Here is a 57,671-nt window from a genome sequence, read left to right as displayed (position 1 = left end):
TACGATCAGCACCGGTGCGTCGGTTGCCAGGTTGTACGGAACCTGGCTGGCCGCGCTCGGTGGCCGGGTGAGGGTGTCGGCCGAGGCGGGAGCCGACTGGGCGGAGAACAGCCCCATCGCGACGAGCAGTGTGATGGACACGAGCGTGGGCCCGTACCGTCGTCTCGTCGCCGCAGTGCTCCTGGCGGTCCGCGCGGCGGACCCTGTCAGCAGCGCCGAGACGGCGCGACCGGCCGTTCGGACAGTGATCCTGGATGGCATGGCTACCTCTTCTGGACGAGTGGGAAATTCGTTCACCCACTTGGTGCTGCGACCGACGTTCGTGAGATGGAAGCGGGTCTCCTCGTGTGGCACCGGCTCTACCTCGGTTGGCCGTCGCTGGTCTGGTGTGCGGTGGAGTCGTCGGTCTGGCTGATGGGGTGCGGGGGCTCCGCCGTGACGCCAGGTGCCGGCGCCTATGTGTGTCGCGGCGGGGCACCGGAGACTCGGGGGGTGTTCCGGACCCGTGCCTTCAGCCTGGTCCCGGATTCTTTGGCCACCAGGGGTGGTGGGGATGAAGGCGCCGCAGCATTCCGCGGACGGTGCACGCTCGACGGACGTTCCGGTGCGGGGTGTTTCACTGGAGCGCCGGGACCGGGAGTTCCGTCAGGTTCGGACGGCCCGGTCAAGGGGTGTCGGGGTGGTGGGTGCTCGCTGTGTGGCTGGTGGGCGGCGCCTCGGGGCACGGCGGGGAGATGGCCGGGATCGTGGTGTCCGGGGTGTCTGGACTGGTTGCGGTGGTGGGGTCTACGGGGGTGTCCTCGTGCAGGGCCCTGGTCTCGGCCTTGAGGATGCGCAGGGACTTGCCGATCCCGCGCGCCGCTTCGGGGAGTTTCTTCGAACCGAAGAGCAGAACGATCACGGCGAGCATGATGATGAGGTGCCAAGGCTCCAGACCGTTGCGGAACATGGACATCGTCTCCTGGACTGTCGAAGCGGGGCTGGTCCCACACCGCCCGAGCGGTTGACAGGCGGTGCCCGACGCAGGGTCAAGCCCCGAGGCGGCGCGGTCACAGCCAGGTAGCTGTGACCTCGTCAGGTCGCCTGATCGGCCTCAGAACTGGTGGAGGGGTGCCGGTGTGCGAGGTACGGCGCCGGCTGCCGTGCCTGGCGGCGCAGGTGTGACATGAGCTGGCCACCGCCACGCGGTGACTGGAACGGGACGTCGATGCGGACTTGGCAGCACGACCTGCCGCGGTCGCGGGGTCTGACGGGTGCACCGGTTCGCTGTGCCGTCTTCCGGATGCCCTCTGTTCGGAGCAGCGGACGGGCGGCGCCACGCCTGGGAGCTATCGTCTGATGCGGCGCCATTGCTGGCCTGCGCCGCCGTTGGGGTTCTGCTGTTCGGCTGTGGCTCCCACGGCGGTGGAGTCGCCGGTTATTCCCAGCACCTTGCCGCTGCGGACGGAGGTTATGGTGATGTGGTTGTCGGCCGCTTCGGCGATCGTCCACTGCTGGTTGGTGTCGTGGGACGGGTCCGCCTGGATGAGCTTGGCGCCCGGGTCGGAGGTACCGCCGGAGATCTCCCAGGCCAGCGGTGTGGTGCTGTGGGTGGTGTAGATCTCGTACTTACCGCCACCGACGGGGACGAAGCTGAATCTTTCGTGGCTGGCACTGCCGGGGGTGTATTGGATGATGCCGGTTCCCGCCGTGGTGGAGGCGGCGGTCACGTGGAGCGCGAGGCCGCTCGCCCGGTTGATGAGTTGATACACGGGGTGCTGAACGGGTGGGGTGACAGTCACTGACCCGCTGGCGGGGATGGTCACGATCTGGCTCCAGGTGCCATAGGCGACCTTGGTGGACCGGCCGGGGGCACCGCGGAGTGTGGCAGCGGTGACCTGGCCGGAGGCCCAGGTCATGTCGAGGGTCAGGCCACCGCGCACGCCAACGCCGGCGCACGAGCCGGTGGGCCATGCGGCGGGCAGCGCGGGCAGCAGTTCGACGCGTCCGGGGCGGGACTGCACCAGCATTTCGATCATGGCGACCGGGGTACCGAAGTTCGCGTCGATCTGGAAGACATCCTTGGTGTACATGTCGAGCATGTTGATCGCGCTGGCGCCGCCGCTCGTCTGCGGTCGCATAACGGCGAGGATGCTCTGGTAGGCGTTCTCGCCACCCTTCAGTCTGGCCCAGCACATGGCCCGCCATGCGCTGCCCCAGCCGGTACTCTGCAGGCCGCGTGCCTCGAGTAGATTGGTCGTACCGATGAGCAGGGGGACGGACGCGTCCTGGAGGTTGATGCGGTCGCCGGGGGCGAGGCCTGCGAGCGGGGACAGGTGGCGGTGTTTGATCTCGCCGAGGTTGGCGTCGGTCATCCACTCCTCAAGCCAGCCGGTGGTGGCGCTGACCTCGGGCAGGTACAGCTTGTCCTGCAGTCCGGCGATGGTGGAGGCGTAGCCGGCATCACGGCTGAGCACGGCTGCTGCGGCCCGGTAGTTCTTGAAGAGCTGCCAGACCAGTTCCTGGGCGTAGGTGATGCCTCGTTGACTTAGCGGGCCGTTCTCGGGGGACCAGTCCTGGTCGTCGATGAGGACCTGGCGGGTGCCGCCGGTGGTGGGGTCCGGGACGGTCGTGGTGATGAGGCGGGCCTCCCAGAATTCGCACGCACCCTTGAGCAGGGGGTAGATCCTGGCGAGGTGGACGGTGTCCTTGGTGTACTCGTAGTGCTCGTACAGCGAGTTGCAGAGCCAGGCGTTGCCGGGCGGGTGCCACCGCCAGCCGTTGCCACCCCAGATGTTGAGCGTCGTGGCGACGGTCCAGCCTGCGACCCTGCCGGAGGTGTTGCGGAAGTAGTTGCGCGAGTCCTGGAAGAGGCTCTGGGTGGCGGCCTGCCAGCCGGGCAGCTGGGCGACACAGTAGTCGGTGAGGGCGTCGAAGCATTCCGGCAGACCGGCTCGGTCGGGCAGCCAGTAGTTCATCTGAAGGTTGATGTTGGTGTGGTAGTCGCTCATCCAGGGCGGTGTGTTGGTGGTGACCCACAAGCCCTGGAGGTTGGTGGGGAGGCTGGTGCGTGAGCCGGTGATCGTCAGGTAGCGGGCGAACCGGAGGTAGGAGGCTTCGAGTTCGGGGTCGGGTGCGGAGCCGGCGGCGGCGCGTGCGGTGAGTCGGGCGGGAGTGGCCATCGCCCGCTGTGCGGGGGTGGAGGCACCGAGGTTGAGCGTCATCGTCTGGTCGAGGCGCTGGTAGTCGGCCACGTGAGTGGAGAGCAACTGCGCGCCCGTGGCGGCTGCAGCCTGGACGGCCTTCCCCTGGGCGACCGTGAGCGGCACCATCGCGGTGTCCTTGTACTGGACCGAGCGGTCGGCCTTGTAGTTGGTGCCGCCGGAGAGGATGAGCACCACTTCGGTGCAGTGGTCGAACGTGACCTTGGCTGCGGTCGCGGAGACGGTACCGCCGGTGCCGACGGCCTTGATCAGGGTGGCGTACCTGAGGGTGTTGGGCAGGGCGGTGGCGAAGGAGGCCTCCGCGGCACCCGCGTTGGCGGTCACGGTCTCGCCGCGGGTTCCCGTGAGGGTCAGTGATCCGGTGTAGGTACCGCCGCCGCTCTGGGTGAGGCGGATGACGATGACGTCGTCGGGGTGGCTGGAGAACACCTCCCGCCGATACGTCACGCTGCCGAGCTTGTAGGTGGCGGCCACCAGTCCGTTGCTCAGGTCCAGGGTGCGGCGGTAGCCGGTGATCGCGCCGGTGGTGTGGGCGGGGATGTCGAGATATGCCTTGGCCAGCATTCCGAAGGTGCCGAAGTTGCCTGTGCTGTAGGGGAATTGGCCGTCGGACTGGAGGGTGGTGTTGGCATGGCCGGTCCACAGGGTCGCGTCGGCCAGGACGAGGACGTCCCGGGAGGGATCGCCGCTGACCATCGCGCCGAGCCGGCCGTTGCCGATCGGCAGGCCTTCCCGGATGAGGTTGGCCTCGGTGCCCGGCGCCGTGTACCAGAGTGTGACGGCTTCGCTGTCCGGGATCAGGGACGCGGTGGGGCGGGGGACGTCGGCGGCCTCGGCGGCCCTCGGGGTGAACTCCGGCAGCGAGGCCATCGCGAACAGCGCGCCGATGGCTGCGGAGGCCCGCAGGACGCTTCGGCGCGACATCGCACCCCGGTCGTCGGCCGGTGGCTGGGCGGGGGATCCGTTGGACATGGCTCGGAACTCCTCACGAGTGCGGCGGGGTGGGTGGCATCTCGGACGCGATGCCCGCCAGGTAGTGCCCGTGGGACGCAAGTGGAGTCCCGGGAGACGTGGATGTCAACGAGTTGGACAGAAGTTTTCTATATGATCAAGGGCTTCGCCTTGAGTCATTGAAGAGCCGGATCAAGCTGCCGGCTGCGGGCACGCAGTGGCGACGCGCTCTGCGGCGAATGGGTGGCCGACAGCGGAGCACAGGCGCCTACTCGGGCTCTATCACAGCGCTTTCCTGCGACTACGCCAGGTGGTTCGGCCCGCTCACCCGAGCTCCGGGGTGGCATCGCGGAGGACTTGCAGGACACGGTTGCGTCAAGACCCTTGACGCGACGGCATGGCTGACTGAACATCGCTCCACCAAATCCTATTTGATTCTGGAGGTCGCGATGCGACTCAGATCCACTTCGTCCGCCACGGCGGCTCTGACCGCCGTCGCCCTGCTGGCCGGTTCCGCGGCGTGCACGGTGAAGAGCGCGGACAAGCCCGCTGACAGCCCGGCCCCGGCCACCTCCGCGGCACCCGCAGCGGCCACGGGCACGGGCACGGGCAAGGGCACGCCGGAGGTCGCCGACGGCTCGGGCGTCAAGATCGCCCTCGTCCCCGGCGGAGCGCACCCGTACTTCCAGCCGTGGAAGAGCACCGGCGCCGCCGCGAAAACGGCCCTCCGTCTCGGTGACGTGACCTTCGACGAGACCTCCGAGTGGGACCAGCAGAAGCAGAACAACCTGCTCTCGACACTCGCCGCACGCGGCTACAACGCCTTCGGCATCTTCGGCGTCTCGCCCACCGACATCAACACGACGTTCGCGGACCTCAAGTCCCAGGGCTTCGCGGTGGCCTCCCTCGCCTCCTGCCCGGCCGGCGGCTCGAACAAGGCCGACTTCTGTCTGTCGACCGACGTCTCCCTCGCCGCGTACCGGGCGGCCACCGCCGCGATCGCCGCGATGGGCGGCCAGGGCACCCTGGTGCACCTCACCGGCAACAACGTGGACGCCAACACCCAGCTGCGGATCAAGGGGGTCGCCAAGGCGGTGGACGAGAGCGGCGGCAAGGTGAAGCTGCTGCAGACCGTCACCGACATCGACAAGGACCTCCAGACCGCGCAGAAGGCGGTCTCCGACCTGCTCGCCGCCAAGGGCAGCCAGATCAACGGCATCGTCACCACCGCCTACAACCCCGCCGTCGCCGCCGCGGACGCCGTCAAGACCACCGGCTCCAAGGCCAAGGTCGTCGCGATCGACGACGACCCCAAGATCCTCAGCGCGATCAAGGACGGCACGGTCACCGCGACCGTCGTACAGAACCCGGTGGGCCAGGCGGAGGTCGGCTCCTGGGCGCTGGCCCTGCTGCAGACCAAGCAGTGCACGGTGCGCGATCCCGGCGCGATCGTCGACTCCGGCTCCTTCATCGTGACCCAGCAGACCGTCGACACCTACGACGCCGACCGCAAGGCGAAGACGGAACAGCTCAAGGTGCAGTTCGCGGACACCATCCTCACCTGCCGCTGACCACCGCCCCCACCACAGAGATCGGGCTTCGTCTGATGACCACCATCACGACCGCCACCGCTCTTCTCGCCGACATCGCGGTGGAGGCGGACCGCACGGACGCCGTCCAGGCGTTCGTCAAGCAGGAGACGATCCTGGTCGAGATCGCGACCACGGACGGGCTCCGAGGAACCGGCTACTCCTACACCATCGGAACCGGGGGAAGCTCCGTCCTGAGCCTGCTGAACGACCACCTGCTCCCCCTTCTCGGGGGACAGGACGCGCGCAACGTCGAGGCCCTGTGGCAGCGGCTGTTCGCCGTGACACGGGCGACGACCACCGGTGCCATCACCTCCCTGGCACTCGCGGCCGTCGACACGGCCCTGTGGGACCTGCGCTGCAAGCGCGCCGGCGAACCGCTGTGGCGGCTGGCGGGCGGCCATCGCCGACAGGTCCCCGTCTACGACACCGAGGGCGGCTGGCTCCACCTGACCACCGACGAACTCGTCAAGTCGGCGCTCACGGCCCGGGAGTCGGGCTGGGCCGGAGTGAAGATCAAGGTCGGCAAGCCCGACGCCGCCGAGGACGCGGAGCGGCTGCGGGCCGTCCGCGAGGCCGTCGGTGCGTCGCTGCACATCATGACCGACGCCAACCAGTCCCAGCGCATCTCCTCGGCGCTGCGGCTCGCGCGGGCCCTGGAACCCTACGACCCGTACTGGCTCGAAGAACCCCTGCCGGCGGACGACATCAGCGGCCACGCACGACTCGCGAGCGCCACCCGCATCCCCGTCGCGGTCGGTGAGTCCATGTACTCGCTCGCGCAGTTCCGCACCTACCTGGAGGCCGGCGCCGCGTCCATCGTGCAGGTGGACGCCGCCCGGGTCGGTGGCATCACACCGTGGCTCAAGGTCGCCCACCTGGCCGAGAGCCACAACATCCAGGTCTGCCCGCACTTCCTGATGGAACTGCACGTCAGCCTCGCCGCCGCCGTCCCCAACGGGGCGTTCGTCGAGTACATCCCCCAACTGCGGGCCGTGACCCGCTCCGAACTTGCCGTCCACCACGGCATGGCCGTCGCCCCCGACACCCCGGGCATCGGGATCGACTGGGACATGGACGCCATCGACAACCGGAGGGTCGCATGAGCACCCCCACCGCGCCGCCCGGCACCGCGACGACGCACCCCGACGAGCAGGCCGAACCTCCCCGCAAGGCACACCGGCTCCCGTTCTGGGTCAACCAGCGGCTCGGCCTGCTCGTGCTGACCCTGCTCCTCGTCGCGCTGTTCGGCGCGCTGCGGCCCGCCTTCCTCGACGAACGGCTCGTGCTCTTCCCGCTGCTGCGCGACATCGCGACGCTGACCGTGGTGGCGCTCGCGCAGATGGTGGTCCTGTCCGTGGGTCACATGAACCTCGCCGTCGGCCGGATGGCCGCCTTCGGCGCGATGTTCGCGGGATTCGGCTACGACCGGCTCGCCCTGCCCCTGCCGCTCGGCCTGCTGCTGTGCCTGGCCGCCGGCGCCGCGATCGGCGCCCTGTCCGGCTGGATCATCGCCCGCACCGGCGTGAGCTCCTTCGTTGTCACCCTGGCGATGGACTTCGCCCTGCTGGGCCTGGTCTCCCTCCTCTACTCCGCCCTGACCGAGAACGCCGCCTTCACCACCAGGCCGGCCGGGCTCGCCGAGCTGCGCTCCGCCTCCCTCGCCGACCTCTGCGTCGGCCCGGTGTGCGGCACGCCCGCCGTGCCGCAGGTCATCCAGTTCACCCTGCTCGCCCTGGCCGGGCTCGGGTTCCTCTACGGCTGCACCCGCCTCGGCCGCGAACTCCTCCTCACCGGCGCGAACCCCGCGGCGGCCGAACTGTCCGGCATCCCCACCGGCCGGCGCATCGTCCTCGCGCACGCACTGTCCGGCCTGCTCGCCGCACTCGCCGGCTTCATGGCCGCGGTCGGCACCGGTACCTTCCGCGCCTCCATCGGCGACGACTTCATGCTCCCCTCCTTCCTCGGCGCCGTCCTCGGCGGCACCCTGCTGACCGGCGGCGTCGTCTCCGTGATCGGCGCACTGCTCGGCACCTCCCTCGTCGGCGTCATCCGCAAGGGCCTCGACCTGCTCGGCGTCGGCCTCGAAAGCCTCAACATCTACCTCGGCTGCGTCCTGCTGCTGGCCCTGTCGGCCGACCGCGTGCGCACCGTCGTGTCCTACCGCAAGGTGGTGCGCTCCACATGACCACGACCACCGAACGGGCCGCCCGCACCGGCGCACTGCTGCGCCGCTTCTCCCGCTCGACCACGATGACGCTGCTCGGCGTCGTCCTCGCCGGGTACCTCGTCCTGGGCATCACGTCGGCCGGCGCGTTCTTCGAGGGCCCTTCCGTCCGCACCTTCCTCCAGTACCTGGCCACCCCCGTCCTCATCGGCCTGGCCCAGATGGTCGCGCTCTGCGTCGGCCAGCTCAACCTCGCCGTGGGCGCGCTGGGAGGCTTCAGCGCCTGCCTGATGGGGGTGCTGATGGCCGACAACGGCGTACCCGCGCCGCTGGCCGTGGCGGCGGGCGTGCTGACGGCCACCCTGGTCGGCCTGGTGACGGGTGTGTTCATCGTGGCGACGCAGATCAACGGCTTCATCGTCACGCTCGGCTCCATGACCATCCTGCTGGGTGCCCAGTACCGGCTCGTCGGCACCCGTACCGTCGACGGGTACTCCCGGGGCCTCCAGGACCTCGGCCGGGCCGCCCCGCTCAACGTCCCGCTCGTCTTCGGCGCCGCGCTCATCGGCGCCGTGCTGCTCGCGGCGTTCGTCTACCGCACCACCGCAGGGCGACGGCTGCTCGCGGCCGGCGGCAACCCGCTCGCGGCCCGCCTGTCGGGCATCTCCACCAACCGTCAGATCGTCCTCGCCCACACCCTGTCCGGTCTGCTCGTCGGTGCCGCCGCCGTACTGGCCACCGCGTCCCTGCCGGGCGTCAACCGCAGCGTGGGGGGCGACTGGCTGCTGCCGAGTTTCGCAGCACCGATCATCGGCGGGGTCGGCCTGACGGGCGGATCCGTCGCGGTCCTCGGCACGGTGCTGGCGGCGTTCGTGATGCGGCTGATCGACGCCGCGCGGGCCCAGTTCTCGCTCGACCCGAGCTGGGTGAACTTCCTCATCGGCCTGGTCGTGCTCGGCACGGTCATGGGCGGGCGGGTCCAGCAGAGCCGGCAGGAGAAGAAGCGCGGGACGCGGGGCCGCGCTCCGGCGCCACCGGCGGACACGCGACCACGGGCCGGCGCCGCCGCCCGGCCGGGATCGGGAGGGACCCGATGAACGACGTCCTTCTGGAATGCCACGACATCGTCAAGCTGTTCCCCGGAGTCCGGGCCCTGGACGGAGTCGCACTGCGGCTGACCGCGGGCTCCGTGCACGCCCTGCTGGGCGAGAACGGCGCGGGGAAGTCGACCCTGATCAAGGCCCTCACCGGCGTCCACCTGCCCGACGGCGGCCGGCTCACCTGGCGCGGCCAGGAGATCCAGCTGCGCTCCCCGCTGGACGCCACCCGCACCGGCATCGGCGTCGTCCACCAGGAGCGCAACCTCATCCCCGACTTCTCCGTCGCGGAGAACATCACCCTGCAGAACCCGCCCTCGCGCCGCGGCCTCATCGACCGCGACGCCATGACCGCCCCCGCACTGCGCTGCCTCGGGGAGCTGGGGCTCGACCTCGACCCGCACCAGCCGGTCCGCGAGCTCTCCGTCGCCCAGCAGCAATTGGTCGAGATCGCGAAGGCGCTCCACACCGACAGCCAGGTACTCCTCCTGGACGAACCCACCGCGTCACTCTCCCCTCAGGAGGCGGAGCATCTCTTCGAGGTCGTCCGGCGGCTGACGGCCCGCGGCACCTGCGTGGTCTTCGTGAGCCACAAACTCGAAGAGGTCTTCGCGATCTGCGACACCGTCACCGTGCTGCGCGACGGCAGGTCGGTGCTCACGTCCTCGCCGCTCGCCCAGCACACGCACGACGACATCGTCACGCTGATGGTGGGCCGGGCCCACGCGGCGACCGCGATGCGCCCGCGGCCGGCGGTGGAGCGCACCGCCGCCCCCGTGCTCTCGCTCGACAGGCTCGCGACCGCCGACGGGCACCGGGACATCTCACTGGACGTCCGCCCCGGCGAGATCGTCGGCCTCTACGGACTCGTCGGCGCCGGACGCAGCGAACTCGTCCGGGCCGTCCTCGGACTCGGCCGGGTCACCGCCGGCCGAATCCTGGTCCAGGGCACACCGGTACGGATCAGCTCCCCGCGCCAGGCCCTGCACGAGCACGGCATCGGCTACCTGACCGAGAACCGCAAGGAGGAGGGCGTCTTCCTGGAACAGCCGGTCGGCCGGAACATCGGCGTCACGGTGTGGAAGTCGATCTCCAAAGCCCTCGGTTTCGTCTCCGCCCACCAGGAGCGCGCCATCGCCCAGGAACTCGTCGACCGCCTCGGCATCCGGATCTCCGGCCTCGCGCAGAACGCCGGTGAACTGTCCGGCGGCAACCAGCAGAAGGTCAGCCTGGCCAAATGGCTCGCCGCCGACACCCGCCTGCTCGTCGTCGACGAACCCACCGTCGGGATCGACGTCCGCACCAAGCACGGCTTCCACGAGCTCCTGTGGGAGCTGGCCCGCGAGGGCCTGCCCATCCTGCTGATCAGCAGCGACCTCGCCGAAATGATCACCTTGGCCGACCGGGTCGTCGTCATGGCCGACCACCGCGTCCGCGGCGAGGTCCCCAACGACCACGTCTACGAATGGATGAGCCAGAAGATCATCCGCCTCATCCACGACCGACCGGCCCAGACGGTCCCGGCGAGGGCCGAGCCGTGACGCGCCGCATCGTCCAGGTCATCCGGATCCGGCCCGAGAAGGCCGACGACTACCGCGCGCTGCACCGCGCCGTCCCCCAGCCGGTCCTCGACCGGCTGCGGGCCTGTCACATCAGGAACTACTCGATCCACCTGCGCGGGGACCTGCTGATCGGCTGCTTCGACTACCACGGCGACGACTTCGTCGCCGACACGGCCCGGATAGCCGCCGACGAGGCGACCCGGGCGTGGTGGCACCTCACGGCCCCCTGCCAGCAACCCGTGGCGGACGCCGCACCGGGGCAGTGGTGGGCGCCGACGGAGCAGGTGTTCCACATGGAATGACCTCCGCCCCGCCCTGCCCCCCTCCCCCCGACCGTCCCGCACGTGTGAGAGGAAAGCCCGTTGCCCCCACTGCCCCCAGACCCCGCCCGGATCATCGCGCTGGACACCTACGACATCCGCTTCCCGACCTCCCGCGAACTGGACGGCTCGGACGCGATGAACCCCGACCCCGACTACTCCGCCGCCTATCTCGTGCTGCGCACCGACGCGGGCGACGGCCTGGAGGGCCACGGCTTCGCCTTCACCATCGGACGGGGCAATGAGGTACTGGTCGCAGGACTGGACGCGCTGCGCCGCCACGTGGTCGGCCGACCCGTCGCCGCCCTGTGCGCCGACCCCGGATCACTCAACCGCGACCTCATCGGCGACAGCCAACTGCGCTGGCTCGGCCCCGAGAAGGGCGTCATCCACATGGCCGTCGGCGCCGTCGTCAACGCCGTGTGGGACCTCGCGGCCAAGCGTGAGGGAAAGCCGTTGTGGCAGCTCCTGTCGGACGCCGACCCCGTGTGGCTGGTGAGCCAGGTCGACTTCCGTTACATCACCGACGCCCTCACCGAACAGCAGGCCCTCGAACTGCTCGTACGCGGCCGCCACGGCTACCAGGAACGCCGGCGCCGGCTGCTGGAACACGGATACCCCGCCTACACGACATCGCCCGGATGGCTCGGCTACAGCGACGGGAAGCTCACCCGCCTCGCGCGGCAGGCCGTCGCCGACGGCTTCACCCAGATCAAACTGAAGGTGGGGGCCGACCTCCAGGACGACATCCGCCGCTGCCGCGCCGCACGTGCCGCCATCGGCCCGGACATCCGGATGGCCATCGACGCCAACCAGCGATGGAACGTCGGCGACGCGATCGAGTGGACCAAGGCCCTCGCCGAGTTCGACCCGTACTGGATCGAGGAGCCGACCAGCCCCGACGACGTGCTCGGACACGCGGCCATCCGCGCCGCCGTCGCCCCGGTGAAGGTCGCCACCGGCGAACACGTCCACAACCGCATCGTCTTCAAGCAACTGCTCCAGGCCGGTGCCGTCGACATCCTCCAGCTCGACGCCTCCAGGGTCGGCGGCGTGAACGAGAACCTCGCCATCCTGCTGCTCGCCGCGAAGTTCGGCGTCCCGGTCTGCCCCCACGCAGGCGGCGTCGGACTGTGCGAGCTCGTTCAGCACCTGTCGATGTTCGACTTCGTCGCCGTGTCCGGCACCACCACCGACCGGGCCGTCGAATACGTCGACCACCTCCACCAGCATTTCGTGGATCCGGTCGTCATCCGCGACGGCCACTACACCGCACCGCTCGCACCCGGCTTCTCCGCCACCATGCTCGCCGACTCCGTCGCCACCTACACCTACCCCGACGGCGTCTTCTGGGCCGGCGACGGCGCGGCGACCCCGCTCGGCGAACCGGCGCGGGCCACTTCGGAGGCGACCGCATGACGACCGAACTGACCGGCCTGCGAGCCGTCGTGACCGGCGGGGCATCGGGCATCGGCTTGGCCACGACCCGACTCCTCGCGCAGCGCGGCGCCCGGGTCGCCGTCCTGGACCTCCAGCCCTTCGGCATCGAACAACCTCTCACCGGCATCCGCGCGGACGTCGGGGACGACGCCTCAGTACGCGCCGGCATCGAACATGCCGCGGCCGCTCTCGGCGGGATGGACATCCTCGTCAACAACGCGGGGATCGGCGCAGCCGGCACGGTCGAGGACAACCCCGACGACCAGTGGCACACCGTGCTGGACGTCAACGTCCTCGGACTCGTCCGTGTCACCCGCGCCGCGCTGCCCCATCTACGCGATTCCGCGCACGCCTCGGTCGTCAATGTCTGCTCGATCGCGGCGACGGCCGGCCTGCCCCGGCGCGCCCTCTACTCCGCGAGCAAGGGAGCGGTCCTCTCGCTCACCCTCGCGATGGCCGCCGACCACGTCCGGGAGGGGATCCGCGTGAACTGCGTCAACCCCGGTACCGTTGACACGCCCTGGGTCGGCCGGCTCCTGGAGGCCGCCGGTGACCCGGCGGCTGAGCGCGCCGCACTGTGTGCCCGCCAGCCGCACGGACGTCTGGTCACCTCCGAGGAGGTCGCCGCCGCCGTTGTCTACCTGGCGGGGCCAGCGGCCGGCTCCGTCACCGGCACGGCCCTGGCCGTCGACGGAGGCATGGCCGGCCTGCGCCTGAGGCCGGTGGCATCGTGAACGCCGCCGCGGCCCGCGCGCCCCTCGGACGCAGCAGGGCCTGGACCTCGCCCCTGGCCTTCGGCGCTGCGGCCATCGGCAACCTCTTCGCACCGACGAGCGACGAGCAGGCCGCCGCCGCGATCGACGCCGCCTGGAACCACGGCATCCGGACCTTCGACACCGCGCCGCACTACGGCCTGGGACTGTCCGAGCGCCGGCTGGGCGCCTTCCTGGCGCCCCTGCCGCGCCACGAGTACACCGTGTCCACGAAGGTGGGAAGGCTGCTCGAACCCGTCCCCGACCCGGCGGGGGACGACCTCGCCAACGGATTCGCGGTGCCGGCCACCCACCGGAGGGTGTGGGACTTCTCCGCCGACGGCGTGCGCCGCGGCCTGGAGGACAGCCTCACCCGCCTCGGCCTGGACCACGTCGACACCGTCTACCTGCACGACCCGGACGACCACCTGGACCAGGCGCTGGACGAGGCCTACCCGGCACTGGAACGACTGCGCGCCGAAGGCCTGGTCGGATCGATCGGCGCCGGAATGAACCATTGCGAACCACTGGCCCGCTTCGTCCGCGACACCGACGTCGACATCGTCCTGGTCGCGGGCCGCTACACGCTGCTGGACCAGACGGCACTCCGGGACCTGCTCCCGGCGGCCGGCGAACGTGGCGTCTCGGTGATGGTGGGCGGGGTGTTCAACTCCGGCGTGCTCGCCGACCCGCGCCCGGACGCCACCTTCGACTACACCGCCGCCCCCGCCTCCCTGGTAGAACGCGCCCGACGGATGCAGGAGGTCTGCGAACGGCACGGTGTGCCCCTGCGGGCGGCCGCCGCCCGCTTCCCGTTCGGACACCCGGCCGTCGCCGGCGTCCTGATCGGACTACGCACGCCCGAAGAGGTCACCGACGCCGTCGAACAGAGCAGCCGGCCGATCCCCCACGAGCTGTGGCAGGACCTGCGCGCCGAAGGTCTGCTCCCTGTGGACGTACCGGTCCCACCCGGCCCGCCGCCCGCGGGCGGGCCCCACCCGAGGAGCAACCGATGAGCGAACCGATCATCGTCGACGCCCACCACCACGTGTGGAACCTGGCCGTACGCGACCAGGAGTGGATCACCGGTGACGACCTCGCACCGCTGAGGCGCAGTTTCGGTCTGGCAGACCTGCGTCCGCAGGCCGAGCGGGCCGCGGTCGCCGCGACCGTTGTCGTGCAGACGGTCTCGGTCGCGGAGGAGACGCCGGAGCTGCTGGCCCAGGCCGCCGCGGCGCCGCTGGTCGCCGGGGTCGTCGGGTGGACCGACCTGACCGCGGCCGACGTGGCGGACCGGCTGGCCCGCCTGCGTGAGCTGCCGGGCGGTGAGTATCTGGTGGGCGTGCGCCACCAGGTCCAGGGCGAGCCCGACCCCGACTGGCTGCTTCGCCCGGAGGTCCTGCGGGGACTGGCCGCGGTCGCCGACGCCGGCCTGGTCTACGACCTGCTCGTCCTGCCGCACCAGCTGCCCGCGGCCACCGCCGCGGCCCGTCGTCTGCCCGGCCTCGGGTTCGTGCTCGACCACGCCGGCAAACCCGCCGTCGCGGTGGCGGAACTCCAGCCGTGGGCGAGCCGCGTGCGCACCCTGGCCGGCGAACCGAACGTCTCCTGCAAACTGTCGGGCCTGCTCACCGAGGCCGACTGGGAACGCTGGGACATCGAGGACCTGCGCCCCTTCGCCGACACGGTCCTCGACGCCTTCGGCCCGGACCGGGTGATGTTCGGCTCGGACTGGCCCGTGTGCACATTGGCCGCCGACTACGCCACGGTCGTGGACACCACGCACCGCCTGATCTCCCGCCTCGACGCCCGCGAGCGGGCCCTGGTCCTCGGAGCCACGGCCGGCCGGGTCTACCGGCTGAGGCCGCCGACGCGGTCCACGGCCCGGATACCGTCGCAGGGACGCTACAGCCCGTGACGCCTTCCGCAGGCCCGACGACCGGCCCAGGACATCACCCGCAGACATCGCGTTCACACACCCGGTCCGTGCGGACCGCCGACCATCCCCAGGGGGACACCCATGAAGCTCATGCGCCTCGGCCCCGCCGGCAGCGAACGTCCGGCGGTCCTCGCGGGCGACGGCCGGCTGTACGACCTCACCCCGCTGACCGGTGACATCGACGGTGCGTTCCTGGCCTCGGCCGGGATCGCCCGCACCACGCGGGCGCTGGCCGCCGGTGCGCTACCGCTCCTGGACGGTGACGGCCTGCGTGTCGGCGCGCCGATCGCCCGCCCGGGCAAGGTCGTCTGCATCGGACTGAACTACCGCGACCACGCCGAGGAGACGGGAGCCGCGCCGCCCGAGCGCCCCGTCGTCTTCATGAAGGCCGCCGACACCGTCGTCGGCCCGTACGACACCGTCCTCGTCCCGCGCGGATCGCAGAAGACCGACTGGGAGGTGGAGCTGGCCGTCGTCATCGGCGCGCGGGCACGGTACCTGGACAGCCCCGCCGAAGCTCGCGGCCACATCGCGGGCTACGCGATCAGCAACGACGTCTCGGAACGCGCGTACCAGCTCGAACTCTCCCCGCAGTGGGACCTCGGCAAGTCCTGCGAGACGTTCAACCCGCTCGGGCCGTGGCTGGTGACCGGCGACGAGATCACCGACCCCCAGAATCTGGGCCTGCGGCTGAGCGTCAACGGCGTGCGACGGCAGAACGGCAACACCGACAACATGATCTTCGGCGTGGACCACATCGTCTGGTACCTCAGCCAGTACATGGTGCTGGAACCCGGCGACGTGGTGAACACCGGCACCCCCGCAGGGGTCGCGCTGGGCCTCCCCGGCACGCCCTACCTCCGCGCGGGAGACACCGTGGCACTCGAGATCGACGGACTCGGATCACAGCGGCAGACCTTCGGACAGGGCTGATCATCATGTTGGACGACCCCCGCCCGGACCGGCCCAGCAGCCCTCAGGTCCCCTCCGTAGCGATAGTGGCCCCGCCCACCGCCGTGATCTCGCTAAACTGCGGAGACACCGACAATCCCCGGATCGCAGGAGAACGCATGCCCCCGCACGCCAGTTCCGCGGCCGGGGCACCTGACCCGGAGCCGAAGCCCCCGGCGCGGCAGGTCCTCTCCGACAGCGTCTACGAAAAGATCAAGGCCATGGTCATGGACCATGAGATCGCCCCCGGCGCCCGTGTCGGCATCGAAGCCCTGTCCCGCAGCCTCGGCGTGTCACCGACCCCGGTGCGTGAAGCCCTGGCCCGGCTGGAAGCGGACGGCCTGGTGGTCAAGCGGTCCCTGTCCGGCTACCGCGCGACCGAACTGCTGACCCGCCAAGGGCTCGAGGAACTCTTCGAGATGCGTCTGCTGCTGGAGCCCAGGGCGGCGGCGCTGGCGGCGGACCACGCGACCGAGGAACAACTCGACTCCCTCGAAGGGATCGTGGAGGAGATGCGGGCGCACCCCGGACCGACCGGGCGGTACGCCGACTACCACGGATTCGCCGCCCTGGACCAGCGATTCCACGACGCGATCGCCCTGGCCTCACACCGGCCCCTGCTCGCCGACGCGGTGGAGCGCCTCCACACGCACCTGCACATCTTCCGCCTCACCAGCGTCAGGATCGCGGAGGACCCGACGCTGGAGGAACACGAACGCATCATACGGGCCATCCTGCGGGGAAAGCCCGATCGCGCGGCTGAAGCCATGACGGACCACCTGACCCTCAGCCTTCAACGTCAGCTCAGAGACGACGCGCGGCCCTGATCCCGGTCGAGGCACAACCCGCGGCGGTCAGGAGCCCCGCCGGCGACCAGCACGTGAGCCCGCCCCGCAGGACCGGGAACGGCCTCGCGCACGCGGGCAGCCGCCCGCTTCCCCGCCCCGGCCCGCTTCCGATACCTCCGTAAGGCACAACAGCCGCGCCCGGGTGGGGACTCACGCCCCACGCGCCGAAAGGAGAAAGCCATGCGTGCCGCGCTGTTCGTCACCTGCGTCAACGACGCCCTGTACCCGTCCACCGCCATCGCGACCGTCAAGCTGCTCGAGCGCCTCGGGGTCGGGGTGACGTTCCCGTCCGCGCAGACCTGCTGCGGCCAGCCACAGTTCAACACCGGCTACCGCACCGCCACCGAGCCCCTGCTCAAACGCATGATCGACGCCTTCGACGACGCCGAGCACGTCGTCACCCCCTCCGGCTCCTGCGCCGCGATGGTCCGCGACAACTACCCACGCATCGCCGCCAAGGCATCCGCCGAAGGACGCGGCAGCGGCCTGGAGGCGGGCGCGCGCTCCCTGGCAGCACGTACCTACGAGCTGACCGAGTTCCTCACCGACGTCCTCGGCGTGGTCGACGTCGGCGCCCACTTCCCCCGCACCGTCACCTACCACCCCTCCTGCCACGGACTGCGCACGCTGGGCCTCGGGGAACGACCGCGCCGGCTCCTCGAACAGGTGAAGGAGCTGAGGCTCGCCGAGCTGCCCGGGGCCGAGGAGTGCTGCGGCTTCGGCGGCACCTTCGCCGTGAAGAACGCCGACGTCTCGACCGCGATGGGACAGGACAAGATCACCAACGCGTTGTCCACCGGCGCCGACTTCCTGTGCGGCGCGGACAACTCCTGCCTCATGCACCTGGACGGAATGCTGCGCCGCCAGGAGGCACCCCTGCGCCCGATCCACCTCGCGGAGATCCTCGCCAGCACCGTCGACGACCCCTGGAGCCCCCGATGAGCGGCGAGACCTATCTGGGCATGCCGTCCTTTCCCGAAGCCGCGAAGCACTCCACCCGCGACGAGCGCCTGCGACGCAACCTGCGCCACGCCACGCACACCATCCGCGAGAAGCGGGCCGCCGCCGTGAACGAACTGGAGGACTGGCCACAGCTGCGGGAGGCCGGCAAACGCATCAAGGACCACACCCTGTACCACCTGGACACCTACCTGCTGCAACTGGAGGAGAAGGTCACCGCGACAGGTGGCACCGTGCACTGGGCCGCCGACGCCGAGGAGGCGAACCGCATCGTCGCGGACCTCGTCGAGGCGACCGGCGAGAGCGAGGTGGTCAAGGTCAAGTCGATGGCCACCCAGGAGATCGGCCTCAACGAAGCCCTGTCCGCCCGCGGGATCCGCGCCTACGAGACCGACCTCGCCGAACTCATCGTCCAGCTCGCCGACGACCGGCCCTCCCACATCCTGGTGCCGGCGATCCACCGCAACCGCGGCGAGATCCGCGACATCTTCACCGAGAAGATGACGCGCTGGGGCCGCCCCGCCCCCGAGGGTCTCTCCGACAACCCGGCCGAGCTCGCGGAGGCCGCCCGGCTGCACCTGCGGGAGAAGTTCCTGCGGGCGAAAGTCGCCGTCTCCGGCGCCAACTTCATGATCGCCGAGACCGGCACCCTGGTCGTCGTCGAATCCGAGGGCAACGGCCGCATGTGCCTGACCCTCCCCGAGACACTGATCTCCGTCGTCGGCATCGAGAAGGTCCTCCCACGCTGGCAGGACCTGGAGGTGTTCCTCCAACTTCTGCCGCGATCCTCCACCGCCGAACGCATGAACCCCTACACCTCCATGTGGACGGGCACCACCGACGGAGACGGCCCCCGCGCCTTCCACCTGGTACTGCTCGACAACGGCCGCACCGCCACCCTCGCCGACGACATCGGCCGCCAGGCCCTGCGCTGCATCCGCTGCTCCGCCTGTCTGAACGTGTGCCCCGTCTACGAACGGGCCGGGGGACACGCCTACGGCTCCGTCTACCCCGGACCCATCGGCGCCATCCTCAGCCCCCAACTTCGCGGCGTCACCAGCGACATCGACGCCTCCCTCCCCTTCGCCTCCACCCTGTGCGGCGCCTGCTACGAGGTGTGCCCGGTCGCCATCGACATCCCCGAGGTCCTGGTACACCTGCGCGAGCGGGTCGTCGAACAGGCCGGCGGACACACCGCCGAACGAGCGACGGTCAAGGCCGCCACCTGGCTGCTCGACCACCCGGCGGCCCTGACCGCCGCCCTGCGCCTCGCCTCCGGCACCCGCAAGGCACACCCCCGACGCCCGGGCGGCCCCGCCCGGGCGTGGACGGACACCCGCGACCTCCCCCCCGTCCCCGCCGAACCGTTCCGCACCTGGTGGAAGAGGAACCGCGCATGAACACCCGCGACACGATCCTGGCCCGCATCCGCGCCGCCGTCGCCGACGCACCCGAACCGGCCCCGCTCACCCGCGCCTACGCCGTCAGCCACACCGGCGACGACCCGGACACGATCGTCGACCTCCTCGCGGAGAACCTCACCGAGTACCGGGCGATCGTGCACCGGTGCCCCACCACCGACCTTCCCCAGATCCTCGCCGACCTCCTCGAACGACGCGGAACACGCACCGCCCTGACCGCCACCGGACTCCCCCAGGCATGGCTGTCCCGCGTTCCCCCGACCATCCTGGGCGACAGCGACACCCCCGGACGGACACCGGCACTCCTGGAGCGGATCGACACCGTGATCACCGGATGCGCACTCGCCATCGCCGAAACCGGCACCATCGTCCTGGACGGCGGCCCCGGACAGGGCCACCGGACCCTCACCCTCATCCCCGACCACCACATCTGCGTCATCAACACCCACCAGATCGTCGCCTCCCTCCCCCAGGCCCTGCCCCTACTGACCCCGACCCGGCCGCTCACCTGGATCTCCGGCCCCTCCGCCACCAGCGACATCGAACTCCACCGCGTCGAAGGAGTCCACGGCCCCCGCACGCTGGAGGTGGTCATCACCGGCCAAGCCGGATAGCCGCGTCGTGGTGCCCCAACCCCGGCCCCCAGAGCCGAACGCGTCGGCCCTCCCGGCGTTCGGCCTCCTCACCGGCCCGAGGCGACACACGTAGCGACGTCCGTCCGGAGCAACAACTCGCAGGGCCGAGGCGGGCCAGAACGCGCCGGTTCGTACCGCGCGACCATACCTTCCACCACCTCCAGCCGTTCGCCGCACACACCCACGATCAGCAGGTCCAGGAAATCGGACCCGCCAAGGACATCATCGTCCGGGCCCGCGGCCGGACACCCGGGTCCCCTGGTGCCGCGCCCCCGGCCGGCTTCACCCCCGACGACGAACAGGTCGCTGCCGCCGCCGGCATCGCGAACGTCCAACGCGAACCACGCCCCGGCGGCGTCGTACTGACGCACGGCGGCGGCGACCGGTCCGAGCCCTCCCGGCACCCGTCAACCCGGGCGTCCTGTCGCACCGTCAACCACCAGCCGGAATCGCGACGACGATCAGCGACGACAGGACCGGGTCAACCGCGGGAAGGACTGCGGCGACGGGGCGGGCGGTGGTCGGATTGCGGCCTTCGGCACTGCCCGGGTGCGGCGACGCTTCGGGTGGACCGGAGTCTTCCCGGCGCCGTCCTGCGGCACCGGCAGGACCACGGACACCCCTGGGACCGAGTGCCCGGGGCGGTCATGACATGCGGTCAGGGCTCGTCCGTTCCGACTGGCTCCCTGTTCAGCGGCGTACCGTTCAGGCCTGTCGGAACCCCTGCACCTCGGGCTGGCCCCCCACCGGGGACACCCGCTCGTCCGGTGTGGGGAGCCCCCGAGGCCACAAGGAAGAACCCGACCCTTCCACCCTCTTGACGCTGGTGTTGTAGCAGGAGTGATATATACCCATCGCGTTCGAGCATGTTCAGTTCTGGTTGATTTCGTCAAGTGCCCAGGCTGTCAACCGGTCCGAGGTGTGCTTTCGCGCTCCCGCTGGCACCCGGTCACCGTTCGCGGAAGCCCGCGCCGTAGAGACCGACCGCGCCAGGGCAGGACCACGGTCGGCAGGTCACTCCACCGGACCTGTTGGCATCCGTGCGGCCGTACCCATGACTGTCCATCGGGCCGTCCCGGGTCACCTGACGACGGGCTTGACCCAACGCCAGACGGAACCACCGGGTACCCCTCCTGAACAGCCTCGGCCGGTCATCCCCCGCCGGTCAGGGCCCACAGCCCTCCCGCCCACCGACCAGCCCCACCAGTCATCCCCATCGACCCGCCGCTCCGTGGCCCGTACGGCACGCGGGCGTCCCCGTCGTCGCGCTCACACCCCCACCCTCGGAGATCCGCATGCAGGACTTCTTCATGCCGTGGACCCGCCGGACGCCTGCGGCGCCCACCCCGGTCAGGTCCCTCCCGCCCGCCAACAGACGGCAGCGGAGAACGCGGCGCACTGTCGCGGCGACCGTGGTGCTGTCCGCCACCTCGTTCGCCCTGCCCGCCCTGCCGGCGGACGCCGCCGTGCCGGGCAGCTGGACCTCGGTCCAGCCAGGCGCCTCGGCGTCCGGCTGCGCCGGAGTGCGCGCCACCGTGGCCCTGGACACCAACGGAACCCCCACGCTCGGCGCGACCTGGAACTGCAAGCAGGCCCTGATTCCCGCACCGATCGGGCTGGTCACCAGCCAGGTCGACTTCAGCACCGGCCTGGTGTTCGTCAGCCGCACCGACACCCCCGTCACCGACACCTACACCACCACGGTCGGAAAGTCCCTGCACCGGACACGCTCGGCCACCGAGACCAGACTCGTGTTCGGCAAGGGCACCGCGCGGATCACCGTCCTCGTACGCACCTCCCCCGACGGCGTGGCGGTGCGCTACGAACTGCCGTCGGCCGCGACGGTCCTGCACGAGACCACGTCGTTCGAACTCCCGCCCGACGCCCAACTCACCCACGAGCTCGGCACGTACAACAGCGCCCACGAGAACGAGATCGGCACGTCCCCGGTATCGGCCGTACCGACCGGCGAGTACGGGATGGACATGTTCGCCCAGCTCACCAACGGCACCCGGGTGTTGCTCGCGGAGTCCGGTGTGAACGGCGGCTACTCGGGCGGCCGGTTCACCCACACCTCGGGCACCGGGCGGTTCACGGTCGCGCTGGCCGACCCCCAGGTCGTCACCGACTCCGCCATCACGACGCCGTGGCGTGTCGCCGAGATAGGCAGCACCGCGACGGTCGTCGAGTCGACCCTGGGTGACGACGTGGCGCCGCCGTCACAGGTCGCCGACACCTCGTGGATCAAGCCGGGCATCTCCGCGTGGGCGTGGTTCGGCGAAGGCAGGCCGGGCCAGGCAAACCTGGACAAGCTCAAGACATGGGTCGACTACGCCTCCTCGCAGGGCTGGCCCTACATGATGGTCGACGACGGATGGAAGGACAATCCCTCGATCATTCCCGAGCTCATCGCCTACGGCCGCGACCGCGGCGTGAAGATCATGCTGTGGTTCAACTCGAAGGACCTGGAGACGCAGGCCCAACGTGACGCCGAGTTCACCAAGATCACCGGCTGGGGCGTCGCGGGCGTGAAGTTGGACTTCATCGGCGCCGAGACACAGGTGAGGCAGCAGTGGTACGACGCCGCCCTGGCAGACACCGCCCGCTACCACCTCATGGTCGACTTCCACGGCTCCCGACTGCCGGTCGGTGTGCACCGGACCTGGCCGCAGGTCATGACCAGCGAGGCCGTCAAGGGCGAGGAATACGGCCGAGGATACGGCTCCCGGACCGTCGAGACCGTGGCGGCACTGCCGTTCACCCGTGGCGCGGTCGGCCCGACCGACTACTCACCCATGGGATTCCAGCAGAGGAACCCGGACAGCGACGCCGCGGAGCTCGCCCTCGGCGTCCTGCTGGACAGCGGCATCACGCTGCCAGGCGGCTGGATCGCCGAGAACCAGGCGCGTCCCGAGGCGCAGCGCTGGCTGCGAAATCTACCGACGGTGTGGGACGAGACGAGGTATGTCTCCGGTGATCCGGCCATCGGCGCGGTCATCGCCCGGCGCAGCGGTGCGCGGTGGTACGTCGGGGCGCTCAACCGCGGCGACGCGAGGACGATCGGCTACCCGACGTCGTTCCTCGGCGGTGGCACCTGGCTCGCCGAGATCACCAATGACGACGGCGCCGGTGGGCTCGTCCGCACCAGTCAGGTCATCCAGGCCGGGCAGGCGTTGAGCATCCCGGCCGTCGCGAACGGCGGTCACGCCGTCAAGCTGACCCGTGTCGCCACCACGCCTGCCGGCTCCCACCGGCTGTCGATCGCCGGCAGCGGCGACGTCCTCGGCGTGAGCGGTGCCAGCACCGTCAACGATGCCCCGATCGTGCGCCAGCCGGGCCAGGGCTCCCCGAGTCAGAGCTTCGAGTTCAGGTCACTGGGCGACGGCTACACGCGGATCGTCAACCAGAACAGCGGGAAGGACGTGGTCGTGCTCGGCGCATCCCGCAAGGCCGGCGGAAAGATCATCCAGTACACCTACGCCCCCGGCACCAACACCAACGACGAGTGGCTCCTGGAGGACGCCGGCAACGGCAAGGTCCGCATCGCCAACCGCTTCAGCAACCTCTACCTCACCGCCGCAACCGCGACCGGCGACCAGTTCGAGCAACGCCCCTACGACCCCAGCGGCATCCGCCAGACCTTCACCATCTCCTGACCCTCCAGACCGACCGGCGAGCAGGTAGGGGGTGGGCGGACAACGAACAAGCCGCCCCCACCTCGGCCACCATCACGCCGCACCTTCGTCGCGTCGGCAAACGGCATGTCCCAGGGTGGGAGAACCGTCGCCTCCGGGGCGGAACGTCCGGCTTCCGAGAATGGCCGCGCCTCCCGGCATAGCCGCTCCTCGCGGCGACAACCCGGCGCACAAGCCGACGACATTGGAGTCGATCATGGCCAAACCTTCCCTCTCCTTCAGAAGGGTGGCGGCTGCGGCAGTGGCCGCATTGCTGGTGCAGGCGTCCTTGTCCTTCACCGCACCTCCCGCCGTTGCCGCCGCCGCCGTGTACTTCGTGGCGCCGAGCGGCAGTGACTCGGCGGCGGGGACAGCTCAGGCGCCGCTGCGGACGATCCAGCACTGCGCCGACCTCGCGATGCCCGGCGATACGTGCCGTATCGCTTCCGGCGTGTACCGCGAGACCGTCACCCCTCCCCGCTCCGGCACGAGCACGGCGAAGATCAGGTTCGAGGCCGCACCCGGTGCCCAGGTGACCGTGGACGGCACGGACACGGTGTCCGGGTGGACACTCGATTCCGGCAGTATCTACAAGGCATCCGTCACTCTGGCCGGGACGGCGAGCCAGCTGTACAGCAGCACGATCGATCCGGCCAATACCGACCTGTGGGCGAACCAGGTGTTCACGGGAGGCGCGGCGATTCCGGAGGCGGCCTATCCCGCCGCGTCCGGCCCCGGGGTGTGGGATCAGGGGTACATCTCGTCGGGGTGGTCCCAGAGTCTGACCAGCGGCGGCACGTGCACGCTGGCCCCGTGCACGTCCTACGGCACCGGGACGCTGACCTACCCGGGGTTCCCCGCCCTCGGCGACCTGGCGGGCGCCACGGTCCAGCTCGCGGGTTTCTGGGTCACGTCGACCGGGACCGTCTCCTCCGGCGACCTCGACGGCACGAACAAGACGCTGCGGCTGTCGGTCCGCAACACCGACAAGCCGGTCATGATCGGCGGAGGATCGACCAAGTTCCGCCTCGTCGGCAAGAAGGAGTTTCTGAAGGCGCCCAACCAGTGGTTCTACGACCCGAGCAGCCGGCAGCTGTTCATGTGGGCCGCGAACGGACAGGCGCCGAGCGGCGTCACGGCCAAGAAGCGCAACTACGGCTTCGACCTCGCCGGGCGTTCCTCCATCGCGGTCAAGGGCATCAAGCTCTTCGGCACGACGATCCGCACCGACGACTCCAGCTCCGACATCACGCTGACCGGGCTGGACGCCAGGTACGTGTCCGAATGGCAATCGACCCAGTACCACGCAGACCTCCCCTACGCCGGTGTGTACGAAGGCAACCACCGCGCGGACAGCGGAATCCAGCTGCACGGCACGAACAACGCGCTGACCGACAGCCGCATCCAGTTCTCCGGCGGAGCCGGCGTGTCGCTCAAGGGCTCCGGCCACGTGGTGCGCGACAACCTCATCACGGATGTCGCCTACAACGGCTCGTACGCGGCCGCGGTCACCGTCGAGGTCGGCGCCCAGGCCGCGATCGTCCAGAACACGTTGCGCTCCACCGGCCGCGACGTCATCAACATGAGCACCAACGCCTTCCCCAACTCCGGGTACGACCTGCGTATCGCCTACAACGACATGTCCGACTACGCCAAGGTCAGCCACGACCTCGGAGCCGTGTACTCCTGCTGCGACACGTCGCTGCGCGGACGGATCGACCACAACACGATCCACGATCCGCAGCACATCGGGAACGGGCTGCACTTCGACAACGGCACCATCGACGTCAACGTCGACCACAACGTCATCTGGGGTCTCGGAACCACCACAACGGGCGCCTCCGGAGTGTCGCAGGGCGGCTGGCATTCCGGGGCTAATCTGCCCTATCTCACGGGGACGTACACAAACAATACGATCATCAGCTCTGGGAAGGGGACCATCGGGAACTACTTCGCCACGGCCGCGCAGGTGGCGAACACCACCGTCCACAACAACATCCTCGACGGCACCAAGCCCGCGAACCAGACGTACAACTACATCCCGGGCGGGACACCCGACGAGTCGCACAACCTCGCGACGACGTACAGCCTGAACCCGGCCGTGAACACACCGAACCCCGGATACACCGCCTTCGGATCGAAGGACTTCACCCTGGCCCCGGGATCGGTGGCGATCGACGCCGGCACCCCCGTCCCGGGCATCACCGACGGCTACGCGGGCAGCGCACCCGATGAAGGCGCGTACGAGTCGGGTCAGGCCCAGTGGCTGACCGGATGCACCTTCACCCCCGACTGCGGCAGCGCCTCGCAGTCCAAGGTCACGATCGTCGCGCGGCACAGCGGCAAGGACGTCGGGGTCGACGGAACCGCCGCCCAGGCCACACAGCGGACCGACGACGAGAGCACCTCCCAGCAGTGGTCGCTCATCCCGCAAACCGGGGGCACCGTCCAGATCAGGAACCTCGCCACCGGGCAGTGCCTCGCCGTCTCGGGTGCGCAAACAGCCGATCTGGCGCCCGTGGTTCAGTGGACATGCTTCACCCAGCCGCACTTCCTCTGGACCGTCCGTACTGACCAGAACGGGTACCAGGAGCTCGTTGCCGCGCATTCGGGCAAGTGCCTCAGCGTGAACGGCGGCAGCACCGCGAACGGAGCCGTCCTCAACCAGTACACCTGTGGCAGCAGCGCCAGTACGCGCTTCACCGTCCAGCCGATCCGGTAGGACGACCCGCAGGTAGCACGATCAGTGAGGCGTTCCGTCAGCGCTACGGAACGCCTCACCGCAGGAACCGAAAGCCGCCCTGGCAGACCTGCTCGGCCCCGGGGTGCTCGCGCAGCCGCCCGGGCGAGGCGGTCGGGCAGACGTCGATCCGTTCGCCGGTCTCGGCATCGACGACCACGGTGGCGTAGGCCGCAGTTGAGGGCGGAGTCGTCGATACCGCGCACGCGTGCGACATGCGGCAGCGGTGCCGCCCTGTATAGGAGCATGCGCAGGGCGGCCGAGCTGGAGATCGCGCGGGCCAGGGCGCGGGATGGGCGGGCGGCCGCCCGCCCCCGCCAACTCCTCGACCACCAAGCCCAGTTGGTCCGTCAACCGCGATGACGGACCAGAGCCGGACGCTGACAGTCCCAACGGCTGACGCGCCCCGTATGGACGACTGGGGCGTCGGCCAGGCGGAGGCGGGTCCCCGAGGGTGCCGACCGCGCCCTCGTGGCCGGGTGTGGGTCCTCGGCCGGTCGGCCGCCGGTCAGATGGCGCCGAGTGCCTGACTGATGGCGTCGGCGGCTTCCACCACCTGGCGGACGAGGGAGTGCCTGGTGGCGGCGGACGGTGTGTCCGGGTCCTCCCGCAGCAGGGAGGCGGGGCCCCAGAGCGAGATCGCGGCGGCCACGGCGCCGTGCGCGTCGAGGACGGGTGCAGCGATCGAGGCCCGTCCCAGGGCCCGCTCCTGGATCTCGGTGGCGTAGCCGTTTCTCCGGACGGTGTCGATCTCCGCGTCGAGGTCGGCGTGCGAGGTGAGGGTGTACTCGGTCTGCGCGTCGAGGGTCGAACCGAGCAGTTCCCGCCGTTCGGCCGCCGAGGTCTGGGACAGCAGGCACTTGCCGATCGCGGTGGCGTGCAGCGGTACCGTCTGGCCGGCCTGGGTGTAGGCCTTGGGGGCTCGGGGTCCCTCGAAGTTGCAGAGGAACATCAGCGCGCTGCCGCGGCGCACGCCCACGTTGGCGCCCAGGCCCGTGTTCGCCGCCAACTCCTGGAGCACCATGCGCGAGGCGCGGTGCACCGGGTGCCGGTTGACGGCGACCGCGGCCAGGGGCAGGGTCCCGAGCCCGAGCCGGTAGAGGCCGCTCGCCGGGTCGCGTTCGACCAGGTCGAGCTGTTCGAGCGTCGCCAGCAGGCGCGAGGTGGTGGAGGGTCCGAGCCCGGTGCTCGCGGAGACGTCCGACACGCGGCGGTCGGGGTTTCCCTCGCCGAGCGCCCGCAGTACCGCGACGGCGCGTTCCACACTCTGGTTGGTGCCCTGTTCCGGCGGCATGACTGAAGCCCCGTCTCTGCATCTTGGTTGCACTGGATGGAACAGACTAGCGAGATTGAGCTGTCGAGGACAGACTCAATCCGTCCGGTCGGCGGTGACGACAGACCCTGAGGTGAGGCAGCGCCCCTGGCTGTAGGCGCGCAGGGACACGATCCGGGCCTCGTCCGCCCCGTTGGTGGCCTGCACCGTGACCCGCAGGGCGTCGACCGTGTGCGGGGCGAAGTCGTGCACCCGGTGACGGCGGCGGTTGCCCTCGACGTCGACCAGGGTCTGCCAGCTTCCCTCCGAGAGCGACTCCACCCGGTAGTCCCGTACCAGCTCGGGCATGATCTCGAACGGAGTGCGGTGCCGGTGCAGGTTGTTGAGGGTTTCGTCCACGTCGTCGTCGAAGACCAGCTGTACGCGGCCGAGCGTGACCGGTGTGTTCCAGTCCAGGCGCAGCCATTCGCCCTGTGCGGTGTTCTGGGTCTGCCACATCTGCGGTCCGCCGTAGGGGCGCTGGTAGCCGCCGACGGCTTTGGCGGGGGCGTAGGCGAGGGTCTCGGCACCGAGGCGGAAGCAGAGGCATTTGCGGCGCAGGCCTCGGGCCGGCCAGTCGGCGACCGGCTGGCCGCCGTCCTCGGCGATGTCGTGGTCGACGCCGGGTTCGCCGGCCTGTTTGCGGGCGAGGACCAGGACGCCGGTGCGGCGGGTGTGCGCGAGGTGGAGGGCGGCCCGGTCGTTGGCGCGGACGATCACCACGGCGTTGCAAGGGGTGGCCGGGTCCCACTGGAGACCGGTGTCGATCCAGTGCTGCTTGCCGCGGGGGACGGTCACGGTCCGGGCCTGGAGGAGGTTGGCGGGGACGGCGTTCTCGGGGCGGCCGGTGTCCCACAGTTCGATGTGGAGGTCGGTGGCCGTGTCGGCGTCGGCGAGGAGTTCGAGGCCGTCGAGTCGTGGGTCCACGGGCAGGACGAGCGCGAGGTCCCGGTCGAGGGGGATGCGCTCGGTCGCCACGTCGGGGGAGGGTTCCACGGCCAGCCGGGTCAGGGTGCTGGAGGCGCTGACGCGTGCCGAGCGGGCCAGGTCGTGCGGGTCGTCGTTGCGCACGCCGATCACGGAGGCGTCCTGGCGCAGGAGGGTCTGCTGGAGTTCGCGCCGGCCGGCGAGCCGGCGGGGGGTGAGGTCGTCGCGCACGCACAGGGCGGCGCCGGTGCCGGCGGCTTCGCCGAGGGTGGCGCAGGTGGCCATGACCCGGGTGGAGCCGAAGGCGATGTGGGTGGCGGAGATGTTGCGTCCGGCGAAGAGCAGGTTCGCGACGTTGCGGGAGTAGAGGCTGCGGAAGGGGATGTGGTAGATCCCGTCCGAGTAGTGCTGGATGGCGCCCGGGCTCTTGGCGTACATGCCTTCGGCCGGGTGGAGGTCGACGGACCAGCCGCCGAAGGCGACCCGGTCCTCGAAGGGCTCCTGCGCCATGATCTGGCTTTGGGTGAGGACGTGGTCGCCGAGGAAGCGGCGGTACTCGCGTTTTCCGGGAACGGCTCCCACCCATTCCAGGGTGAGGTTCTGCGCGTCGAACTTCCCGGAGTTCTTGATGTGGTGCCAGATGCCGTGGATGGCGGCCCAGAGTTCGTCGCGGATTCGCTCGTTGTCGTGGACGGTGTCGAGTTCGCCGCCCCATTCGATCCACCAGTAGTCGCAGCCGTTGTCGCCGGTTCGGATCAGCCGGTGCTCGGGGATGGAGGTGGTGAGGATGTCCTTCGCGTACGACGGGGGGACGAACTTGACCGGGCGGCCGGCGTCCTTGGTGTAGAAGAGGATCGTCGAGCCGAGGAGCGCGCGGTCCGGCTCGGCGGGGGCCCACTGCTCGCCGTACTCGGCCTGCGACTCCCGGCCGATGCGGTGGTCGGCGCCGGCCAGCGCGCCGACCAGGCCGTCGCCCGTGCAGTCCAGGAACATCCGGGACCGGAAGGTGGTGAGCAGTTCGGAGCCCATCGTCCAGCCGGTGACCGAGGTGATGCGGCGCTCGTGGGGCGGGCCGTCCGCGGCCGCCTCGCGCACGTCGGTGTTGAGGAACAGCCGGATGTTGTCCTCCGCGAGGACGGCGTCCAGGACCACCTGGTCCCAGTAGTAGGGGTTGCCCTCCGGGTTGCGGAACTGGTTCTCGGTGTAGAGCTCCCCCATGATGCCGCTCTCGCGTGCCCAGCGGTGCGTGCCGTGCGCGGTCGCACCGCACACCCAGACCCGCACCTCGCTGCTGGAGTTCCCGCCGAGGACGGGACGGTTGTGGATCAGGGTGACGGTGCGGCCCAGGCGGGCCGCGGCTATCGCGGCGCATACACCGGCCAGGCCCCCGCCCACGACCGTGATGTCGCTCCGGACGGTGTCGCTGCGCATGGCTGTCCTTACGTTGTCGCTGGGTCCCCGCTGGTGGGAGCCGGGGCCCAAGGGTGCGGGTATGGGGTTCGGTTCGACGGCTCGTGCGGGGCGGGGGCTTGGCTGCCCGGCCCCGCGACGACCTGATCGTTCAGCTCTTGATGAGGGTGCGAACCTGGTCCCCGGCTTTCTGCATGGCGTCCTTGGGGCTGGCCTGGCCGACGAGGACGGCCTGGACCTGCTGGGCGACGGCGTCGATGATCTGGGCGTTCTTGGCGTAGGCCCAGAACGGCCCGGGGGTGGCGGTGCTGGTGATCTTCTCGGTCCACGCGCTGGTGAAGGCGTCCGAGGTGACCTTGGGGTCCGCGAGGCCGGCCTTGGTCGTCGGCGGGAGCCCGAGCTTGGCGAAGTAGTCGGTGACGGTGCCCTGGTCCGAGGAGGTGTGCAGGGCGAACTGCGCCGCCGCGTCGGAGCCGGTGCCCTGGGCGACGACGAGCACGTGGCCCCAGAGGAGGGCCTGCGGGGTGTCGCCCGCCGTGAGGACCGGGCGGGAGAAGGGCGCCATGGCGGCGGTGAGGGCGTCCTTGTCCTGGGCGGTGGCCAGGGTGGCGGCCTTGCCGACGATGGCGTCGTCGTAGAAGCCGACGGTGCCGCGGCCGAAGAGCGCGCGGGCGTCGGCCCGGCCGACGTCCGGCGCGATCAGCTTGGCGTCGTAGAGCTTCTTGTACCAGGTGACGGCGTCGATGGACGCGTCGTCGCCGATCGACACCGTGCCGTTGTCCTTGACGACCGGGCAGCCGAAGGTCTTCATCCAGGGGAAGAGGTCCTGCATCTGGGCGACCTTGGTGGAGGCCGCGTAGGGTGTCACGCCGGGCAGTTCCTTGAGCGCGCGCAGCGCGTCCTCGAACGCCGCGATCGTGGTCGGTTCCTGTCTTGTCCCGGCCTTGTCGAGCAGGGCCCGGTTGCCTATCAGGCCGATGGCGCCGGTGGTCCACGGCAGGCCGTACTGGGTGCCCTGGTACTGGCCGCTCTTCAGGCCGGCCTCGGTGTAGCCGCCGCGGGAGGCGAGGGAGGTGAGGTCGATCAGCCTGCCGGTCTGGGCGACGGCGGCGAGCCAGGCGATGTCGAGCTGGACGGCGCCGGTGACCTGGCCGCCGTTGAGCTTCAGGGTGAGCTGCTGCAGGTACTCGTTGTAGGGGATCGCGGTGGTGGTGATCTTCGACTGGTTGCTGTTCTCCCAGTTGGTGACGATCTGCTGGATCTGGGCCTTGCTGGTCGCCTCGTTGAGGGACCAGGAGGTGAAGCCGAAGTCCTTCGACTGCTTGTCACCGCCGGTCGAGCTGCTGCCCGAGGGAGCGCAGGCGGCCAGGCCGGCGGCCGCGAGGGTTCCGAAGCCGAACAGTTTGAGGGCGTCGCGGCGCTTCATCGAGGGCGAGGGCATGGGAGTGCTCCTGTTTCGCGTGGGGTGAGGACGGGCGGGGTGGGGAGGGGTGGTCAGCTTTTGACGGCGCCGGCGGTGAGGCCGCCGACGAGGAAGCGCTGGAGGAAGACGAAGGCGGCGACGACGGGCAGCGAGACGACCAGGGAGGCGGCCATCAGCGCCGGCCAGGCGGTCTGGAACTCGCCGGTGTAGGTGTTCACCAGCCCGGGCGGCAGCGTCATGGTGGCGTTGTCGGAGAGGGTGAGCGCGAAGATCAGATCGTTCCAGCCGCGGACGAAGGCGAAGAGCCCGGCGGCGATCATGCCCGGCGCGGCGAGCGGGGCCACCACGGTGTGCAGGGTTCGCCAGTGGGAAGCGCCGTCGATGGAGGCCGCCTCCAGGAGCGCGTCGGGGATGGTGTCGAAGATGCCCTTGAGCATCCAGACGCACAACGGCATCGTGAACGTCGTGAAGGAGAGGATCAGCGCCGTGTAGCTGCCCAGCAGGCCGAACTGGCGGAACACCGCGTAGAGCGTGATCAGCAGCAGGGCCTGCGGGAACATCTGCGAGGCCAGGACGAGGTTCATCAGCGAGGTCCGGCCGCGGTAGCGGAACTTGGAGAACGAGTAGCCCATGTAGGTCGACACGACGACGCTGAACACCGCGGTGAGGCCGGCGACGATGACGCTGTTGACCATGTAGTGGAGGAGCTGGCTGTTGTCGGCCAGGGCACGGAAGTTCTCGAAGGTGATGTGCTCCGGTACGAACGAGGGCGGGAACCGGAAGACCTGGTCGGCGGGGCTGAGGGCGGTCGCCAGCATCCAGTAGAGCGGCAGCATCCCGAAGAGTCCGATCACCGCCACCGCCGCCCACGCCGCGACGGAGGAGCGGACGCGGTCCGGGCGCCGGCGCGCCCGCACCCGGGGTGCTCCACGGCGCTCGGCAGGCGCCGACCGGGCGGTGTCGGTGACCGGCGCAGCGGCCGATGGTGTCGTCATGATCAGTTGGCCTCTCTCTGGGAGACCCGCAGGTAGACCGCGACCAGCCCCAGGAGCAGGAGCATCCACAACCCGCCGAGTGCGGTGGCGTGCCCGAGGTCGAAGCCCCGGAAGGCGTCGTCGTAGACCGCGACGGCGAAGGTCCGGGTGGCGTTCGCGGGTCCACCGCCGGTGAGGACGTAGATGGTGTCGAAATGCTGGAAGTTCCAGATGAACTCCAGCAGGAGGGTGATCGCCGCGATCGGCCTGATGCCCGGCCAGGTGACGGCGAAGAAGCGGCGGATCGCGCCGGCGCCGTCGACGGAGGCCGCCTCGTGCAGCTCGGGCGGCAGGGTCTGCAGGCCGGCCAGCAGCATCACCATGATCCAGGGGAAGCTCGCCCAGGTCTTGGTGACGATCACCGCGATCATGGCCGTCGCCGGCTCACCGAGCCAGTTGACGGACTCGCCGATGAGGCCGGTCCTGATCAGGACTCCGTTGAGGACGCCGTAGTTGGCGTTGAAGATCCACATCCAGAGGAAGGACACCACGACACCCGGGATCACCCAGGGGAAGAGGAACAGTCCCCGTAGGAACCCGCCTCCTCTGATCCCCGAATTGAGAGCGAGGGCGAGAACGAGACCGATCACGAAAGGCGCCAGCGTGGCGCCGAGGGCGAACACCAACGTGTGCCGAAGGACCGCCCAGAACCCCTCACCCAGAATGTCCGCGTAGTTCCCCAGGCCCACGAAGCTGCGCCCGGGAAACCGCAGGTCCTGCTTGAAGAAACCGGTGACCAGCGAGGACACCAACGGATAGAGCACGATCGCGACGAACAGCGCGAGACCCGGCAGGGTCAGCAGAACGGCGAAGGTCCCGCGCGACAGCGTCCGCCGATACTCGTGAACACCGGCGGACCCGGCAGACATCATGGCTGGCTCCTCGAAGAAGGGTGATGAACCCGTGGCCGGACAGACCCGCAAGGACCGGAGCGGGCACCGGCGACCCACCTGTCCCCACCGGCGCCCGCTACGGAGTGACCCCACCTCCAGGTGGCGCCACCCACGTGCAACCTGTGAAGTCCAGTTGCACTATATGGAATCGTTTCGCGCTGATTACATGACTGTCAACCCCCGTGCAACCTGCAGGCGAAGTTTGGACGAAAGCATCACCGCCGGTTCGGCGCCACCGCGCGAGGGCGTCGCTACCGGCAGCCGGGGAGGTGGCGCAACGCGCGGGCCCATCCCCGCCGGCGGCCGGTCCGGCCCCGAGGGCAGACTCCTTCCCAGTAGGCCCCTACCACCCCGACCGCACAAGCCTCATTTGCATCACGACGCCGCTGGGCAGAGCCCGGGGCACCGTCCGATGCCCCGCGCCCCCCGGGATGACAACGGCACCGCCCGCGGCCGTCGGCGCGCGGCTCCGACCCGACGAGACGGGCAGGTACTGCCCGCCGGAGCGCCGGATGTCTACGCGGCTTGCGTGCACGAGGCGTCATACGACGGAGCCACGTCAGTACCAAGATTCGTGAAACTAATCTGCGCATATGTCTTGCGCTATGTGCATCTCCGGTCCAACGATGGCGCCACGCCGAATGCGGCGCCCACACAACAGCCGCCTCCCGGTGCCTCCACAGCGGCAACGAAGGAGATTTGAGATGTCCCTGCCATTCAGAGGTACGGCTCGCCGGCCGTTCCTCCCCGTCGTCGTTCTCGCGACGGTCTCCCTCGCGGTCCCCCTGGTGGCGACCCCCTCGACCGCGACCGCCACCGTCGTCACGCCCGCCGGCCCCGGGTACACCCTCGTCTTCGACGACGAGTTCAACGGAACCACCGTCGACACGACCAAGTGGAACTACCGCACCGACCGCAAGGCGAAGAGCGCTCAGCTGCCGGAGAACGTGACCGTCGGCGACGGGGCCATGACGATCAGCCTCAAGAAGCAGCAGGTGGACAACTACGCCTACACCGGCGGCGGACTCATCAGCAAGAGGGCCTTCCGCTACGGCTACTACGAGACGCGCGCCAAGTTCCCCGCCGCGGACGGCTGGCACAGCGCCTTCTGGGCCCAGGCCGGCGACGGCACCACCACCTTCCCCGCGAACCGACGCACGGAGATCGACCAGGCCGAGGTGAACTCAGGCTCGTCCACGCAGAACGACCAGGGCATCTGGGCCTGGGGCGCACCGCAGCAGAACATCAGCCGGTGGAGCCCCCCGTTCGGCTTCGACTCCGCGGCAGGCTGGCACACGTACGGTTTCGACTGGAGCGAGGACGCCGTCAGGTTCTACGTCGACGGCCAGCTGGTCAGGACCGCCCCCTACAGCCCCGACCAGGGCAACCACGACTACATCAACACCTGGCTGACCTCGATCGCCACCCAGACCGTCGACGAGAGCGCGCTGCCGGACAAGGCACAGTTCGACTACTTCCGGTACTACCAGAAGGACTACTACGTCGACAACGACACCCTGGCCAGCTACGGCTACGCGGAAAGCGGCAGCTGGTCCCAGAGCACCGACCGCGGCTACACCATCGAGAACACCTCCCGCGTCTCCACGACCGCAGGCTCCAGGGCCGCCTGGTGGCCCAGGCTCGGCGAGACCGCCCAGTACGACGTCTACGCCTACGTCCTCGGCACCGACAACGACCCGGCGGCCCGATACGACATCACGCACCAGGGCGTGACAACCACGAAGACCGTCGACACCCGGGTCGCACGCGGATGGGTCCCCCTCGGGCGCTACACCTTCGATCCCTCCGGCAGCGTGGTCAAGGTCACGGCCTCAGGCAACGGAAACACCCGCGCCGACGCCGTCAAGTTCCTGCGCGTCACCAACTGACGCCCCCGCACCGGGGTACCCGCCGGTCCCCCCGTGCGGCGGGCACCCCGGCCGGGTGATCACGCAGCAGGCCAGCTTGAGGGATGCCTCGTGGATGTCGTCGCGTACGTACCGGATCACTCGCGCGGCGCGTGGTGGTGTCTCAGGGGCTCAGCGCCTGGTCGTGGACCCAGACGGCCACCTGTGCACGGCGGGTGAGGCCCAGCTTGAGCAGGATCCGTTGCACGTGACCTTGCGCGGTCCGGGGCGAGATGACGAGCCGCGCAGCGATCTGCTTGTCCGACAGTCCCTCCCGCAGGAGGTCGGCGACCTGCTGCTCACGGGCGGTGAGGAGAGGGGGGACGGCCTTCTGTACGGGACCGGCGAGGACCCGGTCGTCCGGCAGGGCCAGGGCGAGGGACTGTCGGACGGTCGAGGCGGCGCCGGTTCGGAGGTGCGTCCTGAACGCGGCATCGCCCAGGGCCGTCCGCAGCAGTTTCTCGCAGGCCAGATGGTGGACGGCCGCCTGCCCTTCGCCGGGAAGCAGGGTGCCGGTCTGCCGCCACAGGCTCTGGGCGGCGCCCAGGTGTTTCGCCGCTTCTTCGCTGTGGCCCTGCCGTGCCCTCGCCCAGGCCATCATCTCCAGGCACCGGGCCACCAGGAACCGGTCGTGGCCGGGGAGTGCGCTGCGGAGGCACTCGCGCAGGATCGTGACGACACCCTCGGGGTCCTGCGCCAGCCAGTGCCGCAGGGCCAGGGCCCACAGGGCGTGCGGGCGAGCCCACTGCACGTCGTGGGTGTCGCACCTGTCCAGAGACTCCTGGGCGAGGACGGCGGCCCGGCGGTCGCCGGCGAAGCAGGTGGCAAGGACGAGGAAATGGAGGGTGGTCCACGATTCCCCGGCGTCACCGAGGGCCTCGTAACGGGCGAGCGCGTCCTCCAGGAGGTCGACGGCCCGCGCGAAGTCGTCCTGGAACAGCGCCACGAGCCCGGCCAGCCGGCCCGCCGCGGCGGCGGTACCGGGGTCGTCCATGGACCTGGCCAGGTCGCCGCACTCCGCGGCTCGAACCTCGCCGCCGGCCGTATCGCCGGTGAGAAGGGCCAGCCAGCCGTCCGTCCACAGGGCCTTGGCCCTGGCCGGGCCCGGCTCGGTTTCCAGGGCGAGCAGCCGCGCCAGGAAGCCCCGGTCCTCGTCCGGATCGCCGATGCCCAACCGGTGGCTGCGGACCGAGGTGATGATCTCCATGCCCATGCGTGCCTCCCCCGGCTCGTCGAGGCAGGACCGCAACGCGTCGCGGATGTTGGGGTGCTCGCGCTGCAGCCGGACCAACCACTCGGGCTGCTTCGCGGTGAACCATTCGGCTTCCGCACGCCGGACGAGCGCGTGGTAGTGGTCCCGGTGCCGCCGCACCAGCTCCCGGGACCGCCCGTGCTCCTTCAACCGCAGTTGCCCATACTGGCGCATGGTGCCCAGCAACCGGTAGGACACCTGGTGGTCGTGGTCCTCGCGGATGAGCACGGACTTGTCGACCAGCCCCGCCACCACGTCGAGAACGGCAGAGCGCGGCAGCGACTCGTCCGTGCACACCGCCTCGACGGCACTGAGATCGAAACCGGCGGAGAAGACCGACATCCGCGCCCAGAGCCGCTGTTCCTGATCGCTGCAGAGGTCGTAGCTCCAGTCGACGGCTGCCCGCAGGGTGCGAAGGCGCGGCGGAGCGGCCCGGTTCCCGCCCGTGAGCAGGGCGAAGCTGTCGTCCAGGCGGTCGAGGATCTGGTCACAGGCAAGGACCCGCAGGCGGGCGGCGGCCAGCTCGATCGCCAGGGGAACGCCCTCCAGGCGATGGCAGATCTCGGCAGCGGCCCGGACCTCGGCAGGCGAGGGATCGAAGCCACCGAGCACGGAGACGGCACGGTCGGTGAACAACCGCACCGCGTCGTTGCGCGCCGCCGGTCCGCTGGACGGAAGGGCAGGCCCGGGTGCGGCCAGCGCGGGGACCACGAGCAGTTGCTCGCCGTCCACGCCGAGCGCCTGTCGGCTGGTGACGATCACCCGCAGGTGGGGAGCGGCTTCGAGGAGAGTGCTGGTGAGAGCAGCGACGGCGTGCAGAAGGTGCTCGCAGTTGTCGAACACGATCAGCGCCCGGCGCTCTCGCAGGTACTCCGTCAGCGCTCCGACCGGCCGGTGATCGGGGGCGGACCGCAGGCCGAACACGGCCAGTGCGGCGTCGGTGATAGCCTCCCCTGCCTCGAAGGCCGCCAGGTCGATCAGCCAGGTGCCGGCCGAGAACGAGCGCCGGAGGGTGTGAGCCAGCTGCACTGCGAGACGGGACTTGCCGATGCCGGCGGGGCCGGTCATGGTCAGCAGTCTGCTCCTGGTGACCAGTTGCCGAGCGAGTGCGAGCTCCTGCCGCCGTCCGATGAAACTGGTCGTGTCTGCGGGAAGATTCCCGTGTCCCGTGCGCACTGCCGTCCTGCCGTTCTCTGGTTCTGGGAATTGTGGCCCTCGCATCCCACCTGCGTCGCCGGCCCGTGCCGGGCCGGCAGGACGCCGCTCCTGCGAGGAGCGGCGATCGTCCGCGAGTCACGCGCGTTCGACGTACGAGGGCGAGCCGGGAGGGGTCTCGGTCCCGCTCTGCCGGAACGCCCATGGAGGCCCTGGTTATTCGATTCGCGATGACGGGCATCGCCGAAGTGCGGCGAGGCGCTCTCCCGGTCGCGACGCCTTCCACGAGGGGCGACTGAGGGCAGGAGGCAATGCCACCGAGATCGAGGAGGCGCGGTCTCGGAGAATCCCCTCGCCCGGCCCTCGAAAAGGCATTTCCGGAGACCGTGTGCCAATGAGATCTCTACGGCGACACGATCGTCAAGTCACGTCAGCAGCCCAAGACTCCTCGTGACGGTGTGTCATCAGACCGGTCCGGCCTGCCATTCCTGACGGTGGTCTTCAGGTTCTCCGTCTTCGGAACAGGCCCGGGGGATCAGGCAGTCGGCGTCGAACGCCTCCGACTGCGCGGCGCGTTCGACGCCGCCGGTCGCCGGCCTCACCACGCCTGACAGAAGCACAGAACACAGGTAGTGAAACAGGTAGAGGTACGAGTGCATGATCGTTCCCCATGGGACCAGAATGGCCCCCAGTTGGCTGACGGACCCTCGGCCAAGCACGGCGAGAGTTCCGCCCCCGGGCTCCTGACGAGTCCTCGATGGAGTGCCATTGACGCTTCGTCCGGCGCCAGGTGGCGGCCTCTCACAGGCGATTCCTCCGAGTCCCGCATCACGACCCGCCAGAAGCGCCTTCTGCGTCGGCTCAAATTCCTGGAGATATCCACGTGACACGCAGAACCGTCCGGACAGCTGTCACGCTTGTGACCGTCCCGCTCCTGACGCTCGGCGCCGGCCTGGTCGCCGGACAGCCGGCTTTCGCCTGCTGCGCCGAGTGCCCACACCCGGGGCGGTCCCACGACAATCCTTGGGGGGCGGAAGCCGCGCACGACCGAGGACAAGGCCCGCGAGGGCCCGGGAATCGCCGTCACCATACTCAGCGGCGGGCCGCTTGCGGAGTTCGGTGGCGTCGACGGAGTCGGGACGCGTGCGGCGGGGACCGAGGCGGCGGTGCGGACGGGAGCCGATGCGGCGGCGAGAGCGGCGGCCCATCACGAACCGGTGGCACCCGCAACGGGGAACCCCTCGGCCTCAGGAAACACGTCACCCGGGAGCAGCCGCCCCCCGACCCCCGAGGACATCGAGATCACCAAGGGTGAAAGCTACTGACGCTCCGCCCGACCGGACGCGGGCTGTTACCCACTGCCGCCGCCTCTGCTGACCGCCACCACCGCGTACAGGCCCGACCCGCCCTCGCCCGCCGCGCGTTCGGCCCCGGGCTCCTGGCACTCCCAGCCGTCCAGAAGAGCATCGACGGCGTCCGGGGTCCGGGGGTGCCACGGCAGGCCGGCCTGCGCCCAGCAGGCGGCTACGCGCGCGGCACGAAAGGGCTCAGCGGCTTCCATGGCCCGGTGGCTGACCACGAGCACGCTGCCGGCGGGCAGTTCCGGCGCAGCGTCGCGAGCAGGGAGCGGGCCTGTGGGTCGGTCAGCTCGTGCAGGACCTCGCCGAGGACGGCCGCCACCGGGCGCTGCCAGTCCAGGCCCGCACGCTCGCGCAGGGTCGCGAACAGCGCAGCGGGCGAGGCTAGGTCGGCCTGCAGGTGCCGGACTCGGGCGGGTGCCGGCGCGTCGAGCAGCGCCCGGACGTGGGCCATCACGACAGGGTCGTGGTCGGGGTCGCACGAGTTGGGACGTACCAAGCTGCTCCCCAATCGGTCTTCGGGGCAGAAGAGTTGGACGTGGGCGCCGACGCCCGGCGCGTTACCCGATCGTGATCCGGCCGGTCCGCAGCGATGTTCGACGTGCCAGAAGACGGGCATTCGCTCCGCTCCGAACCGGCCCTCAAGGACCTGGCGGGCGGGACTGTGTCGCAGCAGGCGGCAGTGGGAGCGTCGAGCGGAATCGCGCATGCCATCGGCGGCCCTGTGGGAGCTGGACCGGTGGAGTCCGACGACATGGCGGGCTCAGAGTCGCCCGGTCCAGTAGGGGTCGAGCGTCAGGGTGTTGTCCCCGGGGGCGGAGGACATGCCGGCCCAGGAGCGGATCAACGGCTGATCGCCGTTCGGCCGGCCGCTCGGAGACAGCCGGGCGTGCACGCGGTACCGGTCTCCTCGGTACACGGACTGGGCGTACTCGACCGTCCCGCCGTCGGCATCGCTGGTGGTCCGCTCGATGAGAAGTGCCGGCGCATGCAGGGGAATCGTCAGCAGTCGGGCCTCCGCCTCGTCGACCACCGTGGGTCGGATGGTCTGAGCGGCGGTGGTCGGCGTGGTCAGGTGCAGGAGGTCGAAGAACGATCCGGCTTCGAGGTCGTCCGCGCTGAGCCGCGGGACCAGGGCCTGTGGAAGATGGAGGCGCTCCACGCAGATCGGGATGCCGTCGAGCATGCGGAGCCGGACGATTCTCAGGACCTCCGCAGCGGGCGACAACCGGAGCCGTCGGCCGATCTTCGCCCCGGCCGCGATCGTGCGGAAGCTGACCGTCCGGCTGGTCCAGGCGCAGTCCACAGCACCCCTGCCGGGGTCCGCACCGTCACCGACCGGAGTCCGGGTCCCGGGTCGGACATTCCTGGGCCGGGCCGCGAAGACGCCGCGCCCGCTCTCGCGGACCAGGATCCCGTCACGAACCAGCTCGTCCACCACCGAGCGCAGCGTCGTCCGGGACACCTGGAGATCCGCGCACAGCCAGCGCTCGACGGGAAGAGGCTCGCCCATGCGCAGGTCCTGGCCGAGCCCGAGAAGGTACGACCGGATGCGTTCCCGCTTCTGCCAACGACTTTCGACGGCCACGCCCTTACCGACATCCTTCACTGATCGGTCTGATCCAGCGCCCGCACCGGGCGCCTCCGGCCCCTGCTGTCAGGGCAGGTTCAGGGGCCGGAGGCTCGGCGGGCCCGCGCGGGCGGGGGGAAGACCCGCGCAGGCCGGATCGGGGGTTGTCAGGCGCAGTTGGCACCGGCCGACCGCCAGGTGATGGCGCCGACCGTGGTGGGGGGATGGATGCTTCGGTGGGCATGTTCCTGCTGTTCTTGAGCCTGTCGTACGCGGCAAGGTCGGCAAGCGCGCCGCCGAGGAGTGAGCGCGGTCACAGACGGCAAGGACGGCACGGCGGACGCCGGGGGCGAACCGGGGTACCGGTTGGCAAGGGGCCCGGGTCGGACGGGAAAGCGAGAGGGAGGAGACGAGACAGCCCGGGTTCAGGGGCACGGCCGAGCAGGGCGACACCGTCCACCCCGCTGCTCCCGGTGTCGGTGGCAACGATCCTCTGGCCGTGGCAATCTCCCTGTCAAGGCATTTCATAATTGATCCGTAGTTATACGGAGCCGGCACGACAGAACACACCGGCCGAATCCTCTCGCCGGATCCGTCCGCACCGGTCGCCGACCGCATCGGCCGAGCCGGCCTGCACCTCGGCAATCCCGCGTCCGAAGCGGTTCGGCCGCCGCCGGGGCCTTGGTCGGCTCGTCCAGGAGGTCGGCGCGGAATCGGCCGCAGCCCGTCCTGGAAGATCGTGTCGGGGGCCCGGTCGGCGCCCCGCCGGAGAACGCCCTGGTCCGAACGCCGGGTCAGCCACGGTCGCGTCTCGTGCACCGGTGCGTCGGGGTCGGCCGTGGTGTTGTTCCACTGGGCGTACCAGTCATCGGTGGCCGGAGCGCGCGGCCGCCGCGACGACGACCGCGACGGCCTTGGCGGGACGACGACTGGCGGTGATTGCTGCCATGCGCCGGAATCCTTTCGCTCGGGAGGCATTGATCGGATGGGCGGGCCTCCGAGTCGAAGCGTGCGCCCATGCCGGGCGGGCCAACCTCATTTTGATTCGCACACAACCCTTTGCGGGTACCGCGTGCGGGCCACCCGGAGCACGAGGGTCGGGGCCCGGACGCCTTCCGCGGGACTTCCCTCTCCAGCTCCCGCCCACGAACCTGCCGCCGCAGACGGCACAGTTCCTCGCGCCCCGCCGCCATGGGTCCTCGCCCCACCCCGGGGTGCCGACAGTCCCCGAGAAAGCCTACCCGCCGATGCGGTGGCACCCGGTCGACTCCCAACTCGCTCGCCACCAAAGGGGATACGCCACCTGCTGGATCCCCACCGGCGACTCCCCCGCCCGTCGCGGCGAACCGGCACCCGCTCGGCACCGAAAGCAGCGCCCGTGCGGGTGAACGGAGTCATGGAACCGACCCACGGCCCCGGGGCCAGCGAGGAGCGCGCCGCATCGGACCTGACACGGCTCGCGTACCACCGTCCGCGTGGCAGCTCGCACTCGACGTCGTGTGTCGGCGGACACGGCCCTCTCGGCCCCCTCACGCTGGCCACCAGCCCCCTCCGCGTGACCGACAGTGCGGGCGAACTCGATGCGGTGGCCCAGACGGCATCCTCGGGCGCCCCCCGGTCGCGCCTCCCGCTTCACCCCCACGAACCGGAGTACCCATGCGCATGCGATCGATGGTCGCCGCTTCCCTCGCCTGGACCCTTCCGATCACCGGCCTCGCCGTCGGAGGCGCCGTCGCCGTCGCACCGCCGGCCAGCGCCCAGCCCACTCGGGCGGGGGCGGCCATTCCCGACGACTGCCCGCCCCCGCCGGAGTCCGACGACCACGCCGAGGCGCCGACGGGTACGTACTACTGCGACCAGGCGAGATTCGGGCCGGCCGCCCTGCCGAACGAGGAGCCGGTCGCCACGCTGTTGAGGGGGTATCAGCGATTCGGCGGACTCAGCGCCAGCCACTTCGTGCAGTTGTATTTCGACCAGGCGGACAAGCGGTGGGCGTTCGCACCCGACCGGGGCTTCCAGCGGATCGGCGGCGTCCTGGACCAGACGGAATACACGGTTCCGATCGGCACGAAGCTGATCCGGTTCGGCGACATCACCAGCGGTGGCGGGTACCTCGCGGACCCCGGAACGCCCTTCGTGCAGCTCGCCGTCACACCCGACTCCCTCAACGGCGGCTACCACTGCCTCTCCGCCCAGAAGGAGTTCAAGGTGCGGAGAGGCCACGTCGCCGCCTTCTACGGAATGCCGGGCGGCGGCGTACAGGAATGGCTCGACAGCACACTCAAGCCCGCAGAGCTCCAGGGTGACTACAAGGTCAACAATCTCATCGGGCAGCACTACCTGACGGAACTCCAGGCCCATGAATGCGACATTACGCCCACCGGATCCTGACCGGCACCCACACAAGCGGGCCGGACGACGGGGTACACGCTCGACCGGCGACCGCACCGGTGGCCCGGAGCAGGACGTTCAGCGCCGGTGGTGACAGCCGTCGGTCATCGCCGGAGGCGGCAGCGGTCCGCAACAGCCGTGCCGACACGCCCTGACGAGGCGGGCCGCAGGCCGCGCGGCTGCTCGGCCCGGTGGCGGGGGAGCACGAGCCGCGCGGCGTATGCTCCCCCGCCACCAACGGCGCCGCCGGTAGGCGGACTTCGGCCCACCCTGGCAACCGTCTCCTTCACCACCAACGACAAGATCGACAGCCTGCGGACCGGCGACCTGAACGTGGTCTTCGGCTCCGGCACCCCGCAGCTCGTCAGGTCCTGCTGCTCCGGCCCGAACGGCTTCGAAGAAACTGCCCGTGACCGTCCCGACCGGCGCCTCCACCGCCCAGCGGGTGCGGACACTCCCCCGCCCCGGACAGGAGTTCCGGCCCGACCGGAGCGGTGAGTGGTGAGCCCGCGGCGGGGCCGTCAGTCGATGGACCACCGTTGTACGGCACCACGGCCTCGGGCACCAGGGTCACCTTGGCCCCTGGTGCCCGAGGCCGTGGTGAGCGTGTGGCCTTCGGCCGCCCGCTGGTGTCGTCGAAGGCCCGGTACGTGGTCCGCCAGGGCGGTCCTCCGCCGGATCCCCGGGCACTCCCCGGTGAGCGCCGCGCCCGCCGGCGATCACCGGCGGCTTGGCCGTCCACCCCGGAATTCGCAGGGCCGGACCAGCTTCACCCGGCGGCCCGCCACGCGCAGCGCGAAACCGCGACTTCCGACACTCCGGGGCCGACCGAGGTCACCACTCGCCGGGCGGAGAGCAGACCCCCGCCTCCAGTCCGGCTGCGCGGCCCCGCACGCACCCGCCGCAGGTCTCCGTAGCAGCCTCCGTAGATCTCCCGATGTGGCCACCCGCCTCCGAAGGCCACAGTGGGGAGCAGGAATCATCGCCGACGGCTCCCGACTCCCAGGCAACACCGGCGGGTCGTCTCCCACCCGTCCCTCACAGACCATTTCGCAGGTGAGAGCCATGTACTCACGACGGACATCCAGCGACCCGCAAGCCGCGCTCTACCTGCGCTGCTACCCGAGCGATCCGTCCGACATGGGGAACCACCGCCACGCGTTGGAACAGCTCGCCAGGCGACATGGCCTGCCAGAACCATTCGTGTACGTGGACAACGGCCGGAGGCACCGCGACGGCCTCCCCCAGCTGGAACGGGTGGAACGGAACATCGCGAACGGCCGGATCGACACGCTGCTGATCCCGGGCCCCTTCGTGTTCGCGCTCGACGACCAGCACGCCGCAGCCACAGTCCAGCGGCTGCGCCGGCTCGGCTGCCGCCTGATCGAACTTCCGTCGAGGTGGTGGACGCACATCGACCTGCCGATCGAGACCCAGGCGTCGGCCATCCAGCCCCAGGCGGCATAGAGCAGTACCGCGCACCGCCTGCCCGCGGAAACCGCTCGGCGAATCCGCTTGCCGACCAGGGGCCGGGCCGGGCCCGTGAGCGGTGCCGGCTGCTGGGACGCCCGGCACCGGCCGAGGCCGGCCGGACCGACCCGACACACCCGACGAGTGTGGGGTCCGGCCCACCGGCGCGATGGCCCGGCCGTCGTGTCCGGACGCCTGCGGCTCATGCCACCTGCCCTCCGGACAGCCCTGTGGCGTGACACCACAGTACGTACATCGAAGAGGCCCCACATGCCGCACCGACCAGGTCAGCCATCGCCCGAGTGCGACAGGCGGCTGACCGAGCGGTTACGGGACGGGGACGAGTCGGCGGTGGCAGAGCTGTACGAGCGGCACCGGGAGACGGCCCTGCGCTACGCGCGGAGCATCATCGGTACGGCCGACAGCGCGGAGGACCTGGCGAATGAGGCCTTCGTACGGACCCTGGCGGCAGTTCGGGCGGGTACGGGGCCTGACAGGGACTGGCGCCCTTACCTGCTGGCGGTGGTCCGCAACACAGCCGTCTCCTGGTCGGCGGCCTCCCGGCGTACCCTGCTCGCGCCGGATGTCGGGGAGTGGGCCGAGCGGCAGAACCCGGTGTCCTCTCCGGCCGAGCTATTCGCCGGCACCGCTGAACGCCGACTGGTGGCCGAGGCGTACCGGTCATTGCCGGAGCGCTGGCGCACCGTGCTGTGGCACATTGTCATCGAGGAGCAGCCGCCCACGGCGGTCGCACCGCTGCTCGGCCTGAGCCCGAGTGGTGTGTCCTCGCTCGCCGCGCGCGCCCGGGAGGGACTGCGGGAGGCGTACCTCCTCGCCCACACCCGCGGGTCCGGCCTGCCGGAGTGCGAGGCGTACGCCGTCGAGCTCGCTCCGATGGTCAACCGCCCGTCGAGGCGAGTCCCCGGCAGGCTGGCGCGCCACCTCGCCGAGTGTCACGGCTGCCGCACCCGCGTCGAGGAGATGCAGGACGCCAACCGGGGTCTGGGTTCGGTCGGCATCACCGGCTTCGTTCCGGTGGGTTGGCCCCACCCGGTGGTCAACCCCCTGCGCGCTCTGCTCGGCCACGCCGGCGCGGATTCGGCCACGATGGCAGCGATCGGCGCCGCCGTGGTGGGCGTAGCGGCGGCAGCAGTCCTGACCGTCACCATCAGGTCCAGACGGACGCACGACCGTGGAGCCCCCGCACCGCTGTCCCGTACATCCGGCACCTGCACCACCACATGTCGAAGCAGTGTCCTTCGGGAGAAGAACTCCCCACTCCAACCGGTTCCGGCCCGGCCCGCCGGCCGCCCCGGTCACGGAGCGGGCCACCGGGTGACGTCCCTCGCACGTCGGCTCCGCCGCAGGGCGCGGAGTGGTCAGCCCGGCGGGATCACCGTGGTGGGCCCGAGCCGGACGTCGTCGGACCAGACCGTCGGGGCTCCCTCCGATCCGGGCGCGGCGGTCGCCGGGCCGTGAGCCGGCCGGGGCGGTGGCGCGCTCGCGTGCCGCCCGCCCCGGGCGCAGTCCCGGTCGCGGCGGCCGGGCTGCCCGCCGTCAGTCGTTCGCGGTGACGGTCGAACCCACCAGGTGCTCGGCCAGCCCGGCCCGGCCGCCGTCGCGGTACCAACGGCGCTGGCGGTCCGCACCGCTCCCCCGGGCCCGGAACCGCTGCCACAGCTCAGCCACCCGGCCGGTGTCGCCGGCGGCCTCCAACCCGGGGGCGGCGTAGGACCGGAACTCCTCGACCACGGCGGCGGCCGGCCGGGACGCGCCGTCCACCGGCGAGACCAGCTCGGCGTGCAGGCCCGTGCGGGCGGCGTGCCAGACCGCGGCGCGCACCATTTCGTCGGGCGTGTCCGGCCGGGGACGGCCGGCCCGTTCGTCGAGTACGGCCCGGGCAAGCAGGCCCCTGGTCAGACCGGCGAACAACTCGACGTCGGCGACGGTCAGCTGGACGTCGCACGCCCGCACCTCCACCGTCGGGTACCGGCCGGACAGCCGCGCCTGCCAGTAGATCTGACCCTCGTCGACGATCGCCCCGGTGGCCAGCAGGGCGGCGGTCCGCTGCCGGTAGTCCGCGAGGTCGCGGAAGGCCGGCGGCGGGCCGCTCACCGCCCACCGGTCGAAGTGGACCGTGCGCCAGCTCGCGAACCGGGTGTCCCGGCCCCGCCAGTAGGGCGAGTTCGCGGACATCGCCACCAGGACGGACAGCCAGGGCCGGGCCCTCACCAGTGCCCCGAGCCGCTCCTCCTCGTCCGCCACCCCGACGTGCACGTGCATGCCGTTCAGCATCAGGTCGTCCACCACGGAGGGCGCCTCGTCACGGGCCCGCCGGTAGCGTTCACCTTCGGTGACCGGCACCGGGTCGTCGAGAGCGAACGGAGCGGCGCCGACCGGCACGATCCGGCACCCGTGCTGCGCCGCGGCGGCGGTCAGGCCCGACCGGACGCGGGTCAGGTGGCGGGCGAGTGAGGCGAGGTCCTCACAGACCGGGGTGGCGGTCTCCACCTGCACCTTCAGCAGCTCGGGCTGTGCCTCGCCCGATCGCAGGGCCGGGGCCAGGTCGGCAGCGGCCAGCACCTCGACGGCACGTGGCACGGGTGCGCAGTCCCGCGGATCCACTAGGAGGTACTCTTCCTCGACTCCCAAGGTCAACATGTCTCTCCGTTACCCGGAAGCGGTCGACGTACGCGGGCCACAGGCGTCGAAGCGCCGGCCCACCGAAGCCGGCGCGAGTGCCCCGCCGGCTTCGGTAGGGAGAACGTGGCCGAGGAACCGCCGTGCCGCTGACGGTGACGGTGGCGCCGGCCCGGTGCGGGGCCCGCGCGACGGCACCCCCGCCTCGGGATTCTCCCCCGTGAGCCACTGGTACACCGACCACGGCCACGAATACCCCTCGACGGGCTGCCCGTCCCCGAGCACTTCGGGGACGGGTGTGGGCAGGTGGGGCGCGAGCCGGGGCAGCCACGTCCGTTCCATGTCTGTTGCCACTGGACGGCCACTTTGATGCGGACCCCGAGCATCCGGGCGAGGATCGCGGCGGGGACTTCGTCGGCGAGGGTGAACAGCGCGGTGGCCGGCGTCCACAGCGGCGACGGGTCGTCGTGCAGTGCCGGGGCGAGGCTGCGGCGGCCCGGCTCGGTCAGGGTGGGCGTCTCGGATAGGTCGGTAGCCGGCGTCCGGGGCTTGCCGGCGACGCGCCCGGTGTGGACGGCCCGTCCGGCCCGACCTTCGCCGCACCCCGCCCGGCAGCGTGTCCACGGCCGACCCATCCGGGTGACACCTCGGCTCTGCCGGGCGCACAGCGCCGAGCGGTTCCGCTACGAACGAGAGGCAAGCCGCCCCGTCGCCGGCCACGCCGGCCGCCGACGCACCCACCGGAAGGCAGTCCCCGCCGTGGCCGTACCCACCACGTTCGACCAGACCACCACCGACTACAGCCTCACGCACGCCTACTGGCTGGCCCGGGCCTCAGACCTCGCCTACAAGAGCGAGCCCGAGATCGACGAGCAGGCCCGCGCCTGGGGCTTCGACACGGTGCACCACCACGAGACGACGTTCACCCCGCCCTTCCCGCTCCAGGACACCCAGGCCTTCACCATGGCCGGCGACCACATGATCGTCACCGCGTTCCGCGGCACCGAACCCGCGCAGATCCGCGACTGGCTCACCGACGGCACCACCCCGGCCTGGCCCGGCCCCGCCCGAACCGGCTACGTCCACCACGGATTCGCGGAGGCACTCGAGTCCGTCTTCCCCGCCGCCCAGAAGACGATCGCCGAGCTGCGTACCAACGGGCAGAGCCTCTGGTTCACCGGACACAGCCTCGGCGGTGCCCTGGCCATGCTCGCCGCCGCCCGCCTCTACCTGGAGGACCCGCGCCTGCGGGCCGACGGCGTCGTCACCTTCGGCCAGCCCCGCACCTGCGACCGCCTCCTCGCCGCCGCCTACAACAAGGGCTTCGCGAACCGCATGTACCGGTTCGTCAACAACAACGACATCGTGCCCCAGCTGCCGCCCGAGCCGGCCTTCACCCACGTCGACGCCCTGCGCCGCATCGACGCCTCCGGCCGCATCCAGGAGAGCACCGGCCTGATCACCGGCCTGACCCACCGGGCCGAGGGCCTCACGGCGGCGGCGTTCTCCCCCACCGGTGAGGGCATCCGCGACCACTTCATGCGCAACTACCTCACCGCCCTGGAGAAGAACCTCGTCTGACCGGCCCCGGGCGCCCGACGAGCCGGTCCCTGTCCCCCTGGGCCCGACGGCTCCGCGGAACGGAACCGGCTCGTCCGCCCGGCACGAGGCCGAAAGCACCTCGCGCCCCGACCTCCGTCGCGAGGAACGAGGAGGCTGTGCAGCGCGATCGCGTCCCGTACGACATCCATGTGCGGTCCGGCGGCACTGCCTACCCGGTCAGGAAACGGACCGCCAGGTCGGCGCCGTCCGGCTCGAACCGCTGGTCACCGTTGGCCCTCGGCACTGAGTCCGCAGTCGTGCAGGACGCAGCCCAGAGCCGGTCGCCAGGCGTCCCTCTCTGGAGTACGGGCGCGCTCCACTGACCCGAATGGACCGACAGAGTTCCGCTGGACCTGACCACCGCAGTCGCGCGCCTCAGAAGGCGGCCGAACCTGTCGGAAGTCTTGACAGGACGAGTGCCCTCCGACACTCTCGCCTTGTTTGCGCCAACATGGCCATTCGTCAGAATCGCGCGATCGATCATCCGGCCCGGTCTCCTCCCTGGACAGGAGGAGGCCGTGGCGGAGGGTTGACCCCAGCTGTCCCGTGGGACCCAACCCCCGGCTCTGTGGCCGAACAAATCGCTCGATACCCCGCTGAACTGCTGGAACGGTCACCTCGCACTCGACCGACCCGGCGCATCCCCCACCCGATGCACGAGCGAAGTGGAGCCCGGCTTTCCCGTCCCCACGCACTGGCCGCAGAGGAAGCCGACGCCTGACTTCGCCCGGTCCGACGATCCACTACCCGATGACGTGTTTGCGCTGCCATCGTGTGGCGTCGGTCCCGCAGCAGAAAGCAGAGGCAGCAGAACCATGCCGCGACTCCGATCCACCCTCCTCCCCGCTCTTCTCGCCCTGACCCTCCCACTCGTCGGCGGCGTCGTCCCGGCGCACGCAGCCGCCCTGACCGTCACCAACGGCGCGCAGTTCGCCGACACCGCCGGCAGCCCGGTGCAGGCGCACGGCGGCGGGGTCATCAAGGTCGGCCAGTACTACTACTGGTTCGGCGAGGACCGCAACGCCGACAACACGTTCCACTACATCTCCGCGTACCGCTCCACCGACCTGAAGACGTGGGAGTTCCGCAACCACGTCCTGACCGTGGCCAGCGGCGCCGAACTCGCCACCGGCGCCAACATCGAGCGGCCCAAGGTCATCTTCAACAGCACCACCAACCAGTTCGTCATGTGGATGCACAAGGAGGGGAGCAGCACCGACTACAGCGAGGCCAGGGTGGCGGTCGCGACCTCCAGCACCGTCGACGGCGACTACAGCTACCAGGGCAGCTTCCGCCCGCTCGACTACGAATCGCGTGACATGACGCTGTACCAGGACGATGACGGCACGGCCTACTTGATCTCCTCGACCCACATGAACGCGGACCTGAACATCTACCGCCTCAGCGCCGACTACCTCACGGTGGAAGCCCTGGTCGCCAGCCCCTCCAACGGGCACTCGCGCGAAGCCCCGGCGATGTTCAAGCGCGACGGCGTCTACTTCCTGCTGACCTCCGGCGCCACCGGCTGGAACCCCAACCAGCAGAAGTACCAGACGGCCTCCAGCATCAACGGTGACTGGAGCACCCTGCAGAACGCCGGCGACCCGACCACCTACCACAGCCAGACCGCCTACGTCCTGCCGGTCCAGGGCACTGCCGGCACGGACTACCTGTACATGGGCGACCGCTGGGGCAACTCCTTCGGCGGCAAGGTGAACGACTCCCAGTACGTCTGGTCGAACCTCAAGTTCCCCACCGACACCACCCTGACCATGGACTACTCCCCGCAGGTCGCGATCGACACCGCCGCCGGCACCGTCACGGCCGTGGGCGGCCCCTGGGAGAAGCTCACCGCCCTCAACAGCGGCAAGTGCGCCGACGTGTCGGGCTACTCCTTCGCGCAGTCGTCATCGCTCATCCAGTACGCCTGCGGCGCGGGGGCGAACCAGAACTTCTGGTTCAAGGACCTCGGCACCGGCTACGTGCAGATCATGGCCCGGCACAGCGGCAAGTGCCTCGACATCGCCAACGGCTCGACCGCGGACGGCGCGGCCATCGTCCAGAACACCTGCAACGGCGCCACCTCCCAGCAGTGGCAGGTCCAGACGGCCGGCGGCAGTGCCGGGTACGTCAAGCTCGTCGCGCGCCACAGCGACAAGTGCCTCGACGTCGCCAACAGGTCCACCTCGGACGGCGCACCGCTGAAGCAATGGACCTGCAACGGCGGCACCAACCAGCAGTGGCACCACACCGCCGCGTGAAGCCGCGGCACGTGACGTCCCGCCCTGCTGCCACCGGAACGTGAGACCGCCCCACGGCCCCGGAGTGACTCCGTTGCTCTGTCCAGGACGGTGGCCGGGGCGAGAGCCGGCGAGCGAGACGAGTAACGCCGGCTGGTCCGGAGGCGTCGGAGGCCTCCGGACCAGCCGGCATCGAGTCGGATGACGTTGATCGCGGCAGGCTTGGATCAGGGTGGTCCCCAAGGTGGCGACGGTCGACAGCACCACCGCCACGATCAGCACCCTGCCGCCCCAGCCGGGCCAGACGGCCTCACCCAGATCGGCGAGCAGCGTGCTGTTCCTGGCCTGGATGTCCTCCTGACTGATGATCAGGTTGACCGCGATGGTCACCGGCTCGAAGATCGCGACCGTGGCCGCCACTCCGAGCAGGCCGCCACGGTCTCCCCGCCCCCCGTGCCCGCCCTCGGTCGCGCCCGCGGAGGTGCGAAGCCCGGAGGGCGAGGAGGTCACCCGGGCGGCAGTGGCAGTCGGACGGTGAACCGCGCGCCGCCCTCCTGCGCGCTTCCGACCGTCACCGTTCCTCCGTTGCGTCGGGTGGCCTGCCTGACCAGTGCGAGCCCCAGTCCCCGCCCGGCTCCCGGCACTTCGCCATGTGCCGCCGTCGCGGGTGCCTTGGTGGTCCAGCCGCGTCGGAAGATCTCCTCGAACGCTGCCGCGTCGACCCCCGGCCCGGAGTCGCAGACACTGAGCAGGAGCTCCGCGGCGTCGGCGCGGACCGTGACCGTCACGCGTGGACGGTACGCCGGGACAAGGCTGTCGCCGCCGGGAGCAGCGGGGCGGACTCGCGGCCCACGGCTGCCGCTCCCCTGAACGGCGGCGTCCAGGGCGTTGTCGATGAGATTGCCGAGCACGGTCACCAGATCCTTCGATGGCACCGCGTCCTTGGGCAGGGCACCCTCGTCGACTCGGCTGTCCGGCGCCAGGACGAACTCCACTCCGGCCTCCTCGGCCTGAGCCGCCTTGCTCAGGAGCAGCGCGGTCAGTACGGGCTCGGCGATCGCCTCGGCGACCTGATCGGTGAGCTCCTGTGTCAGGGCCAGCTCGACCGTGGCGAATCCCTTGGCTTCCTCGGCGCGGCCGAGTTCGATCAGCGAGACCACGGTGTGCATCCGGTTGGCCGCTTCGTGTGCCTGGGAGCGCAGGGCTTCGGCGAAGCCGCGCACGGAGTGGAGTTCACGGGACAGGAGTTGCAGTTCGGTGTGGTCGCGGAGGGTAACGACCGTGCCGCGCCGGACTCCGCTGAGAACGGGTGCGGTGTTGACGACGAGAACCCGTTCACCGGTGAGGTGGATTTCGTCGACGCGCGGTTGTGCGGCCGACAGCGCGTCGGTGAGGGGAGCCGGCAGACCGAGTTCGTCGATCCTGCGGCCGATCACCCCCTCCGGAAGGTGCGCGGGTCCGAGCCCGAGCAGGTACCGGCCGCCGTCGTTGATCAGTGTGACGCGCCGCTGTTCGTCCAGCATCAGCAGCCCCTCCCTCAGGGCGTGCAGCGCGGCCTGGTGATAGGCGTACATCCGGCCCAGTTCGGAGGCCGGCAAGCTGTGCGTCTGCCGACGCAGCCGAACGGTGAGGAGGGACATGGCCAGGCCGCACACGGCCAGGACGGCGAACGCCATTCCGACCAGCGACACCAGCTGCTGCCATACCTGCTCGTTCACCCTCTTCACGGTGATGCCGGCGCTGACCAGGCCGACGATCTTCTCGCCGTCGAATATCGGCATCACGACGCGCACCGACGGCCCGAACGATCCGGAATGGACCTCGTAGTAGGTATTGCCCTTCTGAGCGGATTCGATGTGGCCGGAGAACCTTCCTCCGATGAGACGGGGATCGGGATGGGTCCACCGGATTCCCTGGGGGTTCATGATCGTGACGAAGGCGACCCCGGTGTTCCTCCGGACCTGCTCCGCATAGGGCTGCAGCAACGCGGTCGGATCACTGGAGCGGATGGCTTCGCGCACCGAAGGGGCGGCGGCCACCGAGCCGGCCGTCCCGGCCGTCTGCCGTCGGGCCGCGTCCTCCGCCTGACCTCCAGCGCTGATGTACGCGAATACCCCGCACAGGCCGACCGCAATGACCAGAAGAATGGCCTGGAGCACAAAGAGATGGCCGGCGAGGCTCCGGGGGCGGGGCAGGTGCATGCCGGTAGTGTGCATGCGTGGCCACCTCGATGAAAAGACTTATCCCAGGCGAATGGGGCGCCACAGCCGCCGACGTCAGAATTGCCCACCACAATCACGCACGGTTCGACGTAGTGCACTTTGGGCAACCAGCGACAATGGCATTTCTGGCCCGCCGGCCCGGGTAGTCACCGAAGCTTTCACGGGCGAGGGAGCCCGGAGGAAGGCGACGCCCGGATCCGCGTCGGGTCCCGTGGACGACATCCCGGTGGACACGGACACGGATGCGCTGCTCATCGCCGGATTCCTCCTCTTCTTGCGCAGCCGCGCGAGGACCGCCGCCCGCCGGACTCACCGAAAGGTGCCCTGACCTGCACGTCTCGTCAAGGAGTCGCGTCCGGACCATGATTCGGAGAGCGAAAGCGCCTTCTGAGCCGGAACGATGAGACCTGTCCACCAGCAGGAAGGCGCTTCCCGCGTGCAGCCTGCCCGGGCCCGCCTCGTGCCCGTCGTCAGCGACGACGGGCACGAGGCGGCTGTCGTCGCCGCAGGGGCTCATGCCCGGATCCGGGTGCCGCGCAGCGGGCGTCCGCCGACCGCTGCCGTGAGGTTTCCGGAGAGGCGGCCGTCCACGATGAAGGTCGGGACGTCGGCGCGGGCGGCGCGTCCGCACTGGCGCGCCTCGGCGAGCATGCCGCCGGAGACATCCTGGAAATCCGTAGCGATCGACGAGGTCACCGCCGGGTCGTCGGCAGTCGGCTCGTGGTAGGTGCTGTCGGAATCCCCTTGACGCAGACGCACGCGGGCGTCCGTCGCCATGACCAGTCCATCGGCCCGCAGGTCGAGGGCGAGGTCGACGGCGAGGTCGTCGCTGGAGTACACGGCGAAGCCTTCCCCGGCCCCAGGCCAGGTAGTTGTGGCGGCGTGCGGTGAAGGTCGGTCCCCAGCATTGCGGCGGCCTCGGCCAGGCGGCGCGCGACGGTGTTGCGGTGGGTGACCAGGGTCCTGGCGGTGGCGGCCAGGGTGAAGAGCAGGCCCAGTCCCAGCGTCGTGAGTAGCTGGTCGCGGCGGTTCTTGGGGAGGTCGAGCAACGGACGCAGCTGGTGTCCGGCCCAGGCGGCACTGCAGTCGGCTCCGCCCCCGGTCGGCCTCCTCGATGGCCAGCCGGGCGGCGAGCAGGTCCAGGACGCGCGCCATGGCGGCGTCGGGGACATCGCGGTCCCCCCGTACCGCCCGGCCCCGCCGCGCGCACCGCCGGCGGGACTCCCGCACGCGGCCGTCAGTGGTCATGACGGTCTCGATCATGTGGCGCGCGCCGGCATCCAGGCGGTGACGCTCGTGTCGGCGACATGACCGGCGCGCGAGGGGCGCGTCGTGGCGGCCCTGCCTCCGAGCGGTCCCGAGGGTGGTGTGCAGTGCCGCCGCCCGGGCGGCGTCCACCTGTGTCTCGTCCCGAGGAGAGCGGCTGCCGGGGCCCCGACGCGACGGCAGCACTGCTGCACCCCGTCCCGGGACCGCGGGATCCGATGGTCGGCGAGTGGGAACACGGTGACAATACCCGAATTGCTGATGGGTCGGATAAGGGAATCGTATGGGCGTCTCTCCGCGCTCCGCCCCCCTGCGATCGGAATGAGAATTCCGGGACGCGACGCGGACATTTCCGCTCTGTAACGCCCCGTCCGAGTCGAGCGGGAGACCGCCTGACGTTCAGTCAGGAATCGCGACGCGAAAGTTACCGGGACGATCACAAGACCTCCGGGCTTACCGGAAGGCGCCGGTCGGTCCGAGCCCATCACTGCCCCAATTTCGTTGCACAAAACAGCACTTCACCGCGCCGAGCCAGTCCCGGGGCGAGCGCGGTGAGCGGCGGCCGGTGGATCCCCGCCCGCCCGACGACCCGTCGAGACTTCCCCGGGAACGCCCCGGCCCTCGGAAGGAATCGTCCCGGACTGGATCAAGGACCGACGTGACGGTCCTCCCCGTCCGCCCGTTCCCGAAATCATGAAGTGAATCCCCCTCCCCGTTCCCACCCACGGATATCCGGTGCACGAGTATTGACAGCGCCGTTGCGCTGCGGCTGTAGTTCCACTTAACCGCCCCGCCCCGATTCGCCGGTTCTGGCCTACGCGGCACCGGCCCACCGAAGCGGCCGCAGCTCTCGTCCAGCCGACCTGCGATGCCCCACCCAGGCGCAGACAGCCGCCCCGCGCGCTGTCCGACCCCTGACCCCACCCCCGCTCGACCACGCCCTCTCCGGGGCCGTGGTCCTACGGCATCGGTCGACACCCATCACGTCAGGAGAAGACCATGGACGACTCGTCCCACATCCCGTCCGAGATCAGCCGCCGCAGGGTGGTGCAGCTGCTGGGCGCCGGCGCGGCAGTGGTCGCCGCCGGCACCGCCATGACCGGCACCGCCGTGGCGGACGTGCCCCCGCTCCCCTCGTCGGGGCTGGTCGCGGCGGTGCTGGAGTACGCCGACAACTGGACGCACGCCGTCGGGCTGCGCACGCTTCTGGAGCACGCCGGTTTCACCGTGATCGATCTGGACCCGACCAAAGCGGCGACGGCCCAGGCCCAGCCCGTGGATCTGATCGCCTTCGGCACCTTCACCAACAACGGCCCCCACTACACCCCCTACGTAAGCACCTACGGCTCGTCGCTTCGCGAGTTCGTCAGAGCCGGCGGCGTGGTGCTCGACCTCGCCCAGTCCGACCAGCTCGGTGCCAGTGTCTCCTACCTGCCGATCTGGAAGTGGAGCTACAACTCGACCTCGATGTACGCGGTGCGCACCGACGCCGACTTCAGCACGATCTACCCGGTCGCCACCACCCACCCGCTGGTGTCCGCGCTGCCGGTGAACCCCACCACCGGCCGGGTGTTCAACGGCCGTACCAATGGCCCCGTCAGCTATGAGTCGCTCGGCGCCTGGGCGGAGATGCGCGTGCTCCTGTCCTGCGCGCAGGGGACGAGCTTCCCGGCGGCCCTGCTGGAGGGCAGGGACAAGATCGTCGCCCCGAACGGCGGGTCGTTTGTGGAGGGCACGGGCAGATACCTGGTGTCGAGCCTCACCATCGACAAGTGCTACACCACGGCCGGGGTGGCGATCCAGAGCGCCGCCGCCATCGACGACAGCCGCAGGTTCTTCAACGCCCTGAACGGTTACGTGCAGGCGGTGAAGGCCGGCACCGCGCCTGTCGTGACTCCCACGGCGTCGGTCCAAGCCGGTCCGCTCGTCGGCCACGTGACCGAGACCACGGCCCGGATCTGGGCACGGCCGGGCCTGGACCCGGTGGCCTACCCGAGCTGGCAGTGCCTGGTGACGAGGCCCGGTGCGTCCCAGACCGTCACCGCGAACATCTCGACCGCCAACGACAACACCCTCCTGGTGGACGTGTCGGGTCTGCAGGCGAACACGGCGTACACCTTCACCATCACCCCGGTGGCCGCCGGCGCCGCTTTCGTCCCGATGACCGGGTCGTTCAAAACCTCACCGGTGGCGGGCACAGCTGCCAAGGTCACCCTGGGTCTGGGCTCCTGCGCGCACAATGTGCCGAACTCCCTGTGGACACGGATCATCGACGAGGGCTGCGACGGCTTCGTCATGCTCGGGGACACCCCGTACGCCGACATCGGCCTCGCCGGCGCCTCCGGACTGGAGAAGGCGCGCAGGCTTCACCGGGAATTCCTGGCCGTGCCCGAAACGGCGAAAATGATCAGATCGATGCCGGTCTGGGGCATCTGGGACGACCACGACTTCGGCGGCAACGACACCGACGGCCGCTTCCCGGGCAAGAGCACATATCGCAAGGCGTTCGTCGACTACCGTGCCAACGCCACCTTCGGCCACGCCACCGGCGGCACCCAACTACTGACCGACCGGGGCACCGGCGAGGGCGTCTACACCTCCTTCCGGCGGGGCCCGATCGAGGTGTTCCTCATCGACCCGCGGTGGTTCTCCAACAACTCCACGGGGATCTGCTTGGAGACCGTCCAGTCTCAATGGCTGAGAAACTCTCTGAGCGCCAGCACGGCGACCTTCAAGGTCCTCGCCTCGGGAATGGTCTGGTTCGACAAGATCACCGGTGAACTGGACGACTGGAACACCTTCAAGAACGAGAAGCTCCAGCTCCTCGATTACATCAAGACGCAAAGGATCTCCGGGTGCGTCCTGCTCAGCGGGGACATCCACGTCTCCCGTGCCGTGAAGAACTTCGACGGGACCACGGCCGACCCGACCCCGGCCGGCTACGACCTGTGGGAGTACGTCACCACCCCCATGCACGACTGGACACTCGGTAGCCTGTTCGACGTGAGCACCTCCGCGAGCACCGGGCTGGCGCCGGGTACGAGGTGGACCGCGAACCCGGCCGACCCCGTGAAGTGGAGCAAGGACGCGCCGTACACCTTCCTCAAGCTGGTGGCCGACACCACCGTGACCCCGGCCACGCTCACCGCCTCCTGGATCAACCGGGACGGTCTGGTGCTGCACACGGAAACGCGCACCATCACCGAGCTCACCCGCCCGGCCTGACCACCCGGTCGGGGGGGGGGGGGGGGGGGGGCCCCCGCCCCCCCCCCCCCCCCCCCCCCCCCCCCGGCCCCCCCCCCCGGGCCCAACCCCCACCCCCCCCCCCGCCGCGACACCAGCACCCCCAA

Annotated in this window: 40 protein-coding genes and 2 pseudogenes (1 of these 42 running past the window's edge); 24 read left to right on the top strand and 18 right to left on the bottom strand. The window is 70.4% G+C overall.

Annotated elements, in window-relative coordinates:
• The 3 genes from ACZ34W_RS30485 to ACZ34W_RS30475 all read right to left on the bottom strand — a co-directional run.
• A protein-coding gene (locus ACZ34W_RS30485; RefSeq protein WP_465608695.1) for a discoidin domain-containing protein crosses the window boundary here: on the bottom strand, window positions 1–141 show its 5' end (the start). It extends 1,308 nt beyond the left edge of the window; 141 of the gene's 1,449 nt are visible here — the first part of the coding sequence; it begins with the start codon at window positions 139–141; the stop codon falls past the left edge of the window.
• Between the two features lie 523 nt (window positions 142–664).
• A complete protein-coding gene (gene tatA, locus ACZ34W_RS30480; protein WP_465608693.1) occupies window positions 665–949 on the bottom strand; it encodes a Sec-independent protein translocase subunit TatA in 285 nt (94 codons plus the stop codon).
• Window positions 950–1,328: 379 nt separating this feature from the next.
• Window positions 1,329–4,175 carry a glycosyl hydrolase family 95 catalytic domain-containing protein gene (locus tag ACZ34W_RS30475; RefSeq protein WP_465608691.1) on the bottom strand — a complete coding sequence of 949 codons (2,847 nt, stop codon included), beginning with the start codon at window positions 4,173–4,175 and terminating at the stop codon, window positions 1,329–1,331.
• Between the two features lie 428 nt (window positions 4,176–4,603).
• Between ACZ34W_RS30475 and ACZ34W_RS30470 the strand changes: the two genes are divergently transcribed.
• From ACZ34W_RS30470 to ACZ34W_RS30390, 17 genes are all read left to right on the top strand, one after another.
• A complete protein-coding gene (locus tag ACZ34W_RS30470) occupies window positions 4,604–5,725 on the top strand; it encodes a substrate-binding domain-containing protein (protein WP_465608689.1) in 1,122 nt (373 codons plus the stop codon).
• Window positions 5,726–5,760: 35 nt separating this feature from the next.
• The gene (locus ACZ34W_RS30465) at window positions 5,761–6,849 is read left to right on the top strand and encodes a mandelate racemase/muconate lactonizing enzyme family protein (protein WP_465608687.1); all 1,089 of its coding nucleotides are present in this window, start codon (window positions 5,761–5,763) and stop codon (window positions 6,847–6,849) included.
• Window positions 6,846–7,931, top strand: a complete 1,086-nt coding sequence (locus tag ACZ34W_RS30460) for an ABC transporter permease (RefSeq protein WP_465608685.1) — start codon at window positions 6,846–6,848, stop codon at window positions 7,929–7,931. Before ACZ34W_RS30465 ends, ACZ34W_RS30460 begins: the two co-directional genes overlap by 4 nt.
• Window positions 7,928–9,007, top strand: a complete 1,080-nt coding sequence (locus ACZ34W_RS30455; protein ID WP_465608683.1) for an ABC transporter permease — start codon at window positions 7,928–7,930, stop codon at window positions 9,005–9,007. Before ACZ34W_RS30460 ends, ACZ34W_RS30455 begins: the two co-directional genes overlap by 4 nt.
• Window positions 9,004–10,548, top strand: coding sequence for a sugar ABC transporter ATP-binding protein (locus ACZ34W_RS30450; protein ID WP_465608681.1), 1,545 nt, complete (start codon window positions 9,004–9,006; stop codon window positions 10,546–10,548). The genes ACZ34W_RS30455 and ACZ34W_RS30450 overlap by 4 nt, the downstream gene beginning before the upstream one ends.
• On the top strand, window positions 10,545–10,871 hold the full coding sequence (locus ACZ34W_RS30445; protein ID WP_465608679.1) for an L-rhamnose mutarotase: 327 nt from the start codon (window positions 10,545–10,547) through the stop codon (window positions 10,869–10,871). The genes ACZ34W_RS30450 and ACZ34W_RS30445 overlap by 4 nt, the downstream gene beginning before the upstream one ends.
• Window positions 10,872–10,940: 69 nt before the next feature.
• Window positions 10,941–12,308, top strand: coding sequence for an enolase C-terminal domain-like protein (locus ACZ34W_RS30440; RefSeq protein WP_465608719.1), 1,368 nt, complete (start codon window positions 10,941–10,943; stop codon window positions 12,306–12,308).
• Window positions 12,305–13,063, top strand: a complete 759-nt coding sequence (locus ACZ34W_RS30435) for an SDR family NAD(P)-dependent oxidoreductase (RefSeq protein ID WP_465608677.1) — start codon at window positions 12,305–12,307, stop codon at window positions 13,061–13,063. The genes ACZ34W_RS30440 and ACZ34W_RS30435 overlap by 4 nt, the downstream gene beginning before the upstream one ends.
• A complete protein-coding gene (locus tag ACZ34W_RS30430; protein ID WP_465608675.1) occupies window positions 13,060–14,097 on the top strand; it encodes an aldo/keto reductase in 1,038 nt (345 codons plus the stop codon). The genes ACZ34W_RS30435 and ACZ34W_RS30430 overlap by 4 nt, the downstream gene beginning before the upstream one ends.
• Entirely contained in the window at window positions 14,094–14,999 is a 906-nt protein-coding gene (locus tag ACZ34W_RS30425) for an amidohydrolase family protein (protein ID WP_465608673.1), read from the top strand. Before ACZ34W_RS30430 ends, ACZ34W_RS30425 begins: the two co-directional genes overlap by 4 nt.
• A 102-nt stretch (window positions 15,000–15,101) precedes the next feature.
• A complete protein-coding gene (locus ACZ34W_RS30420) occupies window positions 15,102–15,953 on the top strand; it encodes a fumarylacetoacetate hydrolase family protein (protein ID WP_465608671.1) in 852 nt (283 codons plus the stop codon).
• A gap of 137 nt (window positions 15,954–16,090) precedes the next feature.
• Window positions 16,091–16,798, top strand: a complete 708-nt coding sequence (locus ACZ34W_RS30415) for a GntR family transcriptional regulator (protein ID WP_465608669.1) — start codon at window positions 16,091–16,093, stop codon at window positions 16,796–16,798.
• Between the two features lie 201 nt (window positions 16,799–16,999).
• Complete coding sequence (locus tag ACZ34W_RS30410; protein ID WP_465608667.1) at window positions 17,000–17,761, top strand: (Fe-S)-binding protein; 762 nt, start codon at window positions 17,000–17,002, stop codon at window positions 17,759–17,761.
• Window positions 17,758–19,179: a LutB/LldF family L-lactate oxidation iron-sulfur protein gene (locus tag ACZ34W_RS30405; RefSeq protein ID WP_465608665.1), complete on the top strand. Its 1,422-nt coding sequence runs from the start codon at window positions 17,758–17,760 to the stop codon at window positions 19,177–19,179. The genes ACZ34W_RS30410 and ACZ34W_RS30405 overlap by 4 nt, the downstream gene beginning before the upstream one ends.
• Window positions 19,176–19,814, top strand: coding sequence for a LutC/YkgG family protein (locus ACZ34W_RS30400; RefSeq protein ID WP_465608663.1), 639 nt, complete (start codon window positions 19,176–19,178; stop codon window positions 19,812–19,814). Before ACZ34W_RS30405 ends, ACZ34W_RS30400 begins: the two co-directional genes overlap by 4 nt.
• A 1,316-nt stretch (window positions 19,815–21,130) precedes the next feature.
• Window positions 21,131–23,491: a glycoside hydrolase family 97 catalytic domain-containing protein gene (locus ACZ34W_RS30395; protein ID WP_465608661.1), complete on the top strand. Its 2,361-nt coding sequence runs from the start codon at window positions 21,131–21,133 to the stop codon at window positions 23,489–23,491.
• A 31-nt stretch (window positions 23,492–23,522) separates the two neighbouring features.
• Window positions 23,523–26,231: an RICIN domain-containing protein gene (locus ACZ34W_RS30390; RefSeq protein WP_465608659.1), complete on the top strand. Its 2,709-nt coding sequence runs from the start codon at window positions 23,523–23,525 to the stop codon at window positions 26,229–26,231.
• Window positions 26,232–26,286: 55 nt separating this feature from the next.
• Here ACZ34W_RS30390 and ACZ34W_RS30385 read toward each other — a convergent pair whose 3' ends face one another.
• The 6 genes from ACZ34W_RS30385 to ACZ34W_RS30360 form a co-directional block, all read right to left on the bottom strand.
• On the bottom strand, window positions 26,287–26,409 hold the full coding sequence (locus tag ACZ34W_RS30385; RefSeq protein ID WP_465608657.1) for a hypothetical protein: 123 nt from the start codon (window positions 26,407–26,409) through the stop codon (window positions 26,287–26,289).
• Between the two features lie 348 nt (window positions 26,410–26,757).
• A complete protein-coding gene (locus ACZ34W_RS30380; RefSeq protein ID WP_465608655.1) occupies window positions 26,758–27,543 on the bottom strand; it encodes an IclR family transcriptional regulator in 786 nt (261 codons plus the stop codon).
• A 75-nt stretch (window positions 27,544–27,618) separates the two neighbouring features.
• Window positions 27,619–29,919 carry an FAD-dependent oxidoreductase gene (locus ACZ34W_RS30375; protein ID WP_465608653.1) on the bottom strand — a complete coding sequence of 767 codons (2,301 nt, stop codon included), beginning with the start codon at window positions 29,917–29,919 and terminating at the stop codon, window positions 27,619–27,621.
• Window positions 29,920–30,049: 130 nt separating this feature from the next.
• Entirely contained in the window at window positions 30,050–31,339 is a 1,290-nt protein-coding gene (locus tag ACZ34W_RS30370; protein ID WP_465608651.1) for a sugar ABC transporter substrate-binding protein, read from the bottom strand.
• 53 nt (window positions 31,340–31,392) lie between these two features.
• The gene (locus ACZ34W_RS30365; RefSeq protein WP_465608649.1) at window positions 31,393–32,316 is read right to left on the bottom strand and encodes a carbohydrate ABC transporter permease; all 924 of its coding nucleotides are present in this window, start codon (window positions 32,314–32,316) and stop codon (window positions 31,393–31,395) included.
• 2 nt (window positions 32,317–32,318) lie between these two features.
• On the bottom strand, window positions 32,319–33,227 hold the full coding sequence (locus ACZ34W_RS30360; RefSeq protein ID WP_465608647.1) for a carbohydrate ABC transporter permease: 909 nt from the start codon (window positions 33,225–33,227) through the stop codon (window positions 32,319–32,321).
• Between the two features lie 725 nt (window positions 33,228–33,952).
• Here ACZ34W_RS30360 and ACZ34W_RS30355 point away from each other — a divergent pair.
• Complete coding sequence (locus tag ACZ34W_RS30355; protein ID WP_465608645.1) at window positions 33,953–35,137, top strand: family 16 glycosylhydrolase; 1,185 nt, start codon at window positions 33,953–33,955, stop codon at window positions 35,135–35,137.
• 142 nt (window positions 35,138–35,279) lie between these two features.
• On the opposite strand, the gene ACZ34W_RS30350 is transcribed toward ACZ34W_RS30355, so the two are convergent.
• From ACZ34W_RS30350 to ACZ34W_RS30335, 4 genes and pseudogenes are all read right to left on the bottom strand, one after another.
• Window positions 35,280–37,628 (bottom strand): ATP-binding protein, encoded by a 2,349-nt coding sequence (locus tag ACZ34W_RS30350; RefSeq protein WP_465608643.1) that lies wholly within the window; start codon window positions 37,626–37,628, stop codon window positions 35,280–35,282.
• A gap of 398 nt (window positions 37,629–38,026) precedes the next feature.
• The gene (locus ACZ34W_RS30345; RefSeq protein WP_465608641.1) at window positions 38,027–38,221 is read right to left on the bottom strand and encodes a hypothetical protein; all 195 of its coding nucleotides are present in this window, start codon (window positions 38,219–38,221) and stop codon (window positions 38,027–38,029) included.
• A gap of 692 nt (window positions 38,222–38,913) precedes the next feature.
• Window positions 38,914–39,374, bottom strand: a pseudogene (locus ACZ34W_RS30340) (SAM-dependent methyltransferase).
• 309 nt (window positions 39,375–39,683) lie between these two features.
• Window positions 39,684–40,433 carry a GntR family transcriptional regulator gene (locus ACZ34W_RS30335; protein ID WP_465608639.1) on the bottom strand — a complete coding sequence of 250 codons (750 nt, stop codon included), beginning with the start codon at window positions 40,431–40,433 and terminating at the stop codon, window positions 39,684–39,686.
• A 1,713-nt stretch (window positions 40,434–42,146) separates the two neighbouring features.
• Between ACZ34W_RS30335 and ACZ34W_RS30330 the strand changes: the two genes are divergently transcribed.
• The 3 genes from ACZ34W_RS30330 to ACZ34W_RS30320 all read left to right on the top strand — a co-directional run bounded on the left by ACZ34W_RS30330 (window position 42,147) and on the right by ACZ34W_RS30320 (window position 45,830).
• On the top strand, window positions 42,147–42,881 hold the full coding sequence (locus tag ACZ34W_RS30330; RefSeq protein WP_465608637.1) for a TNT domain-containing protein: 735 nt from the start codon (window positions 42,147–42,149) through the stop codon (window positions 42,879–42,881).
• 1,065 nt (window positions 42,882–43,946) lie between these two features.
• Window positions 43,947–44,348: a hypothetical protein gene (locus ACZ34W_RS30325; protein WP_465608635.1), complete on the top strand. Its 402-nt coding sequence runs from the start codon at window positions 43,947–43,949 to the stop codon at window positions 44,346–44,348.
• 354 nt (window positions 44,349–44,702) lie between these two features.
• Window positions 44,703–45,830, top strand: a complete 1,128-nt coding sequence (locus ACZ34W_RS30320) for an RNA polymerase sigma factor (protein ID WP_465608633.1) — start codon at window positions 44,703–44,705, stop codon at window positions 45,828–45,830.
• 78 nt (window positions 45,831–45,908) lie between these two features.
• Here the strand turns inward: ACZ34W_RS30320 and ACZ34W_RS30315 are convergent, their stop codons facing one another.
• Entirely contained in the window at window positions 45,909–47,012 is a 1,104-nt protein-coding gene (locus ACZ34W_RS30315) for a carboxylate-amine ligase (protein WP_465608631.1), read from the bottom strand.
• Between the two features lie 9 nt (window positions 47,013–47,021).
• Entirely contained in the window at window positions 47,022–47,333 is a 312-nt protein-coding gene (locus tag ACZ34W_RS30310) for a phosphotransferase (protein ID WP_465608717.1), read from the bottom strand.
• 417 nt (window positions 47,334–47,750) lie between these two features.
• On the opposite strand from ACZ34W_RS30310, the gene ACZ34W_RS30305 reads away from it, so the two are divergent.
• Complete coding sequence (locus ACZ34W_RS30305) at window positions 47,751–48,572, top strand: lipase family protein (RefSeq protein WP_465608629.1); 822 nt, start codon at window positions 47,751–47,753, stop codon at window positions 48,570–48,572.
• 836 nt (window positions 48,573–49,408) lie between these two features.
• Window positions 49,409–50,854, top strand: a complete 1,446-nt coding sequence (locus ACZ34W_RS30300; RefSeq protein ID WP_465608627.1) for an RICIN domain-containing protein — start codon at window positions 49,409–49,411, stop codon at window positions 50,852–50,854.
• 485 nt (window positions 50,855–51,339) lie between these two features.
• Here the strand turns inward: ACZ34W_RS30300 and ACZ34W_RS30295 are convergent, their stop codons facing one another.
• The 3 genes and pseudogenes from ACZ34W_RS30295 to ACZ34W_RS30285 all read right to left on the bottom strand — a co-directional run.
• The gene (locus tag ACZ34W_RS30295) at window positions 51,340–53,034 is read right to left on the bottom strand and encodes a sensor histidine kinase (protein WP_465608625.1); all 1,695 of its coding nucleotides are present in this window, start codon (window positions 53,032–53,034) and stop codon (window positions 51,340–51,342) included.
• A gap of 534 nt (window positions 53,035–53,568) precedes the next feature.
• Window positions 53,569–53,895, bottom strand: a complete 327-nt coding sequence (locus ACZ34W_RS30290; RefSeq protein WP_465608723.1) for an amino acid kinase family protein — start codon at window positions 53,893–53,895, stop codon at window positions 53,569–53,571.
• Window positions 53,896–53,951: 56 nt separating this feature from the next.
• Window positions 53,952–54,227, bottom strand: a pseudogene (locus ACZ34W_RS30285) (hypothetical protein); the annotation flags it as partial.
• Between the two features lie 1,093 nt (window positions 54,228–55,320).
• Here ACZ34W_RS30285 and ACZ34W_RS30280 point away from each other — a divergent pair.
• Window positions 55,321–57,546: an alkaline phosphatase D family protein gene (locus ACZ34W_RS30280; protein WP_465608622.1), complete on the top strand. Its 2,226-nt coding sequence runs from the start codon at window positions 55,321–55,323 to the stop codon at window positions 57,544–57,546.
• Window positions 57,547–57,671: the final 125 nt, after the last annotated feature.

This window comes from Kitasatospora sp. NPDC022856, assembly GCF_055561235.1.
Note: the sequence above shows the minus strand (reverse complement) of the source record. Positions and strands in the feature narration are given on the sequence as shown.

Bases quoted from the DNA above. Each gene is read 5' to 3' on its own strand.
- ACZ34W_RS30465 (WP_465608687.1), top strand. From the start codon at position 5,761: ATGACCACCATCACGACCGCCACCGCTCTTCTCGCCGACATCGCGGTG.
- ACZ34W_RS30455 (WP_465608683.1), top strand. From the start codon at position 7,928: ATGACCACGACCACCGAACGGGCCGCCCGCACCGGCGCACTGCTGCGC.
- tatA (WP_465608693.1), bottom strand. From the start codon at position 949: ATGTTCCGCAACGGTCTGGAGCCTTGGCACCTCATCATCATGCTCGCC.
- ACZ34W_RS30400 (WP_465608663.1), top strand. From the start codon at position 19,176: ATGAACACCCGCGACACGATCCTGGCCCGCATCCGCGCCGCCGTCGCC.
- ACZ34W_RS30435 (WP_465608677.1), top strand. From the start codon at position 12,305: ATGACGACCGAACTGACCGGCCTGCGAGCCGTCGTGACCGGCGGGGCA.
- ACZ34W_RS30315 (WP_465608631.1), bottom strand. From the start codon at position 47,012: ATGTTGACCTTGGGAGTCGAGGAAGAGTACCTCCTAGTGGATCCGCGG.
- ACZ34W_RS30470 (WP_465608689.1), top strand. From the start codon at position 4,604: ATGCGACTCAGATCCACTTCGTCCGCCACGGCGGCTCTGACCGCCGTC.
- ACZ34W_RS30475 (WP_465608691.1), bottom strand. From the start codon at position 4,175: ATGTCCAACGGATCCCCCGCCCAGCCACCGGCCGACGACCGGGGTGCG.
- ACZ34W_RS30425 (WP_465608673.1), top strand. From the start codon at position 14,094: ATGAGCGAACCGATCATCGTCGACGCCCACCACCACGTGTGGAACCTG.
- ACZ34W_RS30370 (WP_465608651.1), bottom strand. From the start codon at position 31,339: ATGCCCTCGCCCTCGATGAAGCGCCGCGACGCCCTCAAACTGTTCGGC.
- ACZ34W_RS30310 (WP_465608717.1), bottom strand. From the start codon at position 47,333: ATGGAACGGACGTGGCTGCCCCGGCTCGCGCCCCACCTGCCCACACCC.
- ACZ34W_RS30375 (WP_465608653.1), bottom strand. From the start codon at position 29,919: ATGCGCAGCGACACCGTCCGGAGCGACATCACGGTCGTGGGCGGGGGC.
- ACZ34W_RS30350 (WP_465608643.1), bottom strand. From the start codon at position 37,628: ATGCGAGGGCCACAATTCCCAGAACCAGAGAACGGCAGGACGGCAGTG.
- ACZ34W_RS30280 (WP_465608622.1), top strand. From the start codon at position 55,321: ATGGACGACTCGTCCCACATCCCGTCCGAGATCAGCCGCCGCAGGGTG.
- ACZ34W_RS30460 (WP_465608685.1), top strand. From the start codon at position 6,846: ATGAGCACCCCCACCGCGCCGCCCGGCACCGCGACGACGCACCCCGAC.
- ACZ34W_RS30380 (WP_465608655.1), bottom strand. From the start codon at position 27,543: ATGCCGCCGGAACAGGGCACCAACCAGAGTGTGGAACGCGCCGTCGCG.
- ACZ34W_RS30365 (WP_465608649.1), bottom strand. From the start codon at position 32,316: ATGACGACACCATCGGCCGCTGCGCCGGTCACCGACACCGCCCGGTCG.
- ACZ34W_RS30345 (WP_465608641.1), bottom strand. From the start codon at position 38,221: ATGCACTCGTACCTCTACCTGTTTCACTACCTGTGTTCTGTGCTTCTG.
- ACZ34W_RS30450 (WP_465608681.1), top strand. From the start codon at position 9,004: ATGAACGACGTCCTTCTGGAATGCCACGACATCGTCAAGCTGTTCCCC.
- ACZ34W_RS30360 (WP_465608647.1), bottom strand. From the start codon at position 33,227: ATGATGTCTGCCGGGTCCGCCGGTGTTCACGAGTATCGGCGGACGCTG.
- ACZ34W_RS30355 (WP_465608645.1), top strand. From the start codon at position 33,953: ATGTCCCTGCCATTCAGAGGTACGGCTCGCCGGCCGTTCCTCCCCGTC.
- ACZ34W_RS30420 (WP_465608671.1), top strand. From the start codon at position 15,102: ATGAAGCTCATGCGCCTCGGCCCCGCCGGCAGCGAACGTCCGGCGGTC.
- ACZ34W_RS30410 (WP_465608667.1), top strand. From the start codon at position 17,000: ATGCGTGCCGCGCTGTTCGTCACCTGCGTCAACGACGCCCTGTACCCG.
- ACZ34W_RS30395 (WP_465608661.1), top strand. From the start codon at position 21,131: ATGCAGGACTTCTTCATGCCGTGGACCCGCCGGACGCCTGCGGCGCCC.
- ACZ34W_RS30300 (WP_465608627.1), top strand. From the start codon at position 49,409: ATGCCGCGACTCCGATCCACCCTCCTCCCCGCTCTTCTCGCCCTGACC.
- ACZ34W_RS30415 (WP_465608669.1), top strand. From the start codon at position 16,091: ATGCCCCCGCACGCCAGTTCCGCGGCCGGGGCACCTGACCCGGAGCCG.
- ACZ34W_RS30325 (WP_465608635.1), top strand. From the start codon at position 43,947: ATGTACTCACGACGGACATCCAGCGACCCGCAAGCCGCGCTCTACCTG.
- ACZ34W_RS30295 (WP_465608625.1), bottom strand. From the start codon at position 53,034: ATGCACCTGCCCCGCCCCCGGAGCCTCGCCGGCCATCTCTTTGTGCTC.
- ACZ34W_RS30405 (WP_465608665.1), top strand. From the start codon at position 17,758: ATGAGCGGCGAGACCTATCTGGGCATGCCGTCCTTTCCCGAAGCCGCG.
- ACZ34W_RS30330 (WP_465608637.1), top strand. From the start codon at position 42,147: ATGCGCATGCGATCGATGGTCGCCGCTTCCCTCGCCTGGACCCTTCCG.
- ACZ34W_RS30335 (WP_465608639.1), bottom strand. From the start codon at position 40,433: ATGGGCGAGCCTCTTCCCGTCGAGCGCTGGCTGTGCGCGGATCTCCAG.